Source organism: Flavobacterium tructae, from assembly GCF_001853485.1.
GTDB lineage: Bacteria > Bacteroidota > Bacteroidia > Flavobacteriales > Flavobacteriaceae > Flavobacterium > Flavobacterium tructae.
Window position 1 is genome coordinate 1 of record NZ_MIKE01000022.1, and the last position, 57,125, is coordinate 57,125.

General features: G+C 36.2%; 61 protein-coding genes and 2 pseudogenes (1 of these 63 running past the window's edge). 33 read left to right on the plus strand and 30 right to left on the minus strand.

Going from position 1 to position 57,125, the window contains the following annotated elements:
- The coding region (locus BHE19_RS07730) for an immunoglobulin domain-containing protein (protein WP_207544113.1) at window positions 1-3,422 on the minus strand (3,422 nt) is incomplete at its 3' end.
- 896 nt (window positions 3,423-4,318) lie between these two features.
- Here BHE19_RS07730 and map point away from each other — a divergent pair.
- A complete protein-coding gene (gene map / locus BHE19_RS07735; RefSeq protein ID WP_070906602.1) occupies window positions 4,319-5,083 on the plus strand; it encodes a type I methionyl aminopeptidase in 765 nt (254 codons plus the stop codon).
- A gap of 254 nt (window positions 5,084-5,337) precedes the next feature.
- On the opposite strand, the gene BHE19_RS23070 is transcribed toward map, so the two are convergent.
- The 11 genes from BHE19_RS23070 to BHE19_RS07790 form a co-directional block, all read right to left on the minus strand.
- On the minus strand, window positions 5,338-5,523 hold the full coding sequence (locus BHE19_RS23070; protein ID WP_070906603.1) for a DDE-type integrase/transposase/recombinase: 186 nt from the start codon (window positions 5,521-5,523) through the stop codon (window positions 5,338-5,340).
- A gap of 3 nt (window positions 5,524-5,526) precedes the next feature.
- Window positions 5,527-5,754 carry an IS6 family transposase gene (locus tag BHE19_RS07745; RefSeq protein WP_070906604.1) on the minus strand — a complete coding sequence of 76 codons (228 nt, stop codon included), beginning with the start codon at window positions 5,752-5,754 and terminating at the stop codon, window positions 5,527-5,529.
- Window positions 5,755-5,902: 148 nt separating this feature from the next.
- Window positions 5,903-7,324, minus strand: a complete 1,422-nt coding sequence (locus BHE19_RS07750) for an alkaline phosphatase family protein (protein ID WP_070906605.1) — start codon at window positions 7,322-7,324, stop codon at window positions 5,903-5,905.
- 96 nt (window positions 7,325-7,420) lie between these two features.
- Window positions 7,421-8,626 (minus strand): metabolite traffic protein EboE, encoded by a 1,206-nt coding sequence (eboE, locus tag BHE19_RS07755; RefSeq protein ID WP_070906606.1) that lies wholly within the window; start codon window positions 8,624-8,626, stop codon window positions 7,421-7,423.
- On the minus strand, window positions 8,620-9,792 hold the full coding sequence (locus tag BHE19_RS07760) for a 3-dehydroquinate synthase (RefSeq protein ID WP_070906607.1): 1,173 nt from the start codon (window positions 9,790-9,792) through the stop codon (window positions 8,620-8,622). Before BHE19_RS07760 ends, eboE begins: the two co-directional genes overlap by 7 nt.
- A 16-nt stretch (window positions 9,793-9,808) precedes the next feature.
- Entirely contained in the window at window positions 9,809-10,705 is an 897-nt protein-coding gene (gene eboC / locus BHE19_RS07765; RefSeq protein ID WP_070906608.1) for a UbiA-like protein EboC, read from the minus strand.
- The gene (locus BHE19_RS07770; protein ID WP_070906609.1) at window positions 10,706-11,614 is read right to left on the minus strand and encodes a TatD family hydrolase; all 909 of its coding nucleotides are present in this window, start codon (window positions 11,612-11,614) and stop codon (window positions 10,706-10,708) included.
- Between the two features lie 3 nt (window positions 11,615-11,617).
- On the minus strand, window positions 11,618-12,493 hold the full coding sequence (locus BHE19_RS07775) for an EboA domain-containing protein (RefSeq protein WP_070906610.1): 876 nt from the start codon (window positions 12,491-12,493) through the stop codon (window positions 11,618-11,620).
- Between the two features lie 23 nt (window positions 12,494-12,516).
- Complete coding sequence (locus tag BHE19_RS07780) at window positions 12,517-12,954, minus strand: VOC family protein (protein ID WP_070906611.1); 438 nt, start codon at window positions 12,952-12,954, stop codon at window positions 12,517-12,519.
- Between the two features lie 26 nt (window positions 12,955-12,980).
- Complete coding sequence (locus BHE19_RS07785) at window positions 12,981-14,030, minus strand: ferritin-like domain-containing protein (protein ID WP_070906612.1); 1,050 nt, start codon at window positions 14,028-14,030, stop codon at window positions 12,981-12,983.
- 24 nt (window positions 14,031-14,054) lie between these two features.
- Window positions 14,055-15,812 carry a hypothetical protein gene (locus BHE19_RS07790; protein WP_070906613.1) on the minus strand — a complete coding sequence of 586 codons (1,758 nt, stop codon included), beginning with the start codon at window positions 15,810-15,812 and terminating at the stop codon, window positions 14,055-14,057.
- A 448-nt stretch (window positions 15,813-16,260) separates the two neighbouring features.
- Between BHE19_RS07790 and BHE19_RS07795 the strand changes: the two genes are divergently transcribed.
- The 7 genes from BHE19_RS07795 (at window position 16,261) to BHE19_RS23075 (ending at window position 21,828) form a co-directional block, all read left to right on the plus strand.
- Entirely contained in the window at window positions 16,261-16,716 is a 456-nt protein-coding gene (locus BHE19_RS07795) for a transposase (RefSeq protein WP_070906614.1), read from the plus strand.
- Window positions 16,717-16,801: 85 nt separating this feature from the next.
- Entirely contained in the window at window positions 16,802-17,185 is a 384-nt protein-coding gene (locus tag BHE19_RS07800; protein WP_123923507.1) for a hypothetical protein, read from the plus strand.
- Window positions 17,186-18,128: 943 nt separating this feature from the next.
- On the plus strand, window positions 18,129-18,986 hold the full coding sequence (locus tag BHE19_RS07805) for a phospholipase D family protein (RefSeq protein ID WP_070906616.1): 858 nt from the start codon (window positions 18,129-18,131) through the stop codon (window positions 18,984-18,986).
- 534 nt (window positions 18,987-19,520) lie between these two features.
- The gene (locus tag BHE19_RS22755; protein WP_165607915.1) at window positions 19,521-19,679 is read left to right on the plus strand and encodes a hypothetical protein; all 159 of its coding nucleotides are present in this window, start codon (window positions 19,521-19,523) and stop codon (window positions 19,677-19,679) included.
- Window positions 19,680-20,292: 613 nt separating this feature from the next.
- Window positions 20,293-20,664 carry a hypothetical protein gene (locus tag BHE19_RS07810; protein ID WP_070906617.1) on the plus strand — a complete coding sequence of 124 codons (372 nt, stop codon included), beginning with the start codon at window positions 20,293-20,295 and terminating at the stop codon, window positions 20,662-20,664.
- Between the two features lie 90 nt (window positions 20,665-20,754).
- The gene (locus BHE19_RS07815) at window positions 20,755-21,390 is read left to right on the plus strand and encodes a VIT1/CCC1 transporter family protein (RefSeq protein ID WP_233431372.1); all 636 of its coding nucleotides are present in this window, start codon (window positions 20,755-20,757) and stop codon (window positions 21,388-21,390) included.
- Window positions 21,391-21,657: 267 nt separating this feature from the next.
- The gene (locus tag BHE19_RS23075) at window positions 21,658-21,828 is read left to right on the plus strand and encodes an IS3 family transposase (protein WP_083342489.1); all 171 of its coding nucleotides are present in this window, start codon (window positions 21,658-21,660) and stop codon (window positions 21,826-21,828) included.
- Window positions 21,829-21,957: 129 nt separating this feature from the next.
- Here BHE19_RS23075 and BHE19_RS07820 read toward each other — a convergent pair whose 3' ends face one another.
- Together BHE19_RS07820 and dinD are read right to left on the minus strand one after the other, a co-directional pair.
- Window positions 21,958-22,398: an aldo-keto reductase family protein gene (locus BHE19_RS07820; RefSeq protein ID WP_070906618.1), complete on the minus strand. Its 441-nt coding sequence runs from the start codon at window positions 22,396-22,398 to the stop codon at window positions 21,958-21,960.
- A gap of 77 nt (window positions 22,399-22,475) precedes the next feature.
- Complete coding sequence (gene dinD, locus BHE19_RS07825; RefSeq protein ID WP_070906619.1) at window positions 22,476-23,348, minus strand: DNA damage-inducible protein D; 873 nt, start codon at window positions 23,346-23,348, stop codon at window positions 22,476-22,478.
- 252 nt (window positions 23,349-23,600) lie between these two features.
- Between dinD and BHE19_RS07830 the strand changes: the two genes are divergently transcribed.
- Entirely contained in the window at window positions 23,601-24,077 is a 477-nt protein-coding gene (locus BHE19_RS07830) for a PEP/pyruvate-binding domain-containing protein (protein ID WP_165607916.1), read from the plus strand.
- A 19-nt stretch (window positions 24,078-24,096) separates the two neighbouring features.
- Entirely contained in the window at window positions 24,097-24,441 is a 345-nt protein-coding gene (locus BHE19_RS07835) for a winged helix-turn-helix transcriptional regulator (RefSeq protein ID WP_070906621.1), read from the plus strand.
- 190 nt (window positions 24,442-24,631) lie between these two features.
- Here BHE19_RS07835 and BHE19_RS07840 read toward each other — a convergent pair whose 3' ends face one another.
- Genes BHE19_RS07840 through BHE19_RS07850 form a run of 3 tightly spaced genes read right to left on the minus strand, consistent with a single transcriptional unit; the run spans window position 24,632 to window position 27,135 of the window.
- On the minus strand, window positions 24,632-25,588 hold the full coding sequence (locus BHE19_RS07840; protein ID WP_070906622.1) for a polysaccharide deacetylase family protein: 957 nt from the start codon (window positions 25,586-25,588) through the stop codon (window positions 24,632-24,634).
- On the minus strand, window positions 25,578-25,988 hold the full coding sequence (locus tag BHE19_RS07845; protein WP_070906623.1) for a DoxX family membrane protein: 411 nt from the start codon (window positions 25,986-25,988) through the stop codon (window positions 25,578-25,580). Before BHE19_RS07845 ends, BHE19_RS07840 begins: the two co-directional genes overlap by 11 nt.
- A gap of 43 nt (window positions 25,989-26,031) precedes the next feature.
- A complete protein-coding gene (locus BHE19_RS07850; protein ID WP_070906624.1) occupies window positions 26,032-27,135 on the minus strand; it encodes an alkene reductase in 1,104 nt (367 codons plus the stop codon).
- 90 nt (window positions 27,136-27,225) lie between these two features.
- Between BHE19_RS07850 and BHE19_RS07855 the strand changes: the two genes are divergently transcribed.
- The gene (locus tag BHE19_RS07855) at window positions 27,226-28,071 is read left to right on the plus strand and encodes a helix-turn-helix domain-containing protein (RefSeq protein WP_070906625.1); all 846 of its coding nucleotides are present in this window, start codon (window positions 27,226-27,228) and stop codon (window positions 28,069-28,071) included.
- Between the two features lie 168 nt (window positions 28,072-28,239).
- Here the strand turns inward: BHE19_RS07855 and BHE19_RS22890 are convergent, their stop codons facing one another.
- Both BHE19_RS22890 and BHE19_RS07860 read right to left on the minus strand, forming a co-directional pair.
- Window positions 28,240-28,470, minus strand: coding sequence for a hypothetical protein (locus BHE19_RS22890; RefSeq protein WP_207544114.1), 231 nt, complete (start codon window positions 28,468-28,470; stop codon window positions 28,240-28,242).
- Between the two features lie 64 nt (window positions 28,471-28,534).
- Entirely contained in the window at window positions 28,535-28,897 is a 363-nt protein-coding gene (locus tag BHE19_RS07860) for a winged helix-turn-helix transcriptional regulator (protein WP_070906626.1), read from the minus strand.
- Window positions 28,898-28,989: 92 nt separating this feature from the next.
- On the opposite strand from BHE19_RS07860, the gene BHE19_RS07865 reads away from it, so the two are divergent.
- The gene (locus BHE19_RS07865; RefSeq protein WP_070906627.1) at window positions 28,990-29,628 is read left to right on the plus strand and encodes a peroxiredoxin-like family protein; all 639 of its coding nucleotides are present in this window, start codon (window positions 28,990-28,992) and stop codon (window positions 29,626-29,628) included.
- Complete coding sequence (locus BHE19_RS07870; RefSeq protein WP_070906628.1) at window positions 29,625-30,425, plus strand: DNA alkylation repair protein; 801 nt, start codon at window positions 29,625-29,627, stop codon at window positions 30,423-30,425. Before BHE19_RS07865 ends, BHE19_RS07870 begins: the two co-directional genes overlap by 4 nt.
- A 266-nt stretch (window positions 30,426-30,691) precedes the next feature.
- On the opposite strand, the gene BHE19_RS07875 is transcribed toward BHE19_RS07870, so the two are convergent.
- On the minus strand, window positions 30,692-31,357 hold the full coding sequence (locus BHE19_RS07875; RefSeq protein ID WP_070906629.1) for an IS6 family transposase: 666 nt from the start codon (window positions 31,355-31,357) through the stop codon (window positions 30,692-30,694).
- Window positions 31,358-31,577: 220 nt separating this feature from the next.
- Here BHE19_RS07875 and BHE19_RS07880 point away from each other — a divergent pair, with 220 nt between their 5' ends.
- The 3 genes and pseudogenes from BHE19_RS07880 to BHE19_RS22260 form a co-directional block, all read left to right on the plus strand.
- Window positions 31,578-32,183: an NAD(P)-binding domain-containing protein gene (locus BHE19_RS07880; protein ID WP_070906630.1), complete on the plus strand. Its 606-nt coding sequence runs from the start codon at window positions 31,578-31,580 to the stop codon at window positions 32,181-32,183.
- 527 nt (window positions 32,184-32,710) lie between these two features.
- Window positions 32,711-32,971, plus strand: coding sequence for a hypothetical protein (locus BHE19_RS07890; RefSeq protein ID WP_070906631.1), 261 nt, complete (start codon window positions 32,711-32,713; stop codon window positions 32,969-32,971).
- Window positions 32,972-33,118: 147 nt separating this feature from the next.
- Window positions 33,119-33,304, plus strand: a pseudogene (locus BHE19_RS22260) (cold-shock protein); the annotation flags it as partial.
- A 113-nt stretch (window positions 33,305-33,417) separates the two neighbouring features.
- On the opposite strand, the gene BHE19_RS07895 reads toward BHE19_RS22260, so the two are convergent.
- Window positions 33,418-34,833, minus strand: coding sequence for an SDR family oxidoreductase (locus BHE19_RS07895; RefSeq protein WP_070906632.1), 1,416 nt, complete (start codon window positions 34,831-34,833; stop codon window positions 33,418-33,420).
- 11 nt (window positions 34,834-34,844) lie between these two features.
- Complete coding sequence (locus tag BHE19_RS07900) at window positions 34,845-35,528, minus strand: SDR family NAD(P)-dependent oxidoreductase (RefSeq protein WP_070906633.1); 684 nt, start codon at window positions 35,526-35,528, stop codon at window positions 34,845-34,847.
- Window positions 35,529-35,703: 175 nt separating this feature from the next.
- Here BHE19_RS07900 and BHE19_RS07905 point away from each other — a divergent pair, with 175 nt between their 5' ends.
- The 5 genes and pseudogenes from BHE19_RS07905 (at window position 35,704) to BHE19_RS22270 (ending at window position 39,381) form a co-directional block, all read left to right on the plus strand.
- Window positions 35,704-35,994, plus strand: coding sequence for a TIGR03643 family protein (locus BHE19_RS07905; protein WP_070906634.1), 291 nt, complete (start codon window positions 35,704-35,706; stop codon window positions 35,992-35,994).
- Window positions 35,995-36,025: 31 nt separating this feature from the next.
- The gene (locus BHE19_RS07910; protein WP_070906635.1) at window positions 36,026-36,631 is read left to right on the plus strand and encodes a flavin reductase family protein; all 606 of its coding nucleotides are present in this window, start codon (window positions 36,026-36,028) and stop codon (window positions 36,629-36,631) included.
- 26 nt (window positions 36,632-36,657) lie between these two features.
- A complete protein-coding gene (locus BHE19_RS07915; protein ID WP_070906636.1) occupies window positions 36,658-38,058 on the plus strand; it encodes a cryptochrome/deoxyribodipyrimidine photo-lyase family protein in 1,401 nt (466 codons plus the stop codon).
- 8 nt (window positions 38,059-38,066) lie between these two features.
- The gene (locus tag BHE19_RS22265; protein ID WP_083342491.1) at window positions 38,067-38,204 is read left to right on the plus strand and encodes a DUF2256 domain-containing protein; all 138 of its coding nucleotides are present in this window, start codon (window positions 38,067-38,069) and stop codon (window positions 38,202-38,204) included.
- A 1-nt stretch (window position 38,205) separates the two neighbouring features.
- Window positions 38,206-39,381 (plus strand): annotated as a pseudogene (locus tag BHE19_RS22270) (cryptochrome/photolyase family protein).
- Between the two features lie 310 nt (window positions 39,382-39,691).
- On the opposite strand, the gene BHE19_RS07930 reads toward BHE19_RS22270, so the two are convergent.
- The 5 genes from BHE19_RS07930 to dnaK form a co-directional block, all read right to left on the minus strand.
- The gene (locus BHE19_RS07930) at window positions 39,692-40,024 is read right to left on the minus strand and encodes a helix-turn-helix domain-containing protein (protein ID WP_070906639.1); all 333 of its coding nucleotides are present in this window, start codon (window positions 40,022-40,024) and stop codon (window positions 39,692-39,694) included.
- 107 nt (window positions 40,025-40,131) lie between these two features.
- Window positions 40,132-40,881: a hypothetical protein gene (locus tag BHE19_RS07935; RefSeq protein WP_070906640.1), complete on the minus strand. Its 750-nt coding sequence runs from the start codon at window positions 40,879-40,881 to the stop codon at window positions 40,132-40,134.
- Window positions 40,878-42,137: a site-specific integrase gene (locus BHE19_RS07940; RefSeq protein WP_070906641.1), complete on the minus strand. Its 1,260-nt coding sequence runs from the start codon at window positions 42,135-42,137 to the stop codon at window positions 40,878-40,880. Before BHE19_RS07940 ends, BHE19_RS07935 begins: the two co-directional genes overlap by 4 nt.
- Entirely contained in the window at window positions 42,134-42,688 is a 555-nt protein-coding gene (locus BHE19_RS07945) for a helix-turn-helix domain-containing protein (RefSeq protein ID WP_083342520.1), read from the minus strand. Before BHE19_RS07945 ends, BHE19_RS07940 begins: the two co-directional genes overlap by 4 nt.
- A 204-nt stretch (window positions 42,689-42,892) precedes the next feature.
- On the minus strand, window positions 42,893-44,776 hold the full coding sequence (gene dnaK, locus BHE19_RS07950) for a molecular chaperone DnaK (RefSeq protein WP_017496558.1): 1,884 nt from the start codon (window positions 44,774-44,776) through the stop codon (window positions 42,893-42,895).
- A gap of 408 nt (window positions 44,777-45,184) precedes the next feature.
- Here dnaK and BHE19_RS07955 point away from each other — a divergent pair, with 408 nt between their 5' ends.
- From BHE19_RS07955 to BHE19_RS07975, 5 genes are all read left to right on the plus strand, one after another.
- Entirely contained in the window at window positions 45,185-45,583 is a 399-nt protein-coding gene (locus tag BHE19_RS07955; protein ID WP_070906642.1) for an NUDIX hydrolase, read from the plus strand.
- A 192-nt stretch (window positions 45,584-45,775) separates the two neighbouring features.
- Complete coding sequence (msrA, locus tag BHE19_RS07960) at window positions 45,776-46,270, plus strand: peptide-methionine (S)-S-oxide reductase MsrA (protein ID WP_070906643.1); 495 nt, start codon at window positions 45,776-45,778, stop codon at window positions 46,268-46,270.
- 106 nt (window positions 46,271-46,376) lie between these two features.
- Window positions 46,377-46,691, plus strand: a complete 315-nt coding sequence (locus tag BHE19_RS23040) for a peptide-methionine (S)-S-oxide reductase (RefSeq protein WP_317040044.1) — start codon at window positions 46,377-46,379, stop codon at window positions 46,689-46,691.
- A gap of 254 nt (window positions 46,692-46,945) precedes the next feature.
- Window positions 46,946-47,383 carry an acyl-CoA thioesterase gene (locus tag BHE19_RS07970; RefSeq protein WP_017496553.1) on the plus strand — a complete coding sequence of 146 codons (438 nt, stop codon included), beginning with the start codon at window positions 46,946-46,948 and terminating at the stop codon, window positions 47,381-47,383.
- 93 nt (window positions 47,384-47,476) lie between these two features.
- Entirely contained in the window at window positions 47,477-48,313 is an 837-nt protein-coding gene (locus BHE19_RS07975) for a mechanosensitive ion channel family protein (RefSeq protein WP_070906644.1), read from the plus strand.
- Window positions 48,314-48,354: 41 nt separating this feature from the next.
- Here the strand turns inward: BHE19_RS07975 and BHE19_RS07980 are convergent, their stop codons facing one another.
- Window positions 48,355-49,047, minus strand: coding sequence for a hypothetical protein (locus BHE19_RS07980; protein ID WP_070906645.1), 693 nt, complete (start codon window positions 49,045-49,047; stop codon window positions 48,355-48,357).
- Between the two features lie 350 nt (window positions 49,048-49,397).
- Here BHE19_RS07980 and BHE19_RS07985 point away from each other — a divergent pair, with 350 nt between their 5' ends.
- Genes BHE19_RS07985 through BHE19_RS08005 form a run of 5 tightly spaced genes read left to right on the plus strand, consistent with a single transcriptional unit; the run spans window position 49,398 to window position 53,427 of the window.
- Complete coding sequence (locus BHE19_RS07985) at window positions 49,398-49,787, plus strand: DUF1398 domain-containing protein (protein ID WP_017496550.1); 390 nt, start codon at window positions 49,398-49,400, stop codon at window positions 49,785-49,787.
- Between the two features lie 43 nt (window positions 49,788-49,830).
- On the plus strand, window positions 49,831-50,640 hold the full coding sequence (locus BHE19_RS07990) for a hypothetical protein (protein ID WP_070906646.1): 810 nt from the start codon (window positions 49,831-49,833) through the stop codon (window positions 50,638-50,640).
- Window positions 50,641-50,686: 46 nt separating this feature from the next.
- The gene (locus tag BHE19_RS07995; RefSeq protein WP_070906647.1) at window positions 50,687-51,544 is read left to right on the plus strand and encodes a sulfurtransferase; all 858 of its coding nucleotides are present in this window, start codon (window positions 50,687-50,689) and stop codon (window positions 51,542-51,544) included.
- A gap of 18 nt (window positions 51,545-51,562) precedes the next feature.
- Window positions 51,563-52,804, plus strand: a complete 1,242-nt coding sequence (locus BHE19_RS08000) for an ATP-binding cassette domain-containing protein (protein WP_070906648.1) — start codon at window positions 51,563-51,565, stop codon at window positions 52,802-52,804.
- A gap of 8 nt (window positions 52,805-52,812) precedes the next feature.
- Window positions 52,813-53,427: a hypothetical protein gene (locus BHE19_RS08005; protein WP_070906649.1), complete on the plus strand. Its 615-nt coding sequence runs from the start codon at window positions 52,813-52,815 to the stop codon at window positions 53,425-53,427.
- Between the two features lie 63 nt (window positions 53,428-53,490).
- Here the strand turns inward: BHE19_RS08005 and BHE19_RS08010 are convergent, their stop codons facing one another.
- The gene (locus BHE19_RS08010; protein WP_070906650.1) at window positions 53,491-54,534 is read right to left on the minus strand and encodes an RluA family pseudouridine synthase; all 1,044 of its coding nucleotides are present in this window, start codon (window positions 54,532-54,534) and stop codon (window positions 53,491-53,493) included.
- The gene (locus tag BHE19_RS08015) at window positions 54,524-55,147 is read right to left on the minus strand and encodes a PASTA domain-containing protein (RefSeq protein ID WP_017496544.1); all 624 of its coding nucleotides are present in this window, start codon (window positions 55,145-55,147) and stop codon (window positions 54,524-54,526) included. The genes BHE19_RS08010 and BHE19_RS08015 overlap by 11 nt, the downstream gene beginning before the upstream one ends.
- A 399-nt stretch (window positions 55,148-55,546) precedes the next feature.
- Here BHE19_RS08015 and BHE19_RS08025 point away from each other — a divergent pair, with 399 nt between their 5' ends.
- Window positions 55,547-56,518, plus strand: coding sequence for a D-alanine--D-alanine ligase (locus tag BHE19_RS08025; protein ID WP_070906652.1), 972 nt, complete (start codon window positions 55,547-55,549; stop codon window positions 56,516-56,518).
- Window positions 56,519-56,657: 139 nt separating this feature from the next.
- A protein-coding gene (locus BHE19_RS08030; protein WP_070906653.1) for a zinc ribbon domain-containing protein crosses the window boundary here: on the plus strand, window positions 56,658-57,125 show its 5' portion. Its footprint extends 186 nt past the window's final position; only the first 468 of its 654 coding nucleotides appear in the window; it begins with the start codon at window positions 56,658-56,660; its stop codon lies beyond the right edge, outside the window.

Sequence of the window (57,125 nt, forward strand, 5' to 3'; positions counted from 1 at the left end):
ATATTGATATGAGCAGTTACATCGAGTCTGGTGGCCGACTCACAGCCTGATACTGTCTGAGAAGCAAAATAATGCGTACCGTCTGTCAAAGGGGTACTCGTGGCCAAAGGACTTCCTCCGCTTGATGTCAAATACCAGTTGATCGTACTTCCAGTGGCACTTAGATCGCCAACCGTTGAAGCTGCACAGAAATTTTGGATTGCATTGCCTGTTGGAGCCGGAGTGATATTGATATGAGCAGTTACATCAAGTCTGCTAACCGACTCACAGCCTGATACTGTCTGAGAAGCAAAATAATGCGTACCGTCCGTCAAAGGGGTACTCGTAGCCAAAGGACTTCCCCCACTTGATGCCGAATACCAGTTGATCGTACTTCCAGTGGCGCTTAAATTGCTAACCGTTGAAGCTGAGCAGAAACTCTGGGTTGCATTGCCTGTTGGAGCCGGAGTGATATTAACATGAGCAGTTACATCGAGTCTGGTGGCCGACTCACAGCCTGATACTGTCTGAGAAGCAAAATAATGCGTACCATCTGTCAAAGGGGTACTCGTAGCCAAAGGACTACCTCCGCTTGATGCCGAATACCAGTTGATCGTACTTCCTGTGGCGCTTAAATTGCTAACCGTTGAAGCCGAGCAGAAACTCTGAGAACTGCTTCCTATTGGAGCCGCAGTGATATTGATATGAGCAGTTACATCGAGTCTGGTGACCGACTCACAACCTGATACTGTCTGCGAAGCAAAATAATGCGTACCGTCTGTCAAAGGGGTACTCGTAGCCAAAGGACTTCCTCCACTTGATGCCGCATACCAGTTGATCGTACTTCCAGTGGCACTTAAATTGCCAACCGTTGAAGCAGAACAGAAACTTTGAGAGCTGCTTCCTGTTGGAGCAGGTGTAGATGCAATTGTAACAGAAGCGGTATTCACTAAATTTATTGAACAGGAAGTCCCTAATTTAATAGCTTTTACAGTAAGAGAAGTCGAACTATTCAATGCTGCAGAGGTTAGAGTTAGATTAGTACCCGTACCTGATTTTGAAGAACCACTCATTGAAGCTCCATTAAATAACTGATAAATAATTCCACTTTCTGAACCCTGAACGGTTACAGCAGCAGTTGAACCGGAACAAATAGATGTCGAAGCCAAAGTGACGTTCAGACTATTTGAAGGATTCATACATACAATTGTAACTCCTGCTGATGCACTTCCTTCACAATTTGAACCTGTAGTCGCTTTTGCTGTAATTACACCTCCCATATATAAAGAACAATCTGAAGACAAACTGCCAATAGTCCACGTACCACCCGAAACAGTGGTAGTTCCACCAACTTGAAATCCATCTACAAAAAGGCTAATAATATCTCCATTTGTTCCCGTACCACTTACTGAATTTCCACATTCGTAAACAGATGAAGTAGTGATTACTAAAGCATTTGATGATTTTGTACCGACAACAATCGAATTTGATACATTACTTAACGAAAGACAGGTTCCTAGTGCCCTGGCCGTAATAGTACTGCCAAGAGCAATACTGATTCCAGTTGAAGCAGTCCATGTTCCGTTAGCAGCAACTGTTGTAGTTCCTTCTAAAACTCCATTTTCATATACTTGTACGATTGTACCTGCCGCCTCTGCTAATGAACCGGAAACACTAGTAACAGCAGCTGTTGAACAAATAGGACCATTAACAATTGGTGTGTTTGCTTTTCTTTGTACTATTGCCATTACAGACCCGGTAGAAATACATTTTCCGGAAGCAATAGCAGTCACAGACAACGTTTGACATTCTCGGTTTGACAATGATAAACCACTAATAGTCCATGCTCCTCCAGCCGTAGTTGTTGCTGTTCCTATCTGTGTTCCGTTTGCCAGAAGATTTACAGTAATTCCCGATACATTATCAGGCGAATTTACTGATCCGGAAATAGAAGTTGTCGAGGATAGAACCGGACTTGTTGCTATAGTAGGATTTGCAGTGGCAGTAGCGCTGGAATATTGACAATCATAAGTATAACCCGACTCGCATTTTCCTGGTTCTTGATAAGTAAAAAGATAAACAGCTGTACCAAAACAGTTACCTGTCTGACACTTGAAAAGTACGGTTTGAGGATTCGAAGTTGTGGTTACCGTATTTAAATTATAGGGGGCTTCTAAAATTAACGCAACTGGATTTATAAGAGTACCATTGGCATTATAGCATCTAACAATGGTACCAACTGGTCGATTTACAGTAAGCGAATACCCCTTACTTCCTGATATCTTAGTAATATCTCCTGCTGCAGGTACTGTTGTTGACAAGGCGCAACTTACAACAGTTACAGGATTACAGTTTGCTATAGACTGTCCTTTGCCGGGGGCGGTTGATGTGGCAGTAATAATCTGTCCTGTGGTTAAAACCGGAGAAATTCCCGTAAGAGTCCATACTCCTAAACTAACAGAAGTTGTACCAATAGAAGCTCCATTCTTATATACCGTTATCACTGTACCATCAGCTTCAGTAGAGGTGCCCGATACCGATGAATCTCCCGTACTAACACCTGAAATACCCGGACAAAGTGAACGATCCGGACATACCACACCAGGAGCGCAGGGAGTATAATTATCAATAATATGTACAAAGCAATTTTCAAGACTGCCACAACTGGAATCAATACCAGCAATATCAGAAGCAGATGCAGGATTACACAGAGTCGATTTTTGAGCTCCCATATTATCAACCATTGCCATACGGATGGCTGTACTTGAATTGATGATCGTGGATAATGGCGCAAACGTAGTTGTCAGGTCACTCATCTTTACGAAAAAATCATAAAAATAATCCGGATTACTGCAACTTGTGGTCAGGGCAATCGACTTTTGATAATTTGTAGTTCCAGCATACGAAATAACAGGTGTACAATTATTATTATTTACATCATATACAAAAACGCCAAAATTTGTGGCTAACACTATTTCTATCTCAAAACCCGGATTTGAATTTGAATATTGCGGATCGGCATTAGGTCCAACTCCGCCAAATTTACCATCGGTGTCAATCAGAATACTATAACTTTTTGAATTAGGAGAACTACTTCCCATCCTCATCCTAAAAAGCCAATTACCATTACCATCTAAATAAGATTGAACAGGATCCTGATCTCCCTGATCTACAAAATCAGTAAAACTACAATTTGGTCCTGCACTAAGATCACTGTTTGGCTCTATCATAGGAAAAACCAATGATTTATATGGAATCTCACTTTGAAGCTGATCATCTGTTGTAAAACCGTTTGCAGTAGCCGACGTAAAACCATCTCCATTGGGATCAAGTACTGTAGTTCCCGCTCCTGTAGCAGGATTATAAATCATTCCCGGAGTTTGGGCAGTAACTTTACTAAAACTCAATAAAACAAACAATGCAATAAGTAAAATTTTTCTCATAATAAAAAGCTTTTATTGTACAGAATAACTTTTTTAACATAGGCCTTATAAAAAAATATCAAAACAATTTTGTAGAAATATTACTGCAATTCAAACCGTACTGTTCGCAATAGATCAATTAACTTAGCATTAAATAAATTCACTCAACAAATAGCATGTAGAAAAAAAACTGACCTTTTTATGAATCAGTTCAGGAAATAAGAAAGGGAAAAAATAGGTTGTGGCAATAAGTAATTTTGACACAATAACTTAGCTGACAAATAATAATTTATCATGCCATAAAAACAACAAATAAATTGTCGTGTTTAAAAAATCAATTTGCAGAAATGAATTAAACGATTATACTCCGCTTAATTTTTTTACATACAGTAAGCAGGTAACATTAGAATCAACTATTTTAATTCTAAAAAAATCACACTTTGGTTGTGTGAAACAAAATTCAGAGTAAATAATTCTTTTCATAGGTACAGATTTTTTTAATGATAGATTCCGGCTTGTGTAAATGTAAGAAAAAAGAATGAAAAAGCAAGTTATAATTTCCAATAAATCAGCATTTTCTTTAATATGATTATCTAATATAGAAAACAATTATGATACCTAGAGCTCTCATTTTAATTCATTTCTAAAACACTACACAATATTTCTCAATCAAAAATAAATATTTACTTTTAATTGTTTATAGGTAAAAATACGCGTTTCTTATCCTAAAAGAGAGAGAGTACTTCCGTATCTTCAAGCTTCACTCCTTTAAAATCAGCTAATCAGATATTTATTTTTATTCTTATATTTTTTTATGGAAACAAGCATTGTAATAAGAATTAACCGAAAATATGCAATTTGTATATTTGTGAATTAACAGAAATTACTAAATGATAATGCATCAAAAATAGAGAACTATGTCAATAACAAAAGAATCGGAGTTATTAGGAATGCAAAAAGCAAGTGATGCTGTTGCCTATACTCTCAAAGAAATGATAGATTATGCTCAGCCTGGAATGAGTACAAAAGAGCTCGACCAATACGGAGCAAAAATTTTATCTGATTTTGGAGCAAAGTCTGCACCACATTTGACTTATGGCTTTCCAGGTTGGAACTGTATAAGTGTTGGTAATGAATTTTGTCACGGAATTCCTTCTGTGAAAAGAATTCTAAAAGAAGGCGATCTAATAAACATTGACGTTTCAGCAGAACTTGACGGATTTTGGGCAGATAATGGAGCTTCATTCGTTTTAGGAAAAGACATTCACCAACATCAAAAAATTGTTAATGCTTCAAGAGAAATCTTAGAAAAAGCAATTAATAATATAAAGGACGGTGTTAAAATTTCGGATATTGGATACATAATGGAAACGGAAGCAAAAAGAAGAGGCTTTAAAATCATTAAAAATCTAAGCGGGCACGGAATTGGAAGAAGTTTACACGAACAACCTGATGAAATTTTGAATTATAGAAATCGTTTTGATCAAAGACGATTTAAGAAGAATGCCGTAGTAGCAATTGAGACTTTTATTTCAACTAATTCAACATATGCTATAGAATTAAATGACGGCTGGACAATGGTTGGGAACAATGGTGGTTTTATGGCACAACACGAGCACACAATTGTTGTAACGGACGGAAAACCGATAATACTAACAGAAAAAAACGGAATTTTTAACTAAAGTAGTTTTCATACATAAGCAACTTATCAAAATTGTGTAGTTTTTCAATTAATTAAAAATAACGTTTCTTTGATTTTACTGCTAAAATGGACAAAGCAGTTTTAAACCGATTCATTTTTTTGACGCTATAATTTTAAAAATGAAAAAAAAGTAAGTTTAGATGCGGGAGACAACATAAATAACAATATAATTTTTATAGTTCCTCAGTGTGAAACGCCTGATGTATCACTTAGAAAAATTTAACAAAATACTATTCATTCAATACAATAGTATCTCAAAATTGGGTTGTACTTATTATTTATTGCCATAATTAGAAATGATTGGGCACTCATTCTCTGTCTTCTTTTAATCAGAAGAAAATCTACTGTGTTACCCGATTTATCTACAGCCCTATACAAATAATACCAAATACCTTTAACTTTTATATCGGTCTCATCCATTCTCTAGCTCATTCCCGCTCTAATCTCTCTCTTTTTCATTTGAAATTCCATGATTGGAGCAAATTTAAATACCCAACGCTGAATCGTAGCATGATCAACCTGTATTCCGCGCATTTTCATTATTTCTTCAACATCCCTGCAACTCAATTTAAATCTCGATTTAAATCTCAATTTGAAATAAACAGCCTGAAGAATAATAACTTTGGGATAACAGTGACCTTTGGCATTCATTTAATATATTTTCAAGCATTGAGAATAATAGTTATTAATAGGTGAAACAGAACCCACAAATAATATTACTAATAAGAAATTAAATACTTTGTCCTAATTACTGTTTTAGCAGCAGTTTTAAGTTTTTTTGGTAGTGTCTAACTAAAAACTAAGATAATTCTTCCATTTCTAAGTCTGTAGTTTTTGTCAGCATATCCTGCTTAGATTTAAATACAATATTTAATATATACTGGCAAATAAAGTTACTCTCAACTTTATTTGGCAATTTATTTTTTGCGATTAATATCGGTTTGTCTTCTTTTTTGTCCGGAATACAGCCATGAGATCCTTTAACCAAACTGGCGTCCAATGGAATAACATTCATAAGGGTGCGAAACCCCAGTTTCTTTTTAATCAATTTAAAAAGGATGTGGGGCAAAATAAATCTCTGCTTAGGATCTAAAAACAACTCCACCGGATCATAACCTATTTTTTTATGAATTTCCACAGTACGGGCAAAATCGGGGGCCTTGTTATCCTCCATCCAGTAATAATAGGTGAACCAACTGTTATGATCTGCAACCAGAACAAGATCTCCTGAACGTTCGTGATCCAGATGGTGCTCTTTTTTTCCTTTGCTGTCCAATACTTTTGCAATTCCGGGTATCTTCTGAATTAATTCTTTGAGCTCAACAATATCTTCATTCTCTTTCACATATAAATGCGCAATTTGATGGTCTGCCAATGCAAAAGCCTTACATTCCCCGGTATCCAGTAATTCTAATCCTCGTTCTTCTCGTATTTGCAAATATCCGTGTGTGCGTAAAAATCGATTAATATGTATGGGATTGTTAACTTCAGTAATACCATACTCAGACAAAACAACAACTTCCGTCCCCTTACTTTCAAAATATTCGATTAAGTCTTTGCATACTTTGTCAATCGCTTTTACATCTTCATTGATTTCGGGTGACCCGGGTTGAAACTTTTGACAGCAGTAATCTAAATGTGGTAAGTAGATTAAAGTTAGTGTCGGATTATGCCATTGGTAAACAAGTTTTGCAGCATTGGCGATCCATTGGCTGGAACGGATTGTTGTTTTTGGTCCCCAAAAATCAAAAAGAGGAAATGTTCCCAGTTGAGCCTGGAGACGATCCCGTAAGTCAGAGGGTTTTGAATAACAATCAGGCTTCTTCTGTCCATCTGCCCAATATTGCGGACGCGGTGTCACTGTAAAATCAGCATCAGAATACATATTGTACCACCAAAACAAATTAGCACAAGTAAATGACGGATCTATTTCCCTTGCTAAATCCCATATTTTTGGTGATTGTACCAGTTTATTTGACTGTTTCCACATTTTTACCTCCATATCATTCCTGTCGTACCATCCATTTCCCACAATCCCATGTTCCGAAGGCCATTTTCCGGTTAAGTAAGTTGCCTGAGCTGAACAGGTGAGCGCCGGAAGTACTGGTTCAATAATACTTAAATTCCCCTTTTTCTTTTGCCATTGATGCAAAAAAAGATCTGGATTTTGAAGTAGGGAACTCGTAAGTCCTACTACATTTATAACGACTGTTTGCTGCATGATTTTGGTAGTATAGTTTTATATAGCCGGCATTTTTTTACCAGAAATTATATAGATTAAAATGATTTTCACATTGCACATTTTACAATCATCATTTCAAAATTTATCAAGTACCCATTTCAGCTCTCTCTCGATGGATTGATCTAAATCGGTTTGTAAATGAATCGGCAATACCTGCCAGGTATAGGTTTCGATTTCCAGATGTCTGGTAAACTCATTTTTGTGCCAACTTCGCAAAATTGTTGTAATATCATTTTGAGTAGATTGCAAGAGCTGATAATCTTCAACAAATATGGGTACATGAAAATGAGTACGAAGCTCCCGAAAATCATCACGGCTTATCGCTTCTATTCCATTTTTCAAATCCTTAAATTTGAGTAATGCTCCTTCTTTTGTTTTAATAACTGCCTGGTGCAGATAGGTTGGTTCATCAAAAGTTTTCAGGCATTTTTGGAGTTGTTCAACTGTTGTATTTTCTGAAACTGTACATTTGAGCGCGGCACTAATTTGTAATTTGCCAATATTCAAACCGTGCTTTTGCATTTTTCTGATGACCTCATCACTTTCTTCAAATCCAATGGAAAAATGGCAGATATCATAACAAAGCTGTATGTGATTACGAATATATTCTTGTGCCTGAGTTAAACTGCATAAAAGATTTTTGACTAATAATGAAGCTCCTTCCTTAAGTAAATAATCCTCGAAAAAAGCGATATATTCGTCGCTGCTTTCAATTATGCCATCGGGTTCCGGTTCTATATCCAAATGCATCATTTTACCTTTGGATTCCTGTATTTTAACCAACTGAGCCACTACTGTGATCAACTGGCTTGTGGCAGTTCGTTTTGCTTCTGTTAAACTGTTTTCAGTAGCATACCAATGTTTATAAGAAAGCGGTGAAGTCGAAATTCCTCCTTCGATATCAGGTGGCAAAAGTTGCGATAAAATGTTAAAAAGCAACTCTGTGTAATTTAATCTGTCAGGGTTTGTCCAATCTGGTAAATGAACTTTATCCTTAATGACCTCGTTATGAAAATTTCCATACGGAAATCCATTCATCGTAAATACATACATTTCGTTTTTCTGTAACCAGTCTTTAAAAATCAAAAGATGATTTTCTGCTATCAATTCAGAAGCAGCCTGATAAGAAAGCCGTAAACCTATACCAAAAGGCTTATGTGGAGAGACTTTCTTTTTAAGTGGAATACAATACGTTTTTACACTTTCAAAAACAACTTCCCAGGATTCGCCCGCATGAATATTGGTACAGTAACTTAAATGACTATTGGAACCAATTAACATACTTCTGTATTTAGCTGACAAAATGAATTGAGATACTGAACCGATTGTATAATTATCTCTTTATCCAGTGCATGTACCTCTTCACCAATACCTATTTCATTTATCAACATGATCGTAAGCCGGCCGCCAAGATGCTCTCTGAACTCTTCTAATCCTCTAATTACCTCCTCTAAATGAGCATCAAGAACCGGGTGTGTTATTGCAAAACCCAATGTTAGGAAACATTTTAAAATTCGTTCCAGACTCAGTGTATCAATTCTATGTATCAAAAAAGAGTAAGTAACATCGAGGGCTATACCAATTGCTACGGCTTCTCCGTGGGTAATTTCATAATTAGTAAGCTGTTCCATTTTGTGGGCTGCCCAATGTCCAAAGTCTAATGGACGAGATGAACCTTTCTCAAAGGGATCCCCATTTTTAGAAATATGATCGGTATGCAAAGCAGCACAACGAATAATAAGCGTTTCCATAACCGAAACTTCTCTGTTATTGAGAGCCTGCGCATTATTCTCTATCCAGTCAAAAAAAGAAGCATCTTTTATGAGCGCCACTTTTATAGCTTCGGAAATACCGGATCGCCAGTCCCGTTCCTTTAGCGTTGTTAAAAAATCAGAATCATTTAGTACTGCATACGGTGGGGCAAATGTGCCCAGAAAGTTCTTTTTACCAAAATAATTCATACTGTTCTTTACCCCAACTCCCGAATCGTTTTGAGATAAAACGGTCGTTGGTATCCGGATCAGGCGTACACCGCGATGTGCAATTGCCGCAGCATAACCTACGGCATCGAGTACAGCGCCCCCTCCTATTGCAATAAGAAAAGAATGCCTGTCTATTTTATTGTCATTGATTAATTGCAGAACCGATTCAATAACATCCAAACTATTCTTAACGGCTTCTCCTCCCTGAACGACATTGATACTATGTTCTGAAATTCCAAACTGATAATGATTAAAATAGTGAATCACATTTGCGATGAACTGACTTGTTGTTTCAACAACTCCTCTATCTATTACTATAGCAATTTTGGGCTGTTGGAAAGCGGGTTCTTTTTTGATCACATCAATAAGTGAGGTATTGCCGGTATCAAATAAAGAACGGCTAAAAATAATGTCATAATTAAATGTGACCTGAAAATTCTGCTGAAGTATCTGTTGTTGTTTCATTTTGATAAAGTATAAATCAGGTTACGGCAAACTTTTTAGATAATAAAATCGATATTGGCAACAAGGCCAGTACAAACAATGCGTATACCAGTCCTGCCGAACCTGCTACATAACTTGCATTAAGAGGAATTAGGGATAATACCCCTGTTTTTACCGCCTTTTGTATCGCAACCGGCTGATTGTAAAGGAAAGCTTTGTATTTTGCAAAAAAATTAATTCCGTACCAAAAAAGAAGAAAAGGCAGGAGCTGCCAAAATCTAAATTCAAGCTTGTATCCTATAAAAATAAACAGAACAACTACTATTGCATCGAGTAGCAGAGCAGTCAGTATAGCGGACTTATTATTTCCCGAAGCTTCTTTTTTAGCCGTAAGTGTGATGGCTGCAATAAATAAAATAGGAATAATGCCAATGTACCAATAAGTAAAAACGGCGTCATTATTGATGCTCATCCCTAAAAGCAAATTTCCTCCCCGACAAAGTCCCATGTTTAATGGACCTGCAATGGAATAATGTTTACTTATTTTATCATAAGTAAGAGCCAATACACCAATTACCGCTGCCAGCATACCACTGAGAACTGATACCGTAAAAGCAAATCCGATTCCTGCCAGTAACATAAAACTGCCCAGTAAAATAGCTTCATCTTTGCTCACCAGCCCACGTGGGAGTACTCTTTCCGGCCGATTTATGGTATCTGCTTCCAAATCGAAAATATCATTAAATACAATACCCCCTCCATACAAGCCAATTGTAGAAAGCACGAGCAGCAACACATTCTGTATCCCATTCTCATTGTTGCCATTCAAAACTAAAAGCCCGGAAACAGCAATCCCCGCAAGAATATCAGTCACTGCCGTAACAATATTTGCGGGACGCACTAAGGTTACTAAATAGAATAACTTACCTGACATCTAGTTTTCTATAATGATTTTTGGATATACAATTTCTTTAGATTCCTGTCCTCTGAGCACACTGCTTCCTTCAAATAAAGAATCCTGAGTGATGGTGATTTCATTTTTCCAGTCTTCTTCATTCATTTGCCCGCTTTGAGAATAAGCCGTTAAGGCATTTTTATAGCAGGTTAGATGAACATCCTCTTTAGCAATTCCTCTTTCAAGCATTAAAGCTGCCGTTTTAGGAACAGATAAAGGATCACTTACTCCCCAATCGGCAGAACTGTCTACAATAATACGTTCAGATCCGTACTGCTTTACAACCTCTACCATCCGTTCATTCCCCATTTTGGTATTGGGATAAATGGTAAAAGCAGCCCAATATCCGCGATCTAAAACCTGTTTGGCTGTTTCTTCGTTATTGTGGTCGATTACCACCATATGAGGAGCCACTCCATGTTCTTCCAGCACATCCATACTTCTGATGGTTCCATTTTTTTTATCCCGATGCGGGGTATGAACCATTATCGGCAAATTAAATTTCAAAGCCAAATCGATCTGTAGTCTGAAATATTTATCTTCGGCCGGAGTCTGATCGTCATAACCAATTTCTCCAATTGCCACTACTCCTTCTTTTGCTGCAAACAACGGTAATAAATCCATCACTTTTTCTGCCAGAGCTTCATTGTTGGCTTCTTTAGAGTTTAGCCCTATAGTACAATAATGCTTAATTCCGAATTGTGAAGCTCTGAATCTTTCCCACCCCACCAAGGTGCTGAAATAATCCTTAAAAGAAGAAGCTTCTGTTCGTGCCTGGCCAAGCCAAAATGCCGGTTCAATAACAGCTACAATACCTGCAGCACGCATTGCCTGGTAATCATCTGTTGTTCTGGATACCATGTGAATATGTGGGTCAATGTAATACATGTACTAAATTTTTAATAGTGAATAATATTGGGTTCCTATTTCATCCCATGTTGCCGTGCTTTGAGATAATACCTCTTCAGAAATTTCATTTTCTTTAAAAAAAGTACTCTCTTTCAGCACTTTTACCGCAGCCACTTGGGTCAATAACTCTCCGGTTCCTATTGCTTTTGTCAGATCGTCTGCTATTTCCCGGTTTACAAAACCGGCTGTCAATCTCCAAATTTCCGGTGATACTAATCGTCCTGCCGACCAGCGTTCGTGAATATAATCGTGTATAATTAAGGCCAGCTTTTCATTTTTACGTAGTTCTAAGTCAATAATTTGATACAATGGACGCCCCATAAAAAGGGCTTTCAGCACCAACTGATTCCATGCATCAACCGGCAGGTATTTTGCTGCAAAAGGATTCCCTAAGGCTATAGCATCAAACACTGCAACCATATTGGTTCTGATTCCTTCCTGAATTGTCAAAATAAATTCCTTTGCATTTTTTAAGAAAAAAAGTCCCTTATACAAACTGACTAACTCTTTTATGTCTGCCATTTCTGCCAGGTTCTTTATTGTTTCAATATTTTGATGCTCTGGAAGGTGCATCATTAACAAACTACGGCAAAGCTGCTGCAGATCCCAATTAGCTGTTGTAAAGCCGGGATACAATTCTTCCAGCAAAATAGTTTCCTGCAAGGTCCATTTTGGAATTATTGGCGAAATTTTCCTGGTAACTAAACCAAAAGTCTGAAAAAACTGTGTGTTGTTCTCAAACCAGATATGGCTTTCCATCCAATCTGATTCAGCTTCTGAAAGTTTCTGTCGAATTAGAGTTCGTATTATTTCTGCTGAATTAATTCTTATTGCTGTTGCTGTCCTATCCGTTTTCATTTTATAAATCTTTTTAGGCTCAGTTACTTTAAAATGTTTTCCCTGACAACCAGTGAATTATTATCCGGATCTCTAAAAAAGAAAAAACGATCTTCATACCCGTCATCTGAAGTATTAGAATTGATTACAACACCGTCTATTTCATCGATCACCACTCCATTGACTCTAAAATAATCAAGCGTTGCCTGAATATCCTTTACAATAAAGCTCGGAACTGTTCCTGTTTCCGGTAGTGGGTAAAAAGGAGTGTCAATATCTTTGTATAATCCCAGCATAAAACCATCTTTGTTCTTATGCTCTAAATACAGTTGTATAAAGGATTCTGTGCCAAAATTCCCATCAGAGTTGAGCGTATATCTACCATCTGTTTTAAAATCAAGGATTTCCTCATAGAATTTTTTAGATTTAAGAATATCACTGACTGATACTTTTATCACTACTGTTTTTGACTTAAATTTCATTTCTTTTTTACTTTTAAATCAACACATTATTCCCCAACAACATATTCAAAACTAGGCCCCGCTACAAAACCAGGGTGATTAGGATCGGGAATCGCCAGCAACTTAAGAGCATATAATCGCAAAGAATACATTACCCCCATTGCGGTACTAATCTTCTCTGGTTCTCCATTAAAAGTTTCATGCAAACTATTAAGCAAAGAAGTGTAGTTGTAATTAAAGAACTTACTATTAATATAAGCCTGAGAATCCTTTGGATAATCATTCATTTTAGGATTTGGCCACATATTTGGTACTAATTCAGGATTAAACGGAATTAATGGATCCCCAAACATATACCCTCCCTCAGGGTCTGCCTGTATTGTTTTACCCTTATAAATTTCTTCAAAACGGTAGTAGTGCGCCAGTTCAGGAACATTTCCATCGTCTGCAGAACTTACAAATGGATCTGTTGTTGTTCCTTCACCCTGATCAATAATGATATCTATACCTCTTAAAGCAGTTGCCTCATCGACAATAGGGAATAATAAAGATGCATCATAAAATTTTTCAAAGGTCATTTGATAGTTTGGATTTCCAACAAATATTGTTTTTCCTTCCGCTTTTGCAGCAGCTTCAAGTTCTACTATTATTTCTTTTATTCTGGTATAAAACACTCCTATGGTAATTACATTAGAGACCATCAAACGATTATGGATATCAATTGGATCTTCTGGCTCTTCAATTGACATAAAAACATCTTTCACAAGATCTAAAGAAAACTTTTTGAGCGGCACCTGTAATCCATCAACTACAGAGCCTGGTAAAGGCCCCGGGTATAGTGGTATAAAACCAGGTTTATTAATAACCGGACTTCCTCCTACAGCATTCAATATATTGCAGGCTATAGATAAATGTAGCATTTCTTCACGAACTACAGAACCTATCAGGTTTGATATTTGATCATTACCGGTCTCAAATAGCGTAAAATTTGCTGTTAAGTAGGGCGGAATTGTGGAATGTTCTAACTCAATGGCAGTTTGCAGCGCATTTTTTAGATCGGAGAGAGTCTCAATTTTTATCGTTTTTAAGAATATCATAATCAGATTTTTATTTTATGAATACTATGCTTTATTTGCTGTTGCAGTTTTATCGATGACATCTTGTAAATAGTTCAAAATAACCGTCTTTTTATATTTAGAAAGATCTCTTGTTGCAGGCATATAATTAGGATCATCAAGATCTTTACTAAAAACTAAATGCAATATTTGCGCATTTTTATCAACCACCGTTTTATCTGCCAGATTAAAAATTCCTTTTGACATCAACGGATACAAATTGGCATATTGCTGCATGATGGGCTGAATAAAGTTGTCCCAGTCAGGAATTATTTTTGGGGTTGGAGCACCTGAAAAAATCAAAAGACTAATAAAATTAGACTGATTACAATCGTCAAAACTTTGTGTGCTCAGATTATAGCTGATAGCATAAATTTGTCCATCAATGTATACTCTCGGATTTCCGGGATCGGGAGCTGTAAACCTAAGTACAGCTTTACCATTTGCATCTGTTGTAACTTCAGCGGGTTTATTTCCTGAGAAATAAGGTATTGGAGGAGTACCAACTGCAGGTACCACTGGCGGTGGTGGCGAACCCAGTAAATTTTGTGTATTATCTTGTGCCTGAATGATTGCATTTGGAAGTGCTTTTCCAAGATGAGTTGCGTAAAAATTAATTTTACACTTATCTTCAGGATCTAATCGAAATACAAATTGATCAGCACCTACATAATCAATAGACTCTGTATAAATTAATATCCCCGTCTTAGATTTTTTTAAACTAAAAACATCATTGATACTGTCTGTCATATTTGTAACAATTGCCAATGGGTATTGGTTACAAAGATCCAGCTGTTCGTCTGAAAGTGGAAAAGTAAAAATTCCTGATGTATTCATATACCAATCCAAACCTGAATAATTTATTTGTCCAATGACTGATATCCCTGTATTGGTATTGATAACAAGGTGTAAATTTTCACTTGTATTGACCCCTTCTGCATTAAATTGTAGCGCATTACCAAAATCAAGTACAACTTGTTTTAATTTCTCATCGACTAATGCGGTAGCATAATTATATTTTTGTCTTTGTCCCTGCGGTAAATATTGAGGAAGTGGATTTGGAAATAATTGTCTTCCCAATACAAAATGTTTAGGTTCTCTATTATTTGAAGGTCCTATTGAGCCAGCTATTCTGCCTAAAGTAAATTGGTCTGAGGTGTGATCTCCATTAAATCTATCCACCGAAAAATGTATAGATAATTGCTTAGCACTTACCGCTTTTAATTCGTTAAGATATCTTGAGTTAGATATTTTAAAATTCCAATCAATATTCTTTATAACAGACTGATAGGTTGCCCCTGCTCCTGAACTACCTCGTAAATCAACCGATCTTGAAAACCAAATATTGCTAAATGGTGCCATCTCATAATCACCTTTCACCAGTGTATTACCCTCATTATTTACAATTCGTACCACAAACCCCCAAAGTTGAGAAACCATTTGTTGCTGACTATCTAAATCTACAATTTTTCCTGCGGTACGTGCATCGGTATCCATGACAGACATACCAATAATAGGATCTAAAAGTGGATTATCCGTACTCGTTCCGTCCTGATAGGTAACACTCGTAATTTTACAGCCTAGAAATCGCCAGTTTCCGGTACCATCCGGATTCCACCAACCATTTTCCTGGCCCGGACCGTAATTTTGATATTTTGGCTCAAATGTTTCATTGTTAAAATGTGTGGGATCATTATTTACAGTCGAAGGATCGGCCTGAAACTGACCAGAAAATGTAAGACGCGGGACGTTTAAATAGGACATAGTTTTAGTTTTGTTTTTTAAATTTTAGAATAATCAGCTTTTTAACATGAATAACATTTTTTTATATTATTTTTTAATAGTTTATGTATCAAATTTAAATCACACTCCCGTAGATCTGTAATAAAATGTTACAGGCAACTTTTTTTCTGCCATAGAGTATAAAAAACTAAGCATGAAATTGATTTTATAGCAGTTGGACAAACAAATAATAAATGTGGAATTACCTCTATTTTGTCGTAAAAAAACAACGTTCTCAATTTTTCGAATTTATCAAAAGGAATTTTTAATTTTTAAAACTATTGAAGAGTTTAATAAATAAACTAATTACAAAAATCTAGCTTAACTTTTTCTCTGCTATTTGTTTGTAAATTCAAAATAGCTATATATTGGAGTTCATACCATAAAATGGGCACAGAAACTCAAGACCATTGGTTATAAAACAAAAGAAATGGAAAAACCAAAGCAAAAGTATACATTAGAATTTAAGCTAAAGGTAGTAGAACTCAGCAACAGGTATTACAGCATCATACGGGCAGCTAAAGAAGTAAATACAAGTCCAGAGAATATCAGACGATGGAAAGTCCAACTTCAAGATGGAATACTTGGCAAGAAGAAAAAACAAGCAGCACCAAACAGGCTTCTTCAATTAAAAATTCTGAGAAAAGAGCTTACAAAAGTCCAAATGGAAAGAGATATCCTAAGGAAAGCCGCCCACATTCTATCCGGTGATACAATTACTAAATTTAAATTCATAAAACAGCATAGAGACCACTACCCAATTGCAAACACCTGCCAAATACTTGAAGTAAGCAAGATCAGTTACTATTATTGGGACAACAGAAAATCAGCAAAGAGAACTTTACTAGTTTTAATTAATATTGTAAAACTTGTCAACCTATTTTAGGCCGACTCAATCCAATAAAATTCAAGACAACAAAGAAAACAGAGCTTCTATGCGATTAAAGGTTCTTGATTCAGTATTGAAACTTATGAAAACAGAGTCACCTTATCCCAATGATATGGAAATTATTTCAATGAAAGAGGTTGATTCTATAACAAGGTCTGAAATTGCTCAACGCAGTCTAAGGCAGTCTGAAGGGACATATAAAGGCACTACCTATTACGTAGATCTCCGTATAAAACCTGAGCTCAAAAGAATAGCTTTGGATAAAAGTATAAAAGGATATGTATTATATTACAAAATGCGTTACAGGGTCAATGATGTAAGAGTTGATGTACAGGATTATGTCGTAATTTTTGATGCTGTTAAAAACAATATCATATATCATGACAATTATTTAGCCAGCCATAATATACTGGTACATCAATTAATGCTGGGCTTAGAAAATCATCTGCTCAAAACTATTAAATAGCCCTTCATTTGTATTAACAAAACATTACGGCATCATAGACAAAAAACTTATAACCATAGCCTTATTGTAATATAAAAAGTATCAATTCATACCAAAAAGATGTAGGTCGTACGCGAAAAGCTAGAAAACGAAAAAAGTTTCAGAGATCTCTTTGAAGCTTTTGCTTTGATAGAAAATACAGAACTCAGACCCTGTCATCATGTAAATTTCATTCAATCATTTGAAATCAAATGACGACAAAAAAAACGCCCATTCAAATAAAACAACCACTCCTACCAACTCCTCATTCACCGGTCAAAATCAAACTAAAAAAATCTAAATTAGCAAAATCTATTTTTAAAATTAAAAACTCCCTACTGATAATGTTACAAAAAATATATTCTAAACATTATTAAAATGAAAGATAGTAAATAATCGTACTCTGGGTTTTATGGCAAAATCATGGCACAATCTATTTTGAACAATTAAAAAAATCAGTTAATTAAAGCCCTAAGAAGATTAGGTTCGAAACTGTATTACTATTATAACATTCTACGTCTCAAATATTATTTGTTTTTCAATTGATGCCAGAAATTGGTTTATTTCAGGAAAAGAAAAAACACAAATTAGAAAAAGAAAAGCAACTAACTAAATAAATAACTATTTAATAGTCTATTTCATTTAAATAAACTCCCTGCCCCCCAGCATCGAAATTACTGCCCGAAAATACCTAGTAAAACAACCCCAAAGAGATGGCTTATAGCAAAACATGACTGCACAAATCCATACCATTGCCTGCACAAAAGGTATCGATCAAATAAAAAATATCGTTAATTATTTATGAAATAAAAATCCTATTTTTACAATCAGTAAAAACTGATTTTTATCATTCATACTAGCTCACTTTAGGCTATCTGAACAGAGGGTAATTTCAATGTCAACCTGCAAAAAACAATTTAATTAAATGGGAAAATTTATTACGGGAAAAAATCTTGAAAATGCAATTTATGAAATAATTTGGGAAGCAGAACAAAACCTTTTAATTGTTTCCCCATTTATAAAACTAGATGACTATTTTATAAGACTCTTTGATAATCATCTTAATAATCCAAACCTCCACATATTAATTGTTTTTGGAAAAAACGAACGAGAAATCAACAGAAGTTTAAGCAAAAATGATTTTGATTATTTTAGAAAATTCTTGAACATCAGCATAGTTTATGTTCCAAATCTACACGCAAAATATTATGGAAATGAAAAAAAAGGAGTCTTAACTTCTATGAACTTATATGACTACTCTTTCAAAAATAATGTCGAATTTGGAGTCTATTCTGAAACTAGCATTTTAAGTAAATTCACAAAAAATGCAGACGATGAAGCTTATCAAGCCTGTTATGACCTTGCAGAAAAAAGCGAAGCTATCTACATAAAACGACCAGTATATGAAAAGAAATTATTAAGTTCACTACTTGGTAAAAACTATATAAAATCAGATGTACTGCACGATACAACTGATAAATTTTACTCTTCACCCAATAGAAATAAATTACGTGATATTACAACATTAAATGATTTTCCTTTTGAATTGGAATTAGGGGCAGAATCAAAATCAAGACCAAAAAGAGAAGAAATTGAAAATCCAACAAATGGATTTTGTATTAGAACAGGAGAACAAATAACGTTTAATATGAAAAAGCCATTTTCGTATCAAGCATATAGAAGCTGGGCATCTTTTGGAAATGAAAACTATCCGGAAAATTTTTGTCACAAAACAGGTAAACCTTCTCACGGCAAAACATCAATGAGAAAACCAATTCTATAAAAAGAAAACTGCGACAGAAGTAAATACAAAATTTAGGATAATGAAATTGATACTTTCCCTCATCATTTCGTAAATAGATTTTCAAAAACAATTACCATCTCCTCTCAACGCAAAACTCAAAAGAATATCTGCATCAAAAAAAACACTATTGAAGTTTTACAACTGCGCTCCAAAATCTTCATAGAAAAACAGTAAAATCCAGATCTAACAAATTTTAGATTCGAAACTGTATTACATTAATAGATGCTTCAGATCTACCTTATAGATCTACAAGAGCATTCTAGTGGTTAATCTCAAATATTACCGTTTATTATTGTATTTCCAAAATCCAACTTTATCCTATACGAATACATTGAAAATTGGTACAATAAGAAAAGAAGACATTCAGCTATAGGTTATATGACAATTGAAGAATTTGATAGATTGTATTCTTTATAATTATATACTTATATCATCTCTGAAATCATTTAGAAGCATCTAGGATGATTGTTTAATTATATACATATATAAATATAATTTTAAAACAATATAATCATGAAAACACTTTCGAATCACATCCCAGAAAGTTTTACTACTGTAAAAGAAAATCAGGAAACAATTGTAGAAAATAAAATGGACAACACAGAAGAAGTTGTTAATGAAGATGAATCTGTAGAAAAAGAAAAACCGTCTGGTGGGACAGACGGCTTATAAGCTCTTTTTAATTTGCAAGAAAATAGAGCATTAAAAGAAATTTAAACAATTCTAGCAGTAAATTTTCTGCTAATTTTTCCAGAAATTTTTCCACTATTAAAAGTAGAAATGATTTGAATTTGCGCAAAAATTTTTGATTCATGATATATAAAAATTTTAAAATGAAATCTATATATCAAGCACTTTTAGTCGCTCGGGTATTTTTCTTGTTAATATTTTTTTATTTCTTTGTTAAATTTTACAAGCCCTTTATTTAATGGGCTTGCAGACTTTTTAGACCAAAACTACATCCCCAAAACTCCTTTTGAAGCACCTAGATTATCTGTGAATTGCCTTCTCAAACCGGTCATCTGATCAAACGGTGTGAAAGAGTAATTTCCGGCGATAATGATGCACTTGGTATGTCATTATCTTTTATTAAACAACTTCCTAGCTGTATTGAAAATTTAGAGTTGGTACACTGGGTATATTATTATCTAAAAAAGCTTTAAAAAGTTTCATTGAAACACTAACTAAAATTGTATTCTAAAATTTAGAATCATTCTACAGATTTTAAATCATTCTTTTACAACAGGTTGATATAATTTTATAATATGAAAAAAATATTTTAAATATGGGTATAATTAGAGATGATAGAAATCTCCACATTATTCTAAAAAAGGTTGACTTAGATATCCATAAGCTTAATGATCAAAAAATAAAAGCCTTTATTGAATTTTTAGGATTGAAATACCGTGAGGATATCCCTAAGAATTTTCTTGATTGGGAAAACATTCTTGTTGTAGTGCCAAATCGCGAAATGTTAAATGAGATTAAAAAATATAAGGATTCAATATCCCGAATTTCATTTGTTACAAACGCAAATGCAAAGCAGATTCATATTTATGATATCAATGACTGGAAAAACGCTACACAAAACAAAACAACATTACAAATAAGACAGTTTCTAAAAACTAATTTTGGAGGCGTTCCAACAACCTCTTAAGATCCGGATTGGATTAAACTACTATAAATTAAAATTATGCACGTTGAAAACCATTATATCAATAGAAGCGGGTGACTCAGGGCAGCTGTCCTGGGGGCAAACGACGGAATTTTATCTACTACCAGTTTAGCCATTGGTGTGGCAGCAGCAAGTGTCACAAGAGAGCCTATCTTACTGGCTGCCATAGCGGGTCTAACAGCAGGTGCACTTTCCATGGCTGCAGGTGAATATGTTTCGGTAAGTTCCCAAGCTGATGTAGAAACTGCAGATTTGAAAAGAGAAAAAATTGCTCTTGAAACCCTGCCGGAAGAAGAACTGGAAGAATTAACGGATATGTATATTCAAAGAGGATTAAATAAAGAACTGGCCAGGCAGGTTGCTGTGGAATTAACGGCTCATGATGCGCTTGAAGCCCATGCGCGAGATGAACTCGGAATTAATGAAATCACACAACCCAACCCGCTTACAGCAGCTTTTGCATCGGCCATATCCTTTATTATTGGTGGTTTATTGCCGCTTTTGGTGGCTATTTTTGCACCTATCAAAGAAATGGTATTTTATCAGTATGGTTTTTCGATACTCTTTTTGGCACTATCAGGAATACTGGCAGCAAAAGCTGGCGGATCACATACTTTAAAAGCGGTATTACGTATCTGTATCTGGGGTACTTTTGCAATGGTAATGTCGGCACTAGTGGGCTATATTTTTGGCGTTCAAACTGGTTAGTGAAAATATGTTTTTATCATTGGTAAGCATCATCCACAGTATGACTGAACTTGTCCCACTTCACAAAAGAACCAGATTAATTTTATTTTTGTATTTTTTTTGATTGACAAGATTTTTTTTCCATTGAAGCTTCTTAAATTTTTTTACTGAATGATCTTCATAAATTACGTTACGTATCTGTATTTGGTTTATGCTGCAATATTTTCTTAGCATTTCTCCTAATTACGCTTTGAAAACCCCTTCTCTGCCTGCTCATCAGTACTTACTCTGACATGCCGCTATAAATACAAAAACAGAAAACAAGCCGGAAAATCAATTCATGACTATATTGAAAATTTCTTTAATACCGTGCGAAGACATTTTGCTCTTGGAAATTTAACAATGGAAGAATTTCAAAGTAAATATCTAATTTCTAAAAAGCAAACCTACAAGCCTTGATTTTAATATGTTACTAATTATACTTTCAAAAATTAAATTAGTAGCATTTTGTTATTGAAAATAGATTTGTTAAAACTAGTAATTTACCCTCTATTAAGTTCTACTTTAAAATATTGTTGATTATTTACACTATTTCAACTCTTTTAATACATCTTCCAGTTTATATTTTTCCCGAACATAGTCTTCTTCTAATGAGTCAATTGTATGCTGTAGCGATAGGTCATAATGCTTAATATCTCCTGCAAACACTTTAGTAAATTTTACTTTTTTCTTCAATAAGTCAAGCTCCCGCTGAGCATCGTCAATACAAACAGTCATATATTCGCGCTCGTCCTGCGGATGAGATTCGACTTCCTCTCTCTGCTTATCAATAATTAGCTGTGCCGATTTAATTATACTGTCTGATTCTTTATTCAATGCGAACCACTTTCTAAGTAGATTATCATTGATGCCGGGCATTTCAGCTGAGTCTATTTCTATTTCATTTTCATTTGGATCTATCCAATCCTTTTTCTGGCAGCAATATAAAAGCATAATGATGGCAATTGGTATATAGAACTTTCTTTTCATAATATTACTTATTTAATTTCTTAAGAATCTTTACTTTAAAGCATTATTTATAAAGATTTTATTTTAACTCAATATCTTCAACTAGCTGATGTTTTCTTTTTACGATTATTTTCTGAGGGCAATTTTTTATCAAGCTTTCGTTGCAATGTAATACTTTCCATTACGGGCATATTCTCTGGCAATGTATTTCCGATGTCTTCAATTGCCTTACGAGCTTTTAATCCAACCGCAAAATGAATAGTATCAGCCTCGGCACTATCCTGAACATTTTCATCATTTAGCTTTTCAGCGGTTTGAGTGACACGAAATAAATTGATTGCTAATTCTGTACTATCCATATGATCGAGAATGTTTTCATCAGAATCAAGACCTCTAATCTTGCGTATCGCTTTTACATCCAAACCTCCATAAAGTCCTCTATATCCATGGTTTTGAAAAAAGGCATAATCTGCAGGGGTAACAATACCAGCTTTTCGTGCGGCTCCAGCCAACTGAAGATTTCTCTTAGCCAATTCTCTGCGAAGAAAATATCTTCGGTTTTTTACCATTTTAAAATTATTACTTTTCCGCTGCTGACTTAATTCCTGCAGACGAGCTTGTATTGCAAAATAGGCTTGTCCAAGCGCTACCGGTTTTAAAGTAGGATCTGCATTTTGAATTATAAGATAACAGCCATAGCGTGATAATTTTACGTTTACCCAATTCCTTTGCAAATCATTACCAACTGATTTTATTGCACTAAAATCTTTAAAATGTGATGCTGTCTCCTGACCTGCATTAATACAGGAAGCCTTTGCCTTATCTAGCACTTCAATAAATGAACTATATCTGGAATACCCTAGCAATTTTGCAAGATCCTTGGCACTCCAATACTCATTACCAGCCTTATCTGTTTTTTTGAGTTTCTCAAATATCGATATGCTTTTGCTTTGTGATTTATTTGCTTTCATTGTGCTTTTTATTTAAAATCTGAGATTATTTTCTAAACTTATTTTAAATTAAAATTATCTTCAATACATTTTAGCTATAATCGAATACAGCAAATATCATTTAATAATTTAAGCAGAAAAATGATTTGTATCACCTTATAAGAAAGCTATAAATATTAAAAGATGATCACAATCATTTTTAATTTTTACATGTCAAACTATCTTTAAAATAAAATTAAAAGCCATCAAAAGAGAGATTTAAAAGAAATGAAAATGGAAAAATATATTTTAAAGTTTAGTGAGATCGGAATTAACGATATTAATAAAGCAGGAGGCAAAAATGCTTCTCTTGGAGAAATGTACAATAATTTTGGTCCTCATGGTATTAGAGTTCCCAATGGTTTTGCCATAACAACAACGGCCTACAAAGATTTTATAGAATACAATCATTTAAGTTTTGCGCTAAATGAATTAATGCAACTTTTGGATAAGAAAGACTTTACCAACTTAACTGAAATTGGCTCAAAAGCAAGAAAGCTGTTACTTGATGCAAAATTCCCCCTGGATCTTCAAACTGAAATTTCAAATGCGTACTCCTTCTTATGTGAAAACAAAGAACTCGCTGTTGCCGTTAGAAGCAGTGCTACCGCAGAAGATCTAGCCAATGCAAGTTTTGCGGGACAACACGATTCACTTCTAAATATTAAAGGTACAGTATATTACCTTTGCAATAACGGTCAAAATAGATAGTATCAAAAAAATATAAAAAATGTATTGTATAAACGACAAAGAGTATCCCTGCAGCACCAGCCTTACAATGAAATATATAGGCGGAAAATGGAAGTCAGTTATTTTGATTCATTTAATAGAAAAGAAGCGCTATAATGAATTAAGGAAAGAATTGTCTATGGTAACAGAACGAACTATAAGTCTGCAGCTGAAAGCATTGGAAGAAGACGGCTTAATTTCTCGCACCGTACACACCGCCAAACCTCCCCTAATAGTAGATTATGAGCTGACAGAATTTGGCAAAACTTTAATTCCGCTGCTCCAAAGTATCGCTCAATGGGGTAAAGAAACGGCCAAAACAAATAAACGGGTCACCATAATATAGATTACTCTATGATTATGAATAATCTAGTTAGCAATGTTCTATGTGTAAGAATCGTGACACATTAATTTATCGGTATTGAAATTAACCACAACATGTCGTGGTAACTTAAAAACTCAGCTTAAAAGCCAAAAAAGACACATGCTCCATGCGCACGTGCCTTTATTATTGAAATATTAAATCATCCAACTGATTATTCTCTGATGGTAGTTTTGTCGTTAAGAGCCATCTGTGCAATTTCATCTTTTCTTTTAAATGAAACTCCTTTGTGTCCCTGAACATATTTAATTAGATCTCGTGTAGTCTGCACCATCTGAGGAGTTCCTCCGATACGATCATGAAAGCTTATAGACAGCTGTCTTTTTTTAAACTCACTTTCTGCATACAGCTGGTCAAACTCTGCTTTCACTTGGGAGAAAAACTGATCCGTTGAAAAATTTTTGCCTTCAATAAGCAAAATATCATTACAGCGTATAGTATAAGGTACTATTACAAAATCCTTACTGTTCACCTTTATAATAAAAGGCTCGTCTCGGCTAAGGTCATCAATATGATAAGTAAATCCCAGTTCTTGCAAAATTTTTAATGTGTTTTCTCCTCTGCGCAGCCAGTTTGCATTATATCCGACAGGATTAAATCCAGTTGCCTTTTTAATGGCATCAACCCCATCTTTAATAAACTTCATTTCATCATCATATGACAGGTTGTACTGAGAGCTCCAGCTCATACCATGCGCAGCAGCTTCGTGGCCTCGATCCACAATTTCTTTTGCCAATGCCGAATTTTTAAGTACTGCAGTTCCAACCATATGTGAGGTAACTTTAATCCCCAATTTGTCCCAGTTGTCCAACATACGCGGTATACCTTCTTTGTATCCATATTGATACCAAGTTGACGCCGGTAAATCTTGATATCCTTTCTCCATATTCTGCGGAAAAGGACTTTCAGCATTACCCGGCTGTCCACCAGCTTCAAACTGCATGGAAACCGAAACAACCAGACGCGACCCATCTGCCCATTTGCTGTTTGTCTCTTTAGCAGGTATTCTAGCATCCTCCACAAATGGAGAAGCAAAAGCGGCTGAAGGAACCACAAGTCCTGCAAGTCCCACTATGCTGCTTTTCTTAATAAAATCTCTTCTATTGATCATATTTTTTACTTTTTTGAAAAAGTTTATTCAGTGTAAGTGTATTTACTTCAAAATATTGTAACAGTATACAGAAAAAAGCCAAATGAATTAATTGTGACGGAATAGCTTCCCAATTTTCTATCATCGATGTTCCAAACAGTAATAATAAAATAATTATTGCACCTGTGAGCAAAGCTGTCCTTGTGAAAAGACCCATCAAAAGCAATAGCCCAACTAAAAACTCTGCAAAAGGAAGAGCATAACTAAAAGGAATTACTATAAATTCAGGCAGGACAGATTTCTTAAATTCTATTACCAGCCAGTTACTGAAAGAATTTAATTTAAGGAGCCTGACTAAACCATGCCCAAACATGCTTATCCCGACACCAAGTCGTAATAATATATAAACTATTTTGTCCATTGCTTTACTATTTAATTAGTTTCTTTGTGTAAAACTCCCGCTCTTACATAAATGGGTAATCCGTATAACCACGTTTATCTCCACCTCCAAAAAGTGTATGATTATCAGTTATTTGATTCAATGACGCTCCAATTAGTACGCGGTTTGGATAATCTGGATTGGCAAGGAAGCTTCGTCCGAATCCGACAATATCTACAAGATTTGATTCCAGCAGCTGTTCCGCTGTTTCTGGTGTTTTGTTTCCTGTTGCGATAATAGTATTACTAAAAGTCTTTCTTAACTTTATTCTAAAATCCCTTGGAATTTCAGGCGCATCGCCCCAATCAGCTTCTGAAAGATGTAGATAGGCTATTCCAAGATCGTTGAGTCTATCTGCTGCAGTCATAATAGTATCTAATATCTGTGGATCATCCATATCTTTAAATTTGATAAATGGCGATACTCTTACACCAACTTTGTCTTTGCCTACTTCAGAGACAACTGCTTCAGTTATTTCTAATAGGAATCGTATCCGGTTTTCAATAGTACCCCCATATTGATCGGTACGGACGTTTGAATTGTTTCTTAAAAACTGGTCTATAAGATATCCATTTGCTCCGTGAATTTCTACACCATCAAATCCTGCTTCAATTGCATTTTTAGCACCTTGAGCAAAATCTTCAATTGTTTGCTTAATATCAGAATGTGTCATTTTTCTAGGTTCTTCGACAGGAACGAAAGTTGCATCCCCATTTGGAGCACCATCAAAGATATACACTGATGTATCCTTTGCTGTAAGATCTGATGGACCTGCGGGCTGTAGTCCATTTACTTTAGCGGAAGAAACTCGGCCGACATGCCACAGCTGAAGAAATATCTTACTCTCTTTTGCATGTACCGCAGATGTAATTTTTTTCCATCCTTCTATTTGCTCTTTAGCATAAATACCTGGCGTACGAGCATAGCCTTTCCCTTGAAGACTAATTTGTGTGGCCTCAGAGATTATAAGCCCAGCTGAAGTCCTCTGGCTGTAATACTCAGCCATTAAATCATTTGGCACATCTCCTTGCTCATCACTTCGGCTCCTTGTCATAGGAGCCATTAAGAACCTATTTTTTAAGTTAAGTCCTTTTAAATTGTAACCACTGAATAAATTAGGATATTTCATTTCTATAAAAATTATAACTACACAAAATTCAATCTTTTAGCTCTAAAATTATTGTAAAAAAAAAGGATACATTTGTAACAAAAATGGTTCATGAAAAGAATATTCAGCAAACACTCCATAAATGTATTTGAATTAGAATTAACAGATTGGCCGTATGGTCAGCACACCCACAACTTTTGTGAATTGATATTAGTTAGAAAAGGGCATGGACTGCATAAAATTAACGATACAATATTTACTTACAATAGAGGGGACATCTTCCTGTTAACTCCCGAAGATTCTCATCAACTAGAGATAAAAGATCCTACAATTTTACTATACATTAAATTTACTGAGCAGATATTCAATGACAAGCAAAGCTGGATTAAATCAGGCTGGTTTGAAACCAACAGCCGTTTCCTCTTTCGTTCAAATATGACCGCAGGAAGCCTAATAAAAAACAGACAGGATACTAAAAAAATATTTTTTCTCTCAAAAATGCTTTTAGAAGAATATAAATCTCCTAAGCTGCATTCTAGAGAATTAACATTAGAGTTTTTTGGTGCTATCATAGTTATTGTCTTGCGGCATCTCACCGAGCACTCTACAAAAAAAACTTTTGCCGAAAAGGAAAGAGATAAAGTAAATGACGTTTTGGCTTACATAAGATTGAATATAAACACAGAAAAAAAATTAACACTTGCAACAATAGCAGCAGAGTTTAATATATCTGCAAACTATGTAGGCGAATATCTTAAAAACCATACAGGGAATGGCTTCAAAAAGATTATAATGGAAACAAGACTGGAGCGCGCCACAGTGCTTTTAAAACAAAGTACACTGAGTATTTCTGAAATTGCAGAGAAAACCGGCTTTACAGACGCAAGCCATATGAACAAAACATTTCAAAAGTATAAAGAAATAAATCCTTCAGAACTTCGATTTAAGAAAATCTAGTTATCTCCAAAGATATTGGCTTTCTAAGCAGCAATTTAATTTTTTTTACCTATCTTAAAATTATCTTCTACAAATACCAGGTCAAATATTTTCATCTTAATTTGTACAAAAAAGCTAGACGTAACATAGAGATGCCTCCCATTTAGCCATAAAATGCTAAGGCAGTTTTTAAATATATTTCGCAAGTCTAAGTTTTATAGCAGAATTAGAGTTACCTTCATTTTTGCCACAAAAAGCTAAGGCGGTTTTGTAAAAAAGAAGTGCTTTTGTGGCTAAAGCGGTTTCGAAGGCAAAAACCTCATTATTGGCTAATAATTCATTGATTCCATTAAGCATTATCCTTCCCGATTCAAAGGCCTCTTTTTCAGGTTGGAAAGGAGAGAGTAATTTCCCGAGCAAACGGCTATTCTAAAAAAAAGTCCGACAATGCTTTGTTTGAAAAAACAGAAACAAAAAATATTTGTTACACACCACTATATGAATTAGCTAATACAGGCTTTTCAGACAAAAGGATTTCGCCCCAATCGTTCAATTTCCAAAGTACATCTGCCAATTTCTCGCCCAGCGGTGTAAGCGAATACTCAACGCGGGGCGGTAATTCATTGAAGATTTTTTTGCTTAAAATTCCGTCCTGTTCCAATTCTTTCAGATGCTGGTTCAACACACGCCTATCCACTTTTGCAATGCCGCGAAGCATTTCGCTCGGACGTTTTTCGCCTTCGTTTATACGCCACACAATCGGGATTTTCCATTTTCCGCTAATAGCATTAACAGCAAATTCCAATGGGCAAATTTTTTCTACTATCGCTCGTTGCTTTGTTTTCATAAAATTGACTTTTTTGTCTCCTAGGGATAATTATATGCGGTATTGCATTTCTGGTTTTACTTTCAAAACTTTGCAAAAATATAAAACAATATATGAAAAATTTAGCACAGCAGATTGAAGAACTGAATGAAAATTTAGGGCATCAGCTTCCCAGAGAAGCCTTAGATGCATTCGGCAAATCCATTCAGGATTTGAGAGCCAGGAACATGGAAGGAAACAGCATCCAAACAGGCGATATGTTTCCCGATTTCAAACTGCCAAATACAAATGATGAAACGGTGCAGTTAAAAGAAATTCTAAAAAAGGGAAAAGTGATTGCAGCTTTTTTTCGTGGCAGCTGGTGCCCTTATTGCAGCCTTGAATTAAAAGCACTGCAAGACAGCCTAAAACAGATTACCGACAGAAAAGCAACCCTTGTGGCAATCTCACCGCAAAAGCTCGATTATAGCCAAGAATTAAAGAGCAATTACAATTTGGATTTTGAATTATTGACCGATAAAAACAATGCTTTGGCTAAACAGCTTGGCATTTCATTCGGGCTTCAGGACTATATCGTTCCCACTTACAGAGGTTTAGGCATTGACCTGTCGGAATACAACGAAAACGGCAACAGCGAATTGCCTATACCTGCCGTTTTTGTAGTAGATACAAATGGCAGCGTTAGGTACAAATTTGCTGATGCCAATTATATGAACAGGATAGATATTCAGGAATTGATTAAACAATTATGAACGAGATAAAAAGAAAAGGAGCAAGAAGTGCAAAGGATATTCCGACAGATATTTTAGCACAGCTAAATAGTGGTGAAATTGAAACTTCCAACCTTATGGAATGGTTAGCAGTTGACCAGCGGCTTTTATTGGAAAATTTACTTGCAGAAAATCAAAGAATGAATTATTTAAAACCCGTTCTGTCTAAAATCGACCAACTGAAAAAGCAGACTGTAAACACCATAAACGAAGCTATCGGAACAGGGATTCTTGAGCAGGCAATAAAGAATAATGATAGCGATTTCTTAACGACATTATCTCTTCACAAAGCCGATTTAGTTCGTTGCTGGGCAGCTTATACCATTGGCAAAAATGAAAATCTAAACATAAACGAAACGCTTAATCAAATTAAGCCTTTTTCAACCGATAAACATTTTGGAGTAAGGGAAATCTGCTGGCTGGCTGTAAGAGCGAAAGTCGCTCAAAATCTTACCAAAAGCATTGAAATACTTTCCAAATGGACGACAAACCAAGATGAAAATATCAGACGCTTTACCACAGAGACAACACGGCCTCGCGGCGTTTGGTGCGAACATATCGAAGAACTAAAACAAAATCCCAAATTGGCTTTGCCAATTTTAGAACCTCTAAAATCCGATTCAGCAAAATATGTACAAGACAGTGTTGGAAATTGGTTAAATGATGCAAGTAAAACACAGCCCGATTTTGTAAAGGAGCTTTGTAAACGTTGGGAAAAAGAAAGCGGTACAAAACAAACAAGGTACATTGTCAAAAAGGCATTGAGAACGGTCAATTAGTAATATTGCAACTGAAATGGCATCTCCATTAAACCATATTATTTCGGTGATACAGCGAAAAGAAAATGTCATTTCGCTGTCTGCACCTAATGCAATTGATAAAGCATTGGATGTGCTTGCTTAGCATGGAGTTGCTGTTAAGAACCAAATCTTAACTTTAGAGCATGAAAGAGAATCGAAAAGTTATGGCCGCAATTTTAAAGAGAAAACTGCCGATTCTGTCGCATCTCGAAGAATCAAATATAAAATTTTAAGCAATTTAAAATTTAGCCCGCCAGTTTGCAGAATGATTTAAACATAGATTTCCCTGGTTTGACCATCTGATTTTTTCTAAGCATATTCACAACTTCAATTCCGCTCAATGTTCTTTTGGCCGATTCAAAACTTTTGAAACCTAATCCATTTTGTATACGCCACTTTATAAAACGATGATCCTGTTCTACAATATTGTTGAGATATTTACACTGCCGGATTTTAATCTTTGAGAATGAACGTTTGTTATATACTTTGATCGCTGCGATATTAGAACTACTTTTATCAATTTTTATGACTCTTAGCCGGTAATTATTATCAATTGCTTTAATTAGAAATGACTGAGCACTCATTCTTTGTCTTTTTCTAGTCAAAAGAAAGTCAACCGTATTACCTAATTTATCTACTGCTCGATATAAATAACACCATATACCTTTTACTTTGATATATGTCTCATCCAATCTCCAACTCGCTCCCACTCTGCCTTTTATCTTCTTCATCTCTGACTCAATCAAAGGTGTAAACTTATAAACCCAGCGCTGGATCGTGGCATGATCCACAATGACTCCTCTAATCTTCATTAGTTCTTCAACATCCCGGTAACTAAGTGTAAATCTTAGCTTGAAATATACTGCCTGAAGAATTATGTATTTTGGATAACAATGACCTTTAGTATTCATCTTTTAATCGGTTTAAAGTTCTAAAGATAAAAGTTATTACCAGATGCGACAGAACCCTGCTGCAAAAATCAAAAACAGGTAAAAATACGTACATGCAAAATCAGGAATTTGTACTAATTTTAGTCTGATTTTAAAAATTTTCTATTACAAGCCGGCATTCTTAATAAAGACAAGATGCCGGATTCAGTACTCTGAGATCTGTAATTAAACCCAAACAATTATGAAAATTGGAATCATAGGAATCGGCAGCCTTACCCTTAAGCTGGCCATCCGCTCTGCCAGGGCAGGATATAAAATAACCCTGCACAATCCCCAGGGTAACAGCCTTATAAGGGAATCGGTTAAAACAATGGGCGCAACTGCGGCCCTTGGCACCCTTGAGCAGGCCGCGGCGGCAGACATTATACTTTTGTTCCTTCCAAAGGATGATCTGGAGTCTGTACTGCCAAACCTGCCTGATATGTCAGGGAAAATAATCGTACATACCAGCAGCCTGATCTTTGATCCCGGCTCGCTTTTATCGGGCATCACCCATGGTATGACCTACAGGATTACCGTCTGTTTAATTCCTGAGGCGCATATCGTAAAACTCTTTACCCCGGTGAGCCTAAAACCAGCAGTTAAAACCACAGCCCATACAAACAGGCAGGAGCTGTTTTTCATATCTAGTCATAAAGCTTCGGGAAATGGTATCCGGAATTTTCTTAAAACACTGGACTTTCTGCCCATTGACCTTACCGGTAGACTGAAGGTCCAAAATACAGCAATGAACTTAAAATCCATATCAGCGCCCCCGGCCGGCCCTTTTGCTGATCAACTGAATTAAAAATAGAGCATCCGGCGCGCAGTGTCAAAGCAAAAAAAGCCCGCCTGTGTACAGCAGGCGGGCATGAATAAAAAAAACTGAATTAAGTTAGTTAAGCTTTTGATATGGTCTGACAGAGGTTCTCCTCGCTGATAAAGGCCACAATATACTGCTGCGCTTCATTTCGTTTACCCGCCGGGGTCTAAAAGTATTGAGATGAAACTCCTCGCCCTGGTCCCTGATATGTATAATTTCGGTGTAGCCTTTGGAAATAAGGCTTCCTTTTAATTTAATGACCCTCTGTTGCTCCTGCGGGTCCAGATCTTTTCTCACCTTGAATCGTACTTCTTTTTGCATTGTAAAAAAATCTGATGTTTATAAATGATGGTCTTTCCAGATCAAATATAATTATTAAAATGGTACGTATCAAGATCGGGGATGTTAAAAAACAAAGCCCTGCAGCTTAAAGTGCACCGTTTTGCCGCATTAAAGACAGACAGCGTAAAATCTGCAGTTATTTTTGTATTTTTGATAAAAACCAACGGCATATGTATACCCTAAAAGAAGCAGAGCAGCCTTCACAATATTATCAGGACAGGATTCTGGGAAAAGCCATTAACAAAAAAACATCAGAATCCCTTGCGATAACCGATTTAAAAATAGAAGAGCTCACAGAACAGAATTTTGATGTGATCTGCTATGCAAAATGTTCTTACAGCGTTGGCTTTTTCAGGAACATACGATCAGCGACCAAAGAATTAGGGCTCCCTGCCCCTTCACAGGTATTAGAAAACAGCCTCCAGCAGTGAAGTTTTCCCCTTGAAAATCGCATTTATTAAGCCTATGCCCATTACCGCGGATTGACTTACGTTAAGAAAAACACAATTAAAAATCTTTTTTCAGTTTCCTGTTATTTAATACGCTACATTTGTGTAAATTAAATATTTAACATGTAGGAAGGTACAGTAAAATTCTTCAATGAAGAAAAAGGTTTTGGTTTTATAACACCCACAGATGGCGGAAACGAAGTTTTTGTTCACGTTTCAGGGCTGTCGGAAAATATCCGTGAAAATGATCAGGTGCGTTATGACGTGCAGGAAGGACGCAAAGGTCCAAACGCAGTGAACGTAGTAATAGCATAATTTACTATAAAATTAGTTTATCAAGCATCTGCCTAAAGCAGATGCTTTTTTTATTTAAACACAGGCTATATGAATAAAAAAAACTCTTCATATAATGCCATGATTAAATATATCTAACGTGTTAATTCATTAATCATTCCATTGAAAATAAAACCATGAAAAGGCAGCACTGAATACCAGTACAGCCTGCCCAATATTCCCTTAGGTCTAAAAGTCGCGGCCTGGTACAATTTATTATTAATAATTTTAAATTCAAGCCACGCTTCTCCGGGCAGTTTCATCTCGGCATATAAAATTAATTTTCCTTCTTTCTTGTCAGCATATACCACACGCCAGAAATCGAGTGCATCTCCTGCATGAATTTCATGTCTACTGGTTCTTCCCCTTCTTGCTCCCACACCTCCGGCAATCTTATCCATAAAGCCGCGCAGGCTCCAGAGCCAGTCTGCGTAATACCATCCGGTTTCCCCGCCGATAGACCATATTTTAGATATCACAGCATCCCTGTCAATGATTTTTCTTTTTCTTCTGTCAATAAAGCAGTCTTTTTTAGGAACCTTTAGATAATAAGCCACACTTCCTTTAAACTGTCCGCTGATCTGTGAATCTTTCCAGCTCGAAGCCACTGCATCTTCGTTAATCTTTGTGAGTGCCCTCTGCAGCGCCATCTCGTAATTCATTGGCTTAACACTTAATAAATCATTAATCCTGCTGTCACTGCAAACGACTTCTACTTTCATACTGCTTACTAATGCCGAAGCCAGTTTAAAAGAAGTTGAAGTAATAAAATAAAGCCAGTACGATGACAATTTTGGCGTCATGACCGGCAGTGTATAAATATATCTTTTTAGTTTTTTTGCCCGGGCAAACCCCAGGAGCATTTCTTTATAGGTCAGAATATCGGGACCGCCGATATCAAAACTTTCATTATAGGTTTTAGGGTTTAGCAGTGAGCGGATTAAAAACTCTAAAACATCCCCAATAGCAATAGGCTGGCATTTGGTATTGAGCCATTTTGGAGTAATCATCACGGGGAGTTTATTAACCAGATCACGTATAATTTCAAAAGAAGCACTCCCGGATCCCACAATAATCCCAGCCCTTAGTGTAGTGGTCGGGGTTTTTCCATTCTTTAAAATTTCCTCTACTGCTTTTCTGGATGATAAATGTTTGGATAATGATTTATCGTTTACAATTCCGCTTAAATAAATAATCTGTTTTGCGGCTGTTCTGTCTATTTTCTCCTTGAAATAACGAGCCGAAATACTTTCCAGCTCATCATAGTTAACCGCCCCTGACATGGAATGAATCAGATAATAGGCCGCATCGATATCATCAGGGATTTTTTCCACGCTTTTTGCATCTAAAAAATCAACTTCAAGAAGATGGATGTTTTTTGTATCTCTTTTGGGATAATAAAACCTGCTCTTATCCCTCACACAGCAGATTACTTCATGTCCCTGATCCAGCAGTAAAGGCAACAGCCTCTTACCAATATATCCTGTTGCGCCTGTGAGTAGAATTTTCATCTTTGTATAAATTACATTTTAAAACTGACCAGACCATAATCCATTTGAAAAATCTGGCCCGAAATTGATCCTGCCGCTTTAGAGATAAGATAATCTGCCATCTGCGCCACTTCGCGGGGTTTTAAATAATTTTTAAGCGGATGGCGCTCTATCATATTTTCTTTCATGCGCTCATTTCTGAGGATCGAAGCTGACAACGAAGTTTCGGTGATCGTAGGCGCAATGGCATTGATGCGGACTTTGGGAGCCAGTTCTGCCCCTAACGATTTTACAAGCCCCTCTACCCCGCCTTTTGCAGCTGCAATACTGGCATGAAAAGGCATTCCGAGTTTTACCGCTACGGTGCTGAAAAGCACAATCGACGGATTAGTTCCTTTTTTTAAAGCCGGCAGATAATGCTGAATGGCTTTTACAGCGCCAATAACATTAATTTCAAAATCATTTCTGAAATCATCAGCACCCAGACTTAAAATAGGTTTGAGGTTTATCGATCCCGGACAATAGATAAGGGCATCAATACTTTCAATTTCCGGAAGATCATCATGCAGAACATCAGCCCCATAATGGATTAAATTGGGATGGAAAATCTCAGGAGCAGTCCTGCTGATATTATAAACCTGCCTGTTTTCTAATTGCTGCAGCACTACGGCGCTGCCAATTCCCCTGCTGCCCCCAATAACTACTATTTTTTCCATTATTCTAAAATTTAAAGTATTGTACTTCCTTCAGATATCATCTTACTAAATAATTGATTTTCATTATAAAGATAGTAATTGTTTAACTTTTACCAAATAACATTAAACAAAATAAATCTAATTAAGTACCTTAGCACTATTACAAATGAAAAAAAGTTCGTAACAGCGTATCGATATGAATACAAAACAAAGCAGCTTTTCTGCCCTTGAACTGGACCGCATTATAGAAATGGCATGGGAAGACAGAACCACCTTTGATGCCATAAAGTTTCAGTTTCATTTATCTGAGGCCGATGTAAAGGCTTTGATGAAAAAAGAACTGAAATTCAGCAGTTATAAATTATGGCGCAAACGCGTGGAGAACTGCAGAACCAAGCATGCAGCGAAGCGTCCTTCTGAAATCGACCGTTTTAAATGCAGCAGACAGCGCGTGATTTCCAACAATAAAATTTCAAAACGAAGATGAAAAAAAGTTTCTGCATTCACAAGATATCGACATGCTGGAAAGCCGCAAAATAGCTCATCTGATCAATAGTATTGGCGGCTTTAAAAGTGTTTCGCTTATTGGAACCAAAAGCCATTCAAGAAATACGAACGTATCTATTTTTAGTTCTGTATTTCATATCGGAGCCAATCCTGCATTGATCGATGTAATTTTCAGGCCTAGTCCGCCGCAGCGCGATACTTTAAGCAATATTCTAGAATCCGGTTTTTATACCCTAAACCATATCAATGAATCGATTTATAAAAAAGCGCACCAGACTTCCGCGCGCTATGATGCCGCTGTATCTGAATTTGATGCAGTGAGCCTCACCCCTGAATTTAAAAACGGCTTTCAGGCTCCTTTTGTACAGGAAAGCCTGATTCAGATGCGAATTGAACTTAAAGAGAAAATTGATATTTCGATTAACAATACCACTATGATTATCGGCGAAATTGTTCAAATCTATATTCCTGAAGACTGCGTATCTCCAGATGGATTTGTTGATCTTGAAAAAGCCAATACCATTACCTGTTCGGGTCTGGACAGTTATCATAAAACCATACAGCTCGCCCGGCTATCTTATGCAAAACCCGATAAGGAAATTACATCATTGCTTTAAAATTGAATAAAAAAAAAGTTAATATTATGTGGTTCAAGCGTGATCTTCGTTCTACAGATCATGAGCCCCTTTTTATGGCGCAGCAGGAGAATATCCCGCTGCTTTTGCTTTATTTCTTTGAGCCTTCAATAATGACACGTAACGATTCAAATGTGCGCCACTGGAGGTTTGCGTATGAATGCTTAAAAGAAATGCAGTCTAAACTAAAATCAATTGGGGCGCATATCTATTATTTTCATAATGAAGTGCAGCCCGTTTTTGAGCAGTTTTGCCGTATTTACGAAGTTCAAACAGTCTTTTCGCATCAGGAAATTGGCACTAAAATCACATTTGACCGCGATATAGCCATGCAGTCCTTTTTTGACATCCAAAGCATTTTGTGGAAACAATCCCAGCTGCATGGCGTAATTAGAAAACTCAAATCAAGACAGGGCTGGGATGAGCGCTGGGAAAAGGTAATGCGGGCTGACCCAAAAATGATCGACCTGAATACTTTTAAATTTGAAGATTTAGATGCAGGTTTTTATCAAAACCTAAAGGGAAAAACACTTTCCGAAGCTATTACAACTCATAATAAAAACTTCCAGCAGGGCGGTGAATACTGGGCGTGGCGTTATTTAAAAAGTTTTGCCGAGGAAAGACACGTTAATTACAGCAGGCATATTTCCAAACCCGGTCTGAGCCGAAAAAGCTGCCGCAGGCTCTCGCCTTATCTGGCCTACGGAAATATCAGCATGCGGATGGACTATCACTATACCAATCAGTTTTATCAAGGTTCACCCAACCAGAAAGCCATGCTTAACTTTGTTTCCAGACTGCATTGGCACTGTCATTTTATGCAGAAATTTGAAAGCGACTGCCGTATTGAATTTGAAAACATAGACCCGAGCTTTGATGTACTGATAAAACCTAAAATTGAAAATTACATTAAAGCCTGGCAGAAAGGGCAAACAGGCATTCCCATTGTCGATGCCTGTATGAGGTGCTTAACTGCAACGGGATTTATCAATTTTAGAATGCGAGCCTTGGTAGTGTCCTTTTTTGTTTTTAATCTCTGGCAGGACTGGCGCCAGCTTCATTTTTTAGCGCTGCAATTTCTGGATTATGAACCGGGAATCCATTATCCGCAGCTGCAGATGCAGGCGGGCGTGACCGAAACGGGAACTATTAGAATCTATAATCCCATTAAAAACTCTGATCAGCATGACAGTGAAGGGATTTTTATTAAAAAATGGATTCCCGAACTCGCTAATATCCCTCCCCTCTTAATTCATGAGCCCTGGAAGTTAGGTTCGATTGATCAGCAGCTCTACGAATGTGAAATTGGAAAGGATTATCCGTTTCCGATTGTGGATATTGAAGAAACCAGAAAATATGCCAGTGATGCTATCTGTAGTATCCGAAAAAAACAAGAAAATATTCTCTAGCCATTTTTATGCGAAAAGTAAAAAAAGAAAACCTGCCAAGTAAAATCTGTCCGGTCTGCAATCGTCCTTTTTCATGGAGAAGGAAATGGGAAAAGGTCTGGGATGAAGTTAAATATTGCAGTGATAAATGCAGAATACACAAATAATATGGGCAGTAAAACTTTAAGGCTGATTCTGGGCGACCAATTGAACTGCAATCATTCATGGTTTGAAAAAACAGACGATTCTGTTACCTATATAATGATGGAAATCCGGACAGAAACGGATTATGTCACACACCACATTCAAAAAATAGCGGGCTTTTTTGCCGCAATGCGCCAGTTTTCCAGTTTCCTGGAATCCAAAAAACATCAATGTATTTATTTGAAAATAAACGATCAGGACAATTTACAGTCTCTTGAAGAAAATCTGTTTTTTATTATACAAAGAGATCATTACACAAGATTCGAATATCAGCTTCCAGATGAATATCGGGTAGATTTGATATTGAAAAATATTACTTCACAACTTTCTGTTGCTTTTAAAGTTTATGATACCGAGCATTTTTTCAGTAACCGTGATGAACTCGGAAAATTCTTTGAAGGAAAAAAAACTTTTTTGATGGAAAGCTTTTATCGTGCCATGTGAAAAAAACATCAATTGCTGATCTCTGGAGATAATCCGATCGCAGGCCAGTGGAATTATGACGATGAAAACAGAAAAAAAATGCCTAAAAATCATAAGCCCACCACGCCTTTCGTTTTTAATAATAATGTTTCTGAAATAGTGCAGGAGATTTTAAAAACCGATATTAAAACTATGGGAACCATTGAGAGCAATAACTTTATCTGGCCTATAAACCGGAAACAATCTCTTGAAGTGCTTGATTTTTTTGTTCCCGAATGTCTGCCTTTATTCGGCACTTATCAGGATGCTATGGCTCCAAACGAGTGGTCACTGTACCATTCCAGATTGTCTTTTTCATTAAATACAAAAATGATTTCTCCCGCTGAAGTCATCCAGGCAGCAATTGCAGCATGGCAGAAAGAACCTGAAATTATTGCCTACAATCAGTTAGAAGGTTTTGTGAGGCAGATTATCGGCTGGCGCGAATATATGAGAGGTATTTACTGGCTTAAAATGCCAGAATTTGCCACATTGAATTTTTTCCATAATAAAGAAAAACTGCCCAATTGGTACTGGACAGTAAAAACAAAAATGAACTGCCTTAAAGATGCCATAAAGCAGTCTCTGACATTTGCCTACGCACATCTGGAGTTGATACCTTTTCTGCGACTGTCACAGAGCTTTAATTTCTTAATCGGAAATATTCAGTATTTTTAATATATTTGTGATACAAAAAAGAATAATACTACTTGTCTATTAATTTAATTCGCTAGTATACAAAGCTTTGTGATAATAAAATATTGAAAAAGTAAAAAATTGAATTTGGTGCAGAATCGGTGCACAGAGGTTCAAGACATAGATAAAAGTGAGATATACAGCGGTTTCCAATCTGAAAGTTCGAATCCTGCTCTCCTTGAAACAGATGTTGTATTTTTCTTTAGATAACTTATCGCTTTGTACTAAATCTTTTTGATACTGTAATGGATTGAAATAAATATTCTTGCGGGCTATAATCCATCTATTTATTTCAATTATGATTATATTTCAATACTTCTGATTCGATTTCCTGTATTGTTTTCTTTTTCCCTTTAGAGATCCATTCTAAAAGCTCTTCTTCAAAAAAGTACAGCTTTTTACCATATTTATAGCACGGAATTTTTCTCTGTCTCACAAGAGCGTAAATTGTAGGCTTTGCTTTTCCTATCAGCCGGCTTGCTTCTTCAATGCCGATAGGAATATTTTTTTCTTTAGATTCATATACCTGTATATTCTGAATCATAAGTTTAATCTCGGCAATTTCTTTCACTATGTGTGCTACTGCTTTGGGCAGGTTCTCAAAAGAGATTTCGTTTATGTCCATAGCCATCGTTTTTAACAGTTATGGTGCAAATGAAAAAAGTGTTTTTGCTGTGTCCTTCTTCACAGCAAAAACACTTGAAAAATACAGTGCTTTATACCTATTGGTATTTAAAAATCTGTAAAATCTTCTATTATCTTTATAAGCCCTTTCTGTTCATCATCTTTCAGATGCGTTTTAATACTGTTCTCTTCAACATCTTTTAAAGCGTCAGCAAAAGTTAATTTTAAAAAATGTGCAGCTCTGTCCTGTTTACTGACTTTAAAACAATTCCAAATATTCCAGCCAAAATGATACAGATCGAGATTGGACAGATCTTTTACTTTTACTGGTTTAATCTTTTCGAAATTTATTTCTTCAGCATATATAATTATATTCTTACTCAACTGTTTCAAATCATCATCCGATGCATACATCGCGAACTCTTGCTGTGCATAACGGATGGCTGTATCAATCCTTTCCTGTTTTTGATTTCTGACTGCATTTTGACGCTCCTCCCTTATCTTCTCAATATCAAGGGCTGAATTTTTCTTTTCAGGCATTTCGGGCTTAATTAAACCATTCTGAAGCCCTTCTTCTATTTTTACAAGGTCCTCACTTGTAATTAGGCTTTCAGGCGATTGCTTTTTTTCAGCCTTCAAAAAACGATTCAGTATTCCTGCAGCCAATTCGTTTAGAAACAGGCTTAGAATTGCAAACATTAAAACTCCAAATCCAGTGCTGATCCAAAAAAAAACACCGGCCGTATATTCATCAGCACCTTTTTCCAGCAGCACCAGTCTTCCGATTACACCGACAAAGACACAGACTAAAAAAACAGACAGGTAAACTGTAATATATTCGAAGTACTTTATTTTCATTGCGCTCTTTTCTTTAAAGATTCCAATTGTATTGCCTGCGAAGCTCTGTTTTTCTTTTCATCTATTACCTTGGCATAGATTTGAGTAGTTTTTACGTTAGTATGCCCAAGCATTTTGCTGACCGTATAGATATCTGTCCCGCTGGACAGCTGCAGTGTTGCAAATGTATGGCGGAAGCAGTGGAAGGTAATGTTTTTTTTAATTCCTGCAGATTCAACCCATTTTTTCAGAGGGCGTGAAATCCACGACGGATCCGGCAGATCCTCAAAAACAAGCTGTCCGGGAAGCCTTGGTTCTCCGCAGAGCTGCAAAGCCTGCTCAGAAATAGGCATATATTCGACACCCCTTGTTTTTTTCTGGGTGAAATGCAGTTTGGCCATGCCGTCTTCCAGGCTTATCTCTTTCCATCGGAGTTTCTGAATGTCGGAATGCCGCAAGCCGGTAAGCGCTGAGAAAAGCGCGGCTCTTTTAAGGACATCTTTCTCACAGGGCGTTTCAGCCAATACGTTCAATTCTTTAATGGTAAGATATTCGCGTCTTGATTCCTGCTCCGGGATGCCCTTTATTTTTGAAGACAGATCAACAGTTAGATATCCGTCGATAAAGGCCTGTTTCAAAGCTGCTTTAAAAATCGAAAAATATCTTGCCGCAGTGTTGAGGGAAAGTATTCCTTTTTTGCCTCCTCCGAGCGGCGCAGCCAGCAGAAAGAGTTTAAAATCTTCCGCCATTCTGATGTTAATCTGAGAAAACATCAGACTGCCTGCAGAGTAGCTTTTTAAAAATTCTTTGGTCCGCTCCCAATTGATCTGAATGGATTTTGAACTTCGGGCGTGTCTTTTAGCTGCTACAGAAGCAATGTATCTGATAAAATCCTCTTTTCCTCTTTCTTTCTGTTCAGCCAATAGGTTCTCAGCATCACTGTACAGATCTATATTATCGTATTCTTTCTGACGGATTTTACGCACCCCGTCAGCATAGAGCATTATTTCACGGTCGGTTTCGCTTCTGGTTATTATTATTCCGTTATCGCTGCGTCTGGGCTTATAGGATTTTATGCCCTGCGCATCTGTACGGGCGGTTCTCTGTTTGTCCCACTCCACGGTTTTTACGGTTCTGTTTAAGTATTCACGGATTCTCTGTGGCGTTTTCTTTCCGGAAACCTCAACAGGATAGCTTTCTATGTAGACATACCATTCCTCTCGGTCTTCTGCTTTTCGAAGACGCACAGTTACCTTGGTTTTTGCTAATTGTTTCATATAAAATCATTTCCGTTATACAAGTTATCAATTTCGCTTTTTGGAGCATATACATGCTTTCCGATCTGCCTGGTAGGTATTGAATATTTCCTGATATGGCTGTAGACAGAACCCTCAGATATCTGAAATCTCTGAGCAATTTCACCAATCGAATAGCAGTCTTCTCTTTCAAGGCTGTATAATTTTTTCTTAGGTGCGCTCTCAGCCTGCGGCAGGCTTCGGGCAGGGCTGAACATCCCTTCCATGACTCTGCGGTCGATCCTTACAAGGCGGGTTCCAAGATTAACTGACGGAATTTTTCCCTGCTCCACAAGCCTGTAGAGGGTTCTTTTGGCAATTCCAAAAAGCATGCCAGCCTCAGAGACGGAAAGAAATGCCCTATCCTGCGGTATTTTCTCTATCATCGCTTTGATGTCTGCTTCATTTTTAAGCTGCTTCATCTTCTGCTTGTATGCTTTTTTACTGCATTTTGACGAGCAGTAGACAGAAGTTACGGTCTTGGGCAGAAACACTTCCCCGCATACAAGACATTGTTTGTTTATTCTTTTCATCGCCTTTATCTCCAATTTAAGTGCCATAAGTATACATAAGTGCCACATTATCGCCTTTTAAGTGCCGGTACAAATATGATACAAATCTATGATAAAAAACGACTAAAAAACAGTATAAACGAAAAAGAACAAAAAAGAAAAACCGCTGTAAACTTTACGTTTACAGCGGTTTAACACTTATTATTAACTGATGTTAATCAGTACTTATTTGACTTCTTCGAATTCAACGTCTTCAACGTTATCTCCTTGAGATTGCTCTTGTTGTGGAGCTGCTTGTTGCCCTTCACCACCTTGAGCGTACATTGCTTCTGTAGCTGTTTTCCAAGCTGCATTAACATTGTCTAATCCTTTTTGGATTGCATCAAGATCTTGAGATTGGTGAGCCATTCTCAATTCAGTTAAAGCATATTCAATAGCTGTTTTTTGATCGTCTGTCAATTTATCTCCTAACTCTTTCAATTGAGATTCAGTTTGGAAGATAGTACTGTCAGCTTCGTTCAATTTCTCAGCTCTTTCTTTTGCAATTTTGTCAGCATCAGCGTTAGCTTCAGCGTCTTTTTTCATTTTTTCGATTTCTTCAGCTGTTAAACCAGAAGAAGCTTCGATACGGATATCGTGAGATTTTCCAGTTCCTTTATCAGTTGCAGAAACTTTGATGATACCATTCGCATCGATATCGAAAGTTACTTCGATTTGAGGAACTCCTCTTGGTGCTGGTGGAATACCATCTAAGTGGAAACGACCGATAGTTTTGTTATCAGCTGCCATAGCTCTTTCTCCTTGTAATACGTGGATTTCAACAGATGGTTGAGAATCAGCAGCAGTAGAGAATACTTGAGATTTTTTAGTTGGAATAGTTGTGTTAGACTCGATTAATTTAGTCAATACACCACCCATAGTTTCGATACCTAAAGAAAGAGGAGTTACGTCAAGTAATAATACATCTTTTACATCTCCAGATAAAACTCCACCTTGAATAGCTGCTCCAATAGCAACAACCTCATCAGGGTTAACACCTTTAGAAGCTTTTTTACCGAAGAATTTCTCTACTTCATCAGCAATTCTTGGCATACGAGTAGAACCTCCAACAAGGATTACTTCGTCGATATCAGATGTAGATAAACCTGCATCTTTTAATGCTTTAGCAACTGGCTCCATAGAACGTTTTACTAAAGTATCAGATAATTGCTCAAATTTAGCTCTTGATAATTTTTTCACTAAGTGTTTTGGTCCCGAAGCAGTAGCCGTTACGTATGGCAAGTTGATTTCAGTTTCAGCAGAAGATGATAATTCAATCTTAGCTTTCTCAGCAGCTTCTTTCAAACGTTGTAATGACATTGGGTCTAAACGTAAATCAATTCCTTCTTCAGATTTGAATTCGTCAGCTAACCAGTCAATAATAACTTGGTCAAAATCATCTCCACCTAAGTGAGTATCACCATTTGTAGATAATACTTCAAATACACCGTCTCCTAATTCAAGAACAGAGATATCAAAAGTACCTCCACCTAAATCGTAAACAGCAATTTTTTGATCAGTTCCTTTTTTATCTAATCCGTAAGCAAGTGCAGCAGCAGTTGGCTCGTTGATGATACGCATAACTTTAAGACCAGCGATTTCACCAGCTTCTTTAGTAGCTTGACGTTGTGCATCGTTAAAGTAAGCAGGAACAGTAATAACCGCTTCAGTTACAGTTTGACCTAAATAGTCTTCAGCAGTTTTTTTCATTTTTTGAAGTGTCATTGCAGACAACTCCTGAGCAGTGTATAAACGACCGTCAATATCCACACGTGGAGTATTGTTGTCACCTTTTACAACACTGTAAGGAACTCTTTTTGCCTCTTCTTGAGTTTCAGCAAAAGTGTGTCCCATAAAACGTTTAATAGAAGCAATCGTTTTTGTAGGATTCGTTACTGCTTGTCTTTTTGCAGGATCACCTACTTTAATTTCTCCACCTTCAACAAAAGCGATGATAGATGGTGTAGTTCTTTTTCCTTCTGCGTTAGGGATAACAACTGCTTCGTTACCTTCCATTACAGAAACACAAGAGTTCGTCGTACCTAAGTCAATTCCGATTATTTTACCCATTTTTTATATATTTAATTTTTGATATACATTTTATAACTCAGGTGGCATAAGTCAATCTTTGTGCCAATATAAAAAACCAAAGTAAATTGTCAGTTTTACTATTGGCACGACAATAATCATCTGACAACATGACATTTTTAACACCTGACATACGTGGCATATCAGTACTTTACATGTCATTATTAACGGAATTGATCATTCATTAAGTCACAAAACAACAGTATAAAAAGCCCCGTCAAGTCTCTTATTTACAGCAAAACATGCTACTTTTGAAAAATAATAGAGTCCCGTTTTGACCAAACAAAATTCAACTCTCTCTTTTTTATTGATTTTTAAGCTTTAAAGATAGCATCTTAAAAGAAGAAATTAATAATAAGCAACATTAACAAATTATAAAAAAACAAACTGATGATCGAAATTGATAAAATCGCATTAATAAAAGTCGAAAATGGCCAAATTCTAAGCACTAAATCAAGAGGAAAAAACAAATATTATATTCCGGGCGGAAAAAGAGAAGATAACGAAACCGACGAACAAACTTTAATCAGGGAAATTCAGGAAGAATTAAGTGTTGAAATCCTACCGGAATCTATCGAATATGTTGGAACTTTCAAAGCACAATCTGACGGACATGCAGATGGAATTACCGTAAAAATGACCTGCTACAAGGCAGATTACACCGGAACTCCAAAGGAAAGCAATGAAATAGCCGAAATTAAATGGTTAAATTATAAAGATCTGGACATCATTTCAGAAGTTGATAAAATTATCTTCACACATCTGAAAGAAAACGGATGGATCAATTAAACAAAAATTAAAGATGGGCGAAGAGAATTTTTTGTTTTGCAGTTTCAGAAAACCATAACAGAACCGACAAAGCATCAAAAAAAGCACAAACAATTGACAAACTGAAACATACACAATTAGCATTAATACTATTCCCAATATTTAGTAAATTGCAGTACTAAAATTTCAGCACATCAATAACAATTGTAAAATATGGAAACTAAAAAAGCATATATCGCAGGAGGCTGCTTCTGGGGAATGGAAGAACTGTTCAGAACCCGTCCGGGAATTTTAAATACTGAAGTAGGTTATATTGGTGGACAAAATGAAAACCCAACTTACAGGAATCATCCCGGCCATGCTGAGGGAATAGAACTGACCTATGATCCTGAAGTTACAAACTTTAGAGAGATTCTGGACTATTTTTACCGCATTCACAATCCTACTACGATAGATCGTCAGGGTAATGATATGGGGTCCAGTTATCGTTCTGCCATTTTTTATCAAAACGAAGAGGAAAAGGCCATTGCCAAAGAAGTCATTAATCTTGTGGATACTTCAAAAAAATGGGGAGAAACTGTAGTCACCACTTTAGAACCTTATAGTACTTTTTGGGCCGCCGAACCAGAGCATCAGGACTATCTGCAAAAACACCCAAATGGCTATACCTGTCACTTTGAAAGATTTGAAGAGAGTTTCTTACTCTAAGCATAAACCATCTTTTATCTCCAATAAAGAAGATCATAAAAATTTCAAAACTTTATTGGAGATAGTATTGGATCAAATAGACAGGAATTAATAAGACAGTAATCAAATGAATACAATAGGTTTTGGAGGAGGCTGTCATTGGTGCACCGAAGCAGTTTTTGATTTTTTTAAAGGAGTAACCAATGTGCAGCAGGGCTGGATAAAATCTGAAGCACCTGACGATACTTTTTCGGAAGCTGTTCTTGTTGATTTTGATTCCCGTATTATCCCGTTAGAAGTTCTCATTGAAGCACACTTGATTACACATTCCAGCACTTCAAATCACAGTATGAGAGAAAAATACCGATCTGCTATTTACTTTTTTGACAGGAATGAGGCTGTCCAATTTCAGAAATACTCCAAAAACTGGATCGTAAATTAGACCGAAAACACATTACCAGAATCTTACCTTTTACTGCCTTTAAAAGCAACGAAGAACAATTTCTACACTATTACGAAACCCGAAAGGAAGCTCCGTTCTGCCAGACTAATATTGTTCCAAAACTGAAAAAATTACAAGAGGAGTTTGAAAAACATAAAAAAAGCAGTTAAAAATAAAGTAAAATATTCTTCAGTTTTCCAAAAGAGATATAAATATTCGTAATTTCGGTTTTTCATTAAAATTACAATTACAAAATGGCTTCATTTATTAAAGAAATCTCTTTTCGCTGGTCAGATCTTGACCCAAACTTTCACGTTCGTCACAGTGCTTATTACGATTTTGGCGCACAGCATCGTATTGAAATCCTTGAAGAACTGGGTTTAACTTTAAGAGTAATGCAAACGCAGGGTTTTGGACCTGTTTTGTTTAGAGAAGAATGTATTTTCAGAAAAGAACTAAAACTTTCCGACAAGATATTTATTCATACCAAAACCTCAAAAATGAAAGCGGATGCTTCACGCTGGTCGATCATTCATGAATTTAGAAGAGAAGACGACACACTTTGTGCTGTTATTACAGTTGACGGGGCCTGGATGGATACTAAACTTCGTAAATTAGCTTCTCCAACACCGGAAATCGCTATCGAAGCATTAAGCATCTTCCCAAAAAGTGATGATTTTGTTGGACTTTAAAAGCAAAATTCAATCTAATATAAATTATAAAAATCCAAAAAGCACATTCTAACAAAAGTCGTTTTTTGGATTTTTTTTTCAACCTTAAAACCTATGATCGACTACTTAAAAGACTTTAGAATAGGGATTTTCATTGCTATTATTGCCATTGTCACAATAATTCTTGGTGCGGTTACGGATAAGGTACTTCGTTATTTTTTGTATCGCAAACAGGCCAATAAAGAATATGATGCTACCGGCTTTAAGTTCCTGAAGCACCTGATCATTACTGTAATTTATATTTTAGGGTTTGCCTTTGCGTTAATTCAGATTCCCGAATTTAAAATAATAGGTCACTCCGTTCTGGCAGGAGCCGGAGTAATCTCAATTGTTGCCGGTCTGGCTTCCCAACAAGCCTTAAGCAATATTGTAAGCGGAATATTTCTTGTTGTTTTTAAACCCTTTCGCATCAACGATAAAATTACCATCAACAATTTTGTGGGTACTGTAGAAGATATCAATCTAAGACAAGTGGTTCTGAAAGATGCCGAAAACAACCGGATTATCATTCCAAATTCAGTAATCAGCGCCCAGATTATTGTCAACACCAACATGCATGATAGCAAATGTTGTAAAATCATCGAAATCGGCATTGGTTACCAGTCTGATATTGAAAAGGCCTTAGAAATCATGCAAGACGAAATTGCCAAACATCCGTTTTTTATCGATACCCGAACTGCTGAAAATAAAAAACAAAACACACCTTTGGTTGTAGCTCGTGTAGTAGCACTGGCAGACTCAAGTGTTACCTTAAAAGCATGGGCATGGGCAAAAAACTCTACAGATGGCTTTATCCTCTATTGTGATTTGCTCCAAAGCATTAAAAAACGTTTTGATGAAAATAATATTGATATTCCTTATCCACAGCAGGTAATAACACTTAAAAAGTAATTTACTCTCCAGATTATTTCATGCTGCAGTTCAGAACTTTTTTATTGAAACTTCAGCCCAAAATTAACTTTATCAAAAGTAGTACTGCAGGAAACCGCAAAACGTCCCACGTTAATCGTTCCGAAAATCCCCTCTTCTCCATGGCCGGAATAAAATCCTCCTGCCGAGAAACGAGCATTCTGATACTTCAGTGCAATGTCATTAACCCTGCTGTTTAATTGCCCGAAAACAATGAGATTGGGAACAATTTCATAACTCGCAAAGACTTTTGGAGCCAGTTTTTTATAATAGTCAAACCCCGCATCACTACCATTATGAATACTGGAGGAATGCAGATTTGACAGACTTCCTCCAATGAAAGTATTCTCAGCAAAATGCCAGGATACACTAAAACCTGTAAAGGTTCCGTCATATCCGCTTCGGGATTCTACATAACCCACAGAGATTGTTGCACGAAACTTATCACACATCTTCCCAATATAACCAACGTAGGTTCGGTCTAATTCAGATTTATTAATACCCGCCCCAAAAATAATATCATCCTGACACATGGTAAGCGCGTACTGAAAATAAGCAGAATACTGATTTTTATTTCCCGCAACAACACTTCTCCCCTTGTCCAGATCAATATTTGGCGAAATCACAGTCGAATTTATCACAGCAAAATCAAATGTATTCATTTCCTGCGCAAATATGGGGGAAGCAATTAGGAACAAAAGTAGTACTGCTTTCATAATGTCAAATTTTAGGTGCAATATTCTTTTACTAAATTACTGACAAAATGATATGCTGAAAAAGAAACTCTACAAAGTGATAAAATACTCGTTAAAATACAATATATTAAGAAAAATAGGAGAATTATATCCCTTCCTATTTATTATTTATTGCATTTTCAATTCCATTTTAAAATCATAAATTGTATTTTTGAATCAATAACAAAAATTAACCACGTCAGTTATGCTAACTCCCTTTTTACAAGTTTTCGGAAGAGAAAACAGAAGTACCTTACTGCACAACTCAGAGAAAACAAATAAAAAACATCATAATTATTCTTTCTAATTCACATCATTTAAAATTAAAATATATGTTTACAATAGAACAAATCAAAGAAGCACATGCTAAAGTACAAACCGGTGCTGACTTCCCTAATTATATTCAGGACTTAATCATTTTAGGCGTAAAAGGCTATGATACTTTCGTGCATGACGGACATGTGGAATACTACGGAGTAAACAATTATCATGTAACGGCTGACGAAAAATACGACGAGATAAAAGTAGAATCAGTTCCGAACAAAGAACGTTTTATCGAATTTTTAGTGATGCATCAGGATGGTCAGACCGATTACCTTACTTTTTGTCGCCACGCTGCGCAATGTGGAATAGCCAAATGGAGAGTCGATATTATAGAAATGACCTGTACTTATTTTGACAAAGACGAAAATGAAATCCTAATCGAGAAAATTCCAGGTTAACCTTTTAACTCTAAAAATAAAACGATCCAAAGAATCCTATTTAATGAAAAATACAATCGCCGTAGTGGGTCTCACACTATTACTATTTGCCTGCAATTCAAAACAATCAGAAGATAAAATAAACACGTCCGGCATTACTAAAAAAGAAAGTACACATACAAAAACTTCAGAAAATAAATCTGTTGGTTCTCCAAACTATGAGATCTCAACATACGACAATCCTGAATTTACATCCCGAATAACAGAGCACAAAAGGAACTTAAAGCAATTTTCAGAAAAAAAACTTTTTTTAGTTATTCATGATAAATGGATTCAAAAACTAAACAAAGAACAACAGGCTTTTTTTAGCGAAAATCCTAATTACGAATTACTTTCTATGGCCAAAGGAAATCTATTTCAGGAAGACAGTAATGATTTTGCTTTTATCGTTTACGACAAAAAGAAGGTAAAAATTTCGATTTTACTCTATAACGGCCTAACTTCTGAATATGCTGAATTATACAAAGACATAAAGGTCCAAAATGGCTTTGCTGACCCCAATTCTGATGCTGGTTTTTTCAGAACACTTGACTATCAATTTGCAGATGAATTTTTATTTTACAATGAAGACGCCCTTAAAGAACATCCCGATAATTATTTAGAAACCTATGTTGCGGCTAAAATTACTGACCTGTCAAAAGACGACGATTTTGTATTAGACCACGGATCCTTTGCAAAAAACGTTTCGAAAACCAATCTGTCAAATATCCTTTGTCTTGCTACAAGCTCCGTTTATAGTAATTGGGATTGCTTGCGATATGATAAAACAAACCATACTTTTTTAATTTTTTATACACAGGCCTTTGCGGACTAAATACCCCGATTTTGTATAAGAATTCAAAAAAATAAACTTTTTTAAGATGGCAACTAAACTTTCACCGATCCTAAGCCCTAAAGAATTAGTACAACGCTCTAATTCACCTGAAATCATTCTCATTGACGCCAGAGCCGGAGTAAACGCAGAAGAAAATTATCGCAGTCAACATCTTAAAGGAGCGCGTTATATCGATTTGAACAAGGACCTGGCAACCGTGGCGACCGATCCTTCAAGCGGCGGAAGACATCCCTTACCTTCCATAGAGAAATTTTCTCAGGTACTTTCTAAAGCAGGAATTTCACCCGAAAGTCATGTCGTAATTTATGATGATAAAAACGGATCAAACGCAGCAGCTCGCTTTTGGTGGATGCTTCGGGCGATAGGACATGAAAAAGTTCAGGTTTTAAATGGCGGTTTGCAGGAAGCTGTAAAAGCAGGTTATCCGGCAAATGCTGAAATCGAAACTTATAAAACGACTGAAAGATATCCTATTTCAAAATGGGCGTTAAAAACTGCTGACATTGAAGAAGTCGAAAAAGCCCGAAATAACAACGAAAACATTGTAATTGATGTAAGAGACAAAAATCGATTTGATGGTCTGACAGAACCTCTAGATTTGATTGCAGGACATATTCCGGGTGCGATTAATGTTCCGTTTAGTGAAAATTTAGACGTTCACGGTTCTTTTCAATCTCCTCCATTTTTACAAGAGAAATATTCCCGAATCATTGGCGACAAAAAGCCAGAAAATATAATTGTACATTGTGGCTCAGGAGTTACTGCCTGTCATACTTTACTGGCTATAGATTATGCCGGAATACCCATCCCTAAACTATATGTAGGTTCCTGGAGCGAATGGTCGCGTAACGATCGTGAAATGGCTACTAAACCAATTGAATAATTACTTTAAGATACAGAAATGCAGCATTGGGACATACTTTTATCAAATCAGGTCAATAAAAAAGCTTTTATAGACACTTTACTTTTAGGGGAAGCTAAAGGAGAATTAGCCCTTTTTAACACTCAAAAAGGCATTTTGTTTTCAGACATCGCTATCGAGAAATTCATCGAAAAAGAATACCAATACGATACTGTTGAAGCAGCTCCTGAATCACACAGACAACTAAGAACTTTTTCTTCGGGAGAACGTAAGAAAGAGTTTCTGAAATATTGCATCAATCAAAATCCTGATTTTATCATTTTTGATAATCCCTTCGATCATTTAGATCTGGCCTCACGTGCTGCTTTAGCAAAATCTCTGGAAAGATTAACCGATAACATTGCAATCATTCAATTGGTCAATCGCGTAGCAGATGTACTTGATTTTGTTCCGAATAAAGCATCGATTAAAGACAATTCCTTTGAGTTGCATCCGATTTCAAAAAACGAAAAACATTTTAAAACTTTAAACTCAGCAGCAATTCCCAAAGCGATTGAACCGCACTCTTTTCACGAAAGTGTTTTAATCAAAATGGATAAAGTCTCCGTAAGTTACGAGGAAAGAAAAATTGTCGATAACATCTCATGGACGATTAAACAAGGGGAATTCTGGCAACTGGTTGGTCCCAACGGTTCAGGAAAGAGCACCCTCTTATCTCTAATCACGGGTGATAATCCAAAGGGATTCGGTCAGGATTTGTATCTATTTGGAAGAAAAAAAGGAAGTGGCGAAAGTGTTTGGGACATTAAAAAGCAAATTGGAATTTTCGCAACTTCTATGACTGACCTGTTTCAAAAAGGACATACTCTGGAAGAAATGATTCTTTCCGGTTTTTTCGATTCCATCGGATTGTATATTGAACCCACTACTTTACAAAAACAAACAGTAACACAATGGCTCGAGGTAATTGAAATGAGCCACTTACGAAAAAAACGCTTCATTGACCTTTCTATAGGACAGCAAAGAGTCGCTTTAATTGTCAGAGCCGTTCTAAAACATCCTCCGTTATTGATTCTCGATGAACCTGTCGAAGGTCTTGACGACGAAAATGTTGACTTGGTCATTCAATTGATCAACACCATCAAACAGGAAACAAATGTTAGCATACTGTACGTTTCACATCGTATAGAAAATGGCCTCGCTCCTACCTCAGTATTTGAACTTTTACCAACTCCAACCGGATCTATCGGTAAAATCAAATACCATTCAGAGTTAAATTAAAAACAAAAATGAAAATTAAATATCTTACTTTTCTAGCATCCACAATGCTACTGATTTCCTGTTCAGGTACTATTTCGACTGCGAAAAAAGAATATCAAATCACAAAAACTGCCGCGTTAAAATCCGATTGGAATTTTAATCCCAATGAGTGGAGACTCCAAAACGATACCTTAACCGGAAACGGAGGACCAATGCATTGGGGCGTGATCGAATCCAAAAAGAAACTTCCAAAAAACTACGAAATCGACTTTAAAGTAAACATCGTCAAAGAATCTTTGTTTGAAATAATGCTAAATCTCGAACAGGAAAAATACATTCGGACTTATCTCTACACAATTGAAAAAAGTATCATTATTGGAAAAGGTGTTTACCATAAAGACAGTGATGCATATGGCAAACGCGGCGGTCCATCCCTATTTAAGAAACCAATACAACTGGAAAACAACAAATGGTATACAGTAAAAATCAGAGTTGAAAACAATCAGTTGTACTTTGCTGTCAACAATCAAACGTTCTTAGAATGTTCCGTCGAAAAAAGCAATCTAAATCAGCAAGGCCAACTAGGTTTCATAACCAACGGACAAGCCAAAATAACCGATTTAACGATTAAAACAATTCCATAAAAAAAGCTCCATCAGGAGCTTTCTTTTTATAATAAATTATCTAATCGGCAAATAATTATCCAATTAATTTTCTTCTTCATCTACATTGTGCGATTTCACGTAATTACGCCATTTCTCGATACAATCCTGAAAGTCCTGAGGCAGTTCCGTATCAAAACGCATCATTTCACCTGTATTTGGATGTACAAAACCAAGTGTTTTAGCATGTAGCGCCTGACGTGGTAATGCTTTAAAACAGTTTTCGATAAACTGTTTGTATTTGGTAAATGTAGTCCCTTTTAAAATTAAATGACCACCATAACGTTCATCATTAAACAACGGATGCCCGATATGCTTCATGTGAGCACGAATCTGGTGTGTTCTTCCGGTTTCCAGTTTACAGGAAATCAAAGTCACATAACCAAAACGTTCCAGTACTTTATAATGCGTAATGGCAGGCTTTCCTATTTCAGGATCTGCAAAAACAGCCATTTGCATGCGGTCTTTTAAATGTCTGGCAAGATTTCCTTCTATCGTTCCGGATTCTTCCGCTACATTCCCCCAAACAAGAGCAATATACTCGCGTTCTGAGGTTTTGGCTTCAAATTGTTTGGCCAAATGTGTCATTGCTGCTTCGGTTTTTGCCACTACCAAAAGTCCGGACGTATCCTTATCAATTCGGTGTACCAAGCCCGGGCGTTCACTACTGTTCATCGGCAAATTATCAAAATGATGTGCCAGCGCATTCACCAGTGTTCCGGTATAATTCCCGTGCCCCGGATGCACCACCATTCCCGGCTCTTTGTTGATTAACAGCAAAGCATCATCTTCATAAACAATATTCAACGGAATATCTTCCGGCAAAACATGGTTTTCAAAAGGAGGATGCGATAACATCACGGTAACCACATCAAACGGTTTTACTTTATAATTTGATTTAACCGGAATATCATTCACAAAAATATTTCCTTCAGTAGCGGCGTTCTGAATTTTATTTCGTGTCGCATTCTGAATCAAATTCATTAAATATTTGTCAATACGCAAAAGCGCCTGACCTTTAGGGACTTCAAATCTGAAGTGTTCGAACAATTCGTCTTCCAGATCTAAATTTTCAGTATTATTGCTCATCATTAGTTTTTTCAGTAGTTGGTGCAGCTACACTGTCTACAGCCTGCCCTTCATCTTCATAAGTTGCTTTTCCATCTCCTAAAACCAAGTCAATTTTAGAAGCTTTCAACACACGATCTCCTACTTTTAAGTTTCTTCCTTTATAACGCATCTCCAAAACCATATCTTTTCCTAAGTTTGGAATATAAGTAATAGTTCCAGCTTCAAGCCCTAAAGCCTTTAGAGTTGGAACCGCCTCACGATAAGTTTTCTCAATTAAATCAGGTATTTTAACCGATGAGAATCCTGATGCATTAATTTTAATATATATTTTTCTTCCTACTTTTACTTTTGTTCCCGGCAGAGGATCCTGCTCAACAACACTGTATTTTGGGAATTCACTTCGGTAATCAACGCTGTCCAAAAGTACATAATCCAGGTCCAGTTCATCCAGTTTTGACTCTACTTGCTCCTCAGTCAGTTTAGCTAAATTCGGAACAGTAACCTCATTACCATGATCAGTTGTAAAAGTCAACCAATGCATAAACAAATAGCCTAAAACGGCAATTATAGCAGCCGCACTTAATACTTGCACAAAAAATACCCGGCTCGTTAAATACTTACGTAAACTCATAAATTTATTTTTATTAGTCGCAAAGATAAAGCTATTTCGTTTCAAAAAAAATGATAATTTTGTTTTAGACAAGAAAGTCGTTTGATTGCTATCCTTATGGAAAATAAAGCGCTTTACAATTTTAATTTTTAGAAGCTTTCTCCTGCTGTCCGCTGTATCTTTTGCGTCCGCTATCGCGTACACAAAAGGATGCCGCTCCCATCAGGGCTAGGGATTTAGGTTCTGCCACTGTTCTCAAACTGAGCAAAGTCGAAGCTTCGACTCCGCTCAGCCCGACAAACAAACAAACAAACAAACAAACAAACAAACTGTCAGACTGAGCGAAGTCGAAGTTCAGCCCGACAAACAAACGATTAAACAAATACACAAATAAACGGTTAAACACATAAACATCACAAAATGAAAAACATAGCCATTATCATGGGCGGGTATTCAAGCGAATATAAAATTTCGTTAATCAGCGGAAACGTGGTACATCAATATCTTGACAAAACAAAATACAACGGATTCCGTATTCATATTTTCAAAGAAAAATGGGTTTATGTAGACGAAAACAACGCCGAATTTACCATTGATAAAAACGATTTTTCAGTAACCGTAAACGATCAAAAAATTACTTTCGACTGTGTTTTCAATGCCATTCACGGAACTCCGGGCGAAGACGGTTTAATGCAGGCTTATTTTGAGTTATTAGGGATTCCACAATCTTCCTGCGATTACTATCAGGCAGCATTAACCTTCAACAAACGTGATTTATTATCGGTTTTAAAACCATACGGAATCAAAACGGCAATTTCATATTACCTAAATAAAGGCGATGTAATCCATACTGCCGAAATCGTTAAGAAAGTAGGTTTACCATGTTTTGTTAAACCAAATAAAGCAGGTTCCAGCTTCGGAATTTCAAAAGTAAAAACAGAAGCCGAACTTCCAATTGCAATCGAAGTAGCATACAAAGAAGACAACGAAATCATTATCGAAAGTTTCCTTGACGGAACCGAAGTTTCAGTAGGAGTAATCAATTATCAGGGAGAAATTAAAGTTTTACCTATTACCGAAATTGTATCTGATAATGACTTCTTCGATTACGAAGCCAAATACGAAGGAAAATCACAAGAAATTACTCCTGCCCGAATTTCTGACGAATTAACTCAAAAAGTAAGCGAAACAGCAAAACGTGCTTACGAAGTCTTAAAAATGAAAGGTTTCTCCAGAAGCGAATTCATTATTGTAGACAACGAACCTTATATGCTCGAAATGAATACCATTCCGGGTTTAACCACCGAAAGTTTGATTCCACAGCAAGCCCACGCAGCAGGAATTTCACTGGAAGATTTATTTACTAATGCGATTGAGTTAGCACTATCTTAAAGAGACTGAGGTTCTGAGATTATAAGGTACTAAGATCTCAGAACCTTTTTATTACTCTAGCTACGGTCAGACTGAGCGAAGTCGAAGTCCTCAAAAAAACTTAGTACCTTAGAATCTCAGAACCTTAGAACCTCCAAAAATGATAATCTTAGTAGGAACACGTGATTCGAATATAAAAAATGGAGTTATTTTTAATGAAAAATGTTCAAATTGCGAAGCTCAGGATACTTTATATTTTAGCATTTACAGAAAGTATGTACACCTTACGATAATTCCACTATTTCCGGTTGGAAAATCAGTTTTTATAAAATGTAATAACTGCAGTGAACAATTTGATTACGAAGATTTAAATCAAAACAGTCAATTAAAATTAGCTAACGAAAAAACAAAAAGTTCCGTAGAATTATTTACTGGTTCCATTTTATTAATTTTAATTGGCATTTATTCGTCATACGCTTATTTCAAGGATAGCGATAAAACAGCAAAATTGATAAAAACTCCGGTCATTGGAGATGTTTACAACCTAAAATTTTCTGATGGTTATTATTCTAATATGAAAATTGACAAAGTAACAAAAGACAGTGTTTTTACTACTCATAATAATTTC

What these genes read in the sequence shown, in the direction of transcription:
- map (WP_070906602.1), top strand. Translation starts at nt 4,319, where the DNA reads ATGTCAATAACAAAAGAATCGGAGTTATTAGGAATGCAAAAAGCAAGT.
- BHE19_RS23070 (WP_070906603.1), bottom strand. Translation starts at nt 5,523, where the DNA reads ATGGATGAGACCGATATAAAAGTTAAAGGTATTTGGTATTATTTGTAT.
- BHE19_RS07745 (WP_070906604.1), bottom strand. Translation starts at nt 5,754, where the DNA reads ATGAATGCCAAAGGTCACTGTTATCCCAAAGTTATTATTCTTCAGGCT.
- BHE19_RS07750 (WP_070906605.1), bottom strand. Translation starts at nt 7,324, where the DNA reads ATGCAGCAAACAGTCGTTATAAATGTAGTAGGACTTACGAGTTCCCTA.
- eboE (WP_070906606.1), bottom strand. Translation starts at nt 8,626, where the DNA reads ATGTTAATTGGTTCCAATAGTCATTTAAGTTACTGTACCAATATTCAT.
- BHE19_RS07760 (WP_070906607.1), bottom strand. Translation starts at nt 9,792, where the DNA reads ATGAAACAACAACAGATACTTCAGCAGAATTTTCAGGTCACATTTAAT.
- eboC (WP_070906608.1), bottom strand. Translation starts at nt 10,705, where the DNA reads ATGTCAGGTAAGTTATTCTATTTAGTAACCTTAGTGCGTCCCGCAAAT.
- BHE19_RS07770 (WP_070906609.1), bottom strand. Translation starts at nt 11,614, where the DNA reads ATGTATTACATTGACCCACATATTCACATGGTATCCAGAACAACAGAT.
- BHE19_RS07775 (WP_070906610.1), bottom strand. Translation starts at nt 12,493, where the DNA reads ATGAAAACGGATAGGACAGCAACAGCAATAAGAATTAATTCAGCAGAA.
- BHE19_RS07780 (WP_070906611.1), bottom strand. Translation starts at nt 12,954, where the DNA reads ATGAAATTTAAGTCAAAAACAGTAGTGATAAAAGTATCAGTCAGTGAT.
- BHE19_RS07785 (WP_070906612.1), bottom strand. Translation starts at nt 14,030, where the DNA reads ATGATATTCTTAAAAACGATAAAAATTGAGACTCTCTCCGATCTAAAA.
- BHE19_RS07790 (WP_070906613.1), bottom strand. Translation starts at nt 15,812, where the DNA reads ATGTCCTATTTAAACGTCCCGCGTCTTACATTTTCTGGTCAGTTTCAG.
- BHE19_RS07795 (WP_070906614.1), top strand. Translation starts at nt 16,261, where the DNA reads ATGGAAAAACCAAAGCAAAAGTATACATTAGAATTTAAGCTAAAGGTA.
- BHE19_RS07800 (WP_123923507.1), top strand. Translation starts at nt 16,802, where the DNA reads ATGAAAACAGAGTCACCTTATCCCAATGATATGGAAATTATTTCAATG.
- BHE19_RS07805 (WP_070906616.1), top strand. Translation starts at nt 18,129, where the DNA reads ATGGGAAAATTTATTACGGGAAAAAATCTTGAAAATGCAATTTATGAA.
- BHE19_RS22755 (WP_165607915.1), top strand. Translation starts at nt 19,521, where the DNA reads ATGAAAACACTTTCGAATCACATCCCAGAAAGTTTTACTACTGTAAAA.
- BHE19_RS07810 (WP_070906617.1), top strand. Translation starts at nt 20,293, where the DNA reads ATGGGTATAATTAGAGATGATAGAAATCTCCACATTATTCTAAAAAAG.
- BHE19_RS07820 (WP_070906618.1), bottom strand. Translation starts at nt 22,398, where the DNA reads ATGAAAAGAAAGTTCTATATACCAATTGCCATCATTATGCTTTTATAT.
- dinD (WP_070906619.1), bottom strand. Translation starts at nt 23,348, where the DNA reads ATGAAAGCAAATAAATCACAAAGCAAAAGCATATCGATATTTGAGAAA.
- BHE19_RS07830 (WP_165607916.1), top strand. Translation starts at nt 23,601, where the DNA reads ATGGAAAAATATATTTTAAAGTTTAGTGAGATCGGAATTAACGATATT.
- BHE19_RS07835 (WP_070906621.1), top strand. Translation starts at nt 24,097, where the DNA reads ATGTATTGTATAAACGACAAAGAGTATCCCTGCAGCACCAGCCTTACA.
- BHE19_RS07840 (WP_070906622.1), bottom strand. Translation starts at nt 25,588, where the DNA reads ATGATCAATAGAAGAGATTTTATTAAGAAAAGCAGCATAGTGGGACTT.
- BHE19_RS07845 (WP_070906623.1), bottom strand. Translation starts at nt 25,988, where the DNA reads ATGGACAAAATAGTTTATATATTATTACGACTTGGTGTCGGGATAAGC.
- BHE19_RS07850 (WP_070906624.1), bottom strand. Translation starts at nt 27,135, where the DNA reads ATGAAATATCCTAATTTATTCAGTGGTTACAATTTAAAAGGACTTAAC.
- BHE19_RS07855 (WP_070906625.1), top strand. Translation starts at nt 27,226, where the DNA reads ATGAAAAGAATATTCAGCAAACACTCCATAAATGTATTTGAATTAGAA.
- BHE19_RS07860 (WP_070906626.1), bottom strand. Translation starts at nt 28,897, where the DNA reads ATGAAAACAAAGCAACGAGCGATAGTAGAAAAAATTTGCCCATTGGAA.
- BHE19_RS07865 (WP_070906627.1), top strand. Translation starts at nt 28,990, where the DNA reads ATGAAAAATTTAGCACAGCAGATTGAAGAACTGAATGAAAATTTAGGG.
- BHE19_RS07870 (WP_070906628.1), top strand. Translation starts at nt 29,625, where the DNA reads ATGAACGAGATAAAAAGAAAAGGAGCAAGAAGTGCAAAGGATATTCCG.
- BHE19_RS07875 (WP_070906629.1), bottom strand. Translation starts at nt 31,357, where the DNA reads ATGAATACTAAAGGTCATTGTTATCCAAAATACATAATTCTTCAGGCA.
- BHE19_RS07880 (WP_070906630.1), top strand. Translation starts at nt 31,578, where the DNA reads ATGAAAATTGGAATCATAGGAATCGGCAGCCTTACCCTTAAGCTGGCC.
- BHE19_RS07890 (WP_070906631.1), top strand. Translation starts at nt 32,711, where the DNA reads ATGTATACCCTAAAAGAAGCAGAGCAGCCTTCACAATATTATCAGGAC.
- BHE19_RS07895 (WP_070906632.1), bottom strand. Translation starts at nt 34,833, where the DNA reads ATGAAAATTCTACTCACAGGCGCAACAGGATATATTGGTAAGAGGCTG.
- BHE19_RS07900 (WP_070906633.1), bottom strand. Translation starts at nt 35,528, where the DNA reads ATGGAAAAAATAGTAGTTATTGGGGGCAGCAGGGGAATTGGCAGCGCC.
- BHE19_RS07905 (WP_070906634.1), top strand. Translation starts at nt 35,704, where the DNA reads ATGAATACAAAACAAAGCAGCTTTTCTGCCCTTGAACTGGACCGCATT.
- BHE19_RS07910 (WP_070906635.1), top strand. Translation starts at nt 36,026, where the DNA reads ATGCTGGAAAGCCGCAAAATAGCTCATCTGATCAATAGTATTGGCGGC.
- BHE19_RS07915 (WP_070906636.1), top strand. Translation starts at nt 36,658, where the DNA reads ATGTGGTTCAAGCGTGATCTTCGTTCTACAGATCATGAGCCCCTTTTT.
- BHE19_RS22265 (WP_083342491.1), top strand. Translation starts at nt 38,067, where the DNA reads ATGCGAAAAGTAAAAAAAGAAAACCTGCCAAGTAAAATCTGTCCGGTC.
- BHE19_RS07930 (WP_070906639.1), bottom strand. Translation starts at nt 40,024, where the DNA reads ATGGACATAAACGAAATCTCTTTTGAGAACCTGCCCAAAGCAGTAGCA.
- BHE19_RS07935 (WP_070906640.1), bottom strand. Translation starts at nt 40,881, where the DNA reads ATGAAAATAAAGTACTTCGAATATATTACAGTTTACCTGTCTGTTTTT.
- BHE19_RS07940 (WP_070906641.1), bottom strand. Translation starts at nt 42,137, where the DNA reads ATGAAACAATTAGCAAAAACCAAGGTAACTGTGCGTCTTCGAAAAGCA.
- BHE19_RS07945 (WP_083342520.1), bottom strand. Translation starts at nt 42,688, where the DNA reads ATGAAAAGAATAAACAAACAATGTCTTGTATGCGGGGAAGTGTTTCTG.
- dnaK (WP_017496558.1), bottom strand. Translation starts at nt 44,776, where the DNA reads ATGGGTAAAATAATCGGAATTGACTTAGGTACGACGAACTCTTGTGTT.
- BHE19_RS07955 (WP_070906642.1), top strand. Translation starts at nt 45,185, where the DNA reads ATGATCGAAATTGATAAAATCGCATTAATAAAAGTCGAAAATGGCCAA.
- msrA (WP_070906643.1), top strand. Translation starts at nt 45,776, where the DNA reads ATGGAAACTAAAAAAGCATATATCGCAGGAGGCTGCTTCTGGGGAATG.
- BHE19_RS23040 (WP_317040044.1), top strand. Translation starts at nt 46,377, where the DNA reads ATGAATACAATAGGTTTTGGAGGAGGCTGTCATTGGTGCACCGAAGCA.
- BHE19_RS07970 (WP_017496553.1), top strand. Translation starts at nt 46,946, where the DNA reads ATGGCTTCATTTATTAAAGAAATCTCTTTTCGCTGGTCAGATCTTGAC.
- BHE19_RS07975 (WP_070906644.1), top strand. Translation starts at nt 47,477, where the DNA reads ATGATCGACTACTTAAAAGACTTTAGAATAGGGATTTTCATTGCTATT.
- BHE19_RS07980 (WP_070906645.1), bottom strand. Translation starts at nt 49,047, where the DNA reads ATGAAAGCAGTACTACTTTTGTTCCTAATTGCTTCCCCCATATTTGCG.
- BHE19_RS07985 (WP_017496550.1), top strand. Translation starts at nt 49,398, where the DNA reads ATGTTTACAATAGAACAAATCAAAGAAGCACATGCTAAAGTACAAACC.
- BHE19_RS07990 (WP_070906646.1), top strand. Translation starts at nt 49,831, where the DNA reads ATGAAAAATACAATCGCCGTAGTGGGTCTCACACTATTACTATTTGCC.
- BHE19_RS07995 (WP_070906647.1), top strand. Translation starts at nt 50,687, where the DNA reads ATGGCAACTAAACTTTCACCGATCCTAAGCCCTAAAGAATTAGTACAA.
- BHE19_RS08000 (WP_070906648.1), top strand. Translation starts at nt 51,563, where the DNA reads ATGCAGCATTGGGACATACTTTTATCAAATCAGGTCAATAAAAAAGCT.
- BHE19_RS08005 (WP_070906649.1), top strand. Translation starts at nt 52,813, where the DNA reads ATGAAAATTAAATATCTTACTTTTCTAGCATCCACAATGCTACTGATT.
- BHE19_RS08010 (WP_070906650.1), bottom strand. Translation starts at nt 54,534, where the DNA reads ATGAGCAATAATACTGAAAATTTAGATCTGGAAGACGAATTGTTCGAA.
- BHE19_RS08015 (WP_017496544.1), bottom strand. Translation starts at nt 55,147, where the DNA reads ATGAGTTTACGTAAGTATTTAACGAGCCGGGTATTTTTTGTGCAAGTA.
- BHE19_RS08025 (WP_070906652.1), top strand. Translation starts at nt 55,547, where the DNA reads ATGAAAAACATAGCCATTATCATGGGCGGGTATTCAAGCGAATATAAA.